Origin of the sequence: Streptomyces sp. NRRL WC-3742 (assembly GCF_000720635.1) — a bacterium.
In the GTDB taxonomy this organism is placed as follows: domain Bacteria; phylum Actinomycetota; class Actinomycetes; order Streptomycetales; family Streptomycetaceae; genus Kitasatospora.
Genome location: NZ_JOCF01000011.1, coordinates 56,009 through 113,679, shown reverse-complemented (window position 1 = coordinate 113,679; position 57,671 = coordinate 56,009). Strand labels below are relative to the sequence as shown.

Below are 57,671 nucleotides of genomic sequence, written 5' to 3'. Positions count from 1 at the left end.
TCGGGGTGGCGCTGTTCATCGGCGTGATGGTCCTGCTCAAGGACCACCGGGTCCTCCAGCGCTACACCTACATCTCGATGGTGGTGGCCATCGTCCTGCTCGCCGCGCCGGCGTTCTTCCCGGCCCGGGCGGAGGACTTCGGCGCCAAGATCTGGATCCGCCTGGGCGGCTTCTCCATCCAGCCCGGCGAGTTCGCCAAGATCATCCTGACCGTGTTCTTCGCCGGCTACCTGATGGTCAAGCGCGACGCCCTCGCCCTGGCCAGCCGCCGCTTCATGGGCCTGTACCTGCCGCGCGGGCGCGACCTCGGCCCGATCGTCGTGGTCTGGCTGCTCAGCCTGCTGATCCTGGTCTTCGAGAACGACCTGGGCACCTCCTTCCTGTTCTTCGGCCTGTTCGTGGTGATGCTCTACGTCGCCACCGAGCGGACCAGCTGGATCCTCTTCGGCCTGCTGATGTCGGTCGGCGGCGCGGTCGCGGTGGCGATGACCACCAGCCACGTCAAGGTCCGCATCGACGCCTGGCTGGACCCGATGGCCGCCTTCGGCCCGAACCGGCCGGCGGGCGCGACCGAGCAGATCGGCCAGTCGCTGATGGCCCTCGGCTCCGGCGGCGTCACCGGCTCCGGCCTCGGCCAGGGCCGCTCCTGGCTGATCCAGTTCGCCGCGAAGAGCGACTTCATCCTCGGCTCCTTCGGCGAGGAGCTGGGGCTCACCGGCCTGATGGCGATCTTCCTGCTGTACGGCCTGCTGGTGCAGCGCGGCCTGCGCACCGCGCTCGCCGCCCGCGACCCGTTCGGCAAGCTGTTCGCGGTGGGCCTGGCCTCGGCGATGGCCCTGCAGGTCTTCGTCGTCGCCGGCGGCGTCACCGGGCTGATCCCGCTGACCGGTATGACCATGCCGTTCCTGGCCCAGGGCGGTTCGTCCGTGGTGGCCAACTGGGCGCTCATCGCGATCCTGCTCAAGATCAGCGACAGCGCCCGCCGCCCGGGGGCCGAACCCGCCCCCACCGCCACCGAGAACCGGGGAGGACCCGCCCGATGAACAAACCGATCCGCCGGGTCTCGATCTTCTGCCTCGTGCTGATCCTGGCCCTGATGGTGCGCACCAACTGGGTCCAGGGCGTCCAGGCCGACGCCTGGGCGAGCGACAAGAACAACAAGCGCCAGCTGTACGACCGCTACGCCCACCCGCGCGGCAACATCATCGTCAGCGGCCAGCCCGTGACGAAGTCCGACTTCGTCAACGGCCTGCGCTACAAGTACAAGCGGTCCTGGAACGAGGGCCCGATGTACGCCCCGGTGACGGGCTACTCCTCCCAGGCTTACGGTTCCAGCCAGTTGGAGAACCTCGAGGACGGCATCCTCTCCGGCTCCGACGACCGGCTGTTCTTCCGCAACACCCTGGACATGCTGACCGGCGGCGAGAAGCGCGGCGGCGACGTCGTCACGACCATCAACGCCAAGGTCCAGAAGGCCGCCTTCGACGGCCTCGGCGACAAGAAGGGCGCGGTGGTCGCGCTCGACCCGAAGACCGGCGCGATCCTGGCCCTGGTCTCCACCCCCTCGTTCGACCCGGGAACCTTCGCGGGCGGCGAGGACGGCGACAAGAAGGCGTGGAACGACCTCAACGCGGACGCGAACAAGCCGCTGCTCAACCGGGCGCTGCGCGAGACCTATCCGCCCGGCTCGACCTTCAAGCTGGTCACCGCGACCGCCGCGTTCGAGAACGGCCTGTACCAGAACACCGGTGACGCCACCACGACGCCGGACCCGTACAAGCTGCCCGGCACCAACACCGAGCTCAAGAACGAGAGCCCGGACGAGCGCTGCGAGAACGCCACCGTCAAGTCCGGCATGGACCAGTCCTGCAACACGGTCTTCGCCAAGATGGGCGCGGACCTGGGCAAGGAGAAGATGCGGGCGCAGGCCGAGAAGTTCGGCTTCAACAGCACCGTGGACACCCCGGTCCGCTCCGAGAAGAGCATCTTCCCGGACAGCCCCAGCCTGGACCAGACCGCCCAGGACTCGATCGGCCAGCACGACACCCGCGCCACCCCGCTGCAGATGGCCATGGTCTCCGCCGCCATCGCCAACAACGGCAGCCTGATGCAGCCCTACCTGGTCGACCAGGAGCGCTCGGCCTCGCTGACCACCATCTCCAAGCACACCGAGAAGCAGTTCTCCCAGGCGATGAGCCCGGCCACCGCGCAGAAGCTGCAGGACCTGATGATCTCGGTGGTCGAGAACGGCACCGGCAAGAACGCCCGGATCCCCGGCCTGCAGGTCGGCGGCAAGACCGGCACCGCCCAGCACGGCGAGGACAACGCCGGGCTGCCCTTCGCCTGGTTCACCTCCTGGGCCAAGACGGCGGACGGCCAGTCGGTCGCGGTCGCCGTGGTGGTCGAGGACGGCTCCCAGAACCGCGACGGCATCAGCGGCGGCCGCCTCGCCGCCCCGATCGCCAAGGCGGTCATGCAGACGGCGCTCGGCAAGTAACGCACGCCGTGTCGGGAGTGAGGGGAATGTCACGATCGGCACCCCCGTCCGGATACCGGTCTGATATCGGCCTACGGTGGACTCCGGTCCGGCGCGCGGCGACCGGTAGCGTATCCGCCAGCAGCGGGTGTGCCCGTTGCCGCCCGCGAGGCGGTGCACGGCCCGGCCGGAGAACCGGCGCAGGGCCGCGCGGCGTCACCCAGAGCGTGCGGGGACACCTACGTCACAACCTCACCGGCGGGTGAGGGAGAGGGTCGGAACTATGGAAGAGCCTCGTCGCCTCGGCGGCAGGTACGAGCTCGGCGGCGTCCTCGGACGCGGCGGCATGGCCGAGGTGTACCTCGCCCATGACACCCGGCTCGGCCGTTCCGTCGCCGTGAAGACGCTCCGGGCCGACATGGCCCGTGACCCGTCGTTCCAGGCCCGCTTCCGCCGCGAGGCACAGTCGGCGGCCTCGCTGAACCATCCCGCGATCGTCGCCGTGTACGACACGGGCGAGGACTACATCGACGGCATCTCCATCCCGTACATCGTGATGGAGTACGTCGAGGGTTCGACGCTGCGCGAACTGCTGCACTCCGGCCGCCGGCTGCTGCCCGAGCGGGCGCTGGAGATGACCATCGGCATCCTCCAGGCCCTGGAGTACTCGCACCGGGCCGGCATCGTCCACCGCGACATCAAGCCGGCCAACGTGATGCTGACCCGGCAGGGCAACGTCAAGGTCATGGACTTCGGCATCGCCCGCGCGATGGGCGACGCCGGGATGACCATGACGCAGACCTCGGCCGTCATCGGCACCGCCCAGTACCTCTCCCCCGAGCAGGCCAAGGGCGAGCAGGTCGACGCCCGCTCCGACCTGTACTCCACCGGCTGCCTGCTCTACGAGCTGCTGACCGTCCGCCCGCCGTTCGTCGGCGACTCCCCGGTCGCGGTGGCCTACCAGCACGTCCGGGAGGAGCCGCAGCCGCCGTCCGTCTTCGACCCCGAGGTGCGCCCCGAGGTCGACGCGATCGTGCTCAAGGCGCTCGCCAAGGAGCGGGACTACCGCTACCAGAGCGCCGACGAGATGCGCGACGACATCGAGCGCTTCCTCGACGGCCTGCCGGTGGCCGCGGCCCAGCAGGCCGCGTACGGCATGGGCGGCTACGGGTACGACCAGAACGGCTACCCGCAGCAGCACGACCCGTACGGCCAGACCAACGTCCTGCCCCAGCAGGCCGGCGGCGCCCAGACCACGGTGCTGCCGCAGGCCGGCGGCCAGGGCGGCTACGGCCAGCAGGGCGGCTACCAGGACGACTACGGCCAGACCTACGCCGGCGGCCAGGGCGGCGGGCAGGACGACGGCCCCGGCGGCCGCCGCGGCGCGCAGCCGAAGAAGAGCAACACCTCCTGGATCCTGCTGGCGATCGCCGCCGTGCTGGTCCTGGTGGGCACCTTCTTCGTCGCCCAGGCGATGTTCGCCGACAAGAAGGACACCGCGAAGGTCACCGCCCCGACCCTGGTCGGCAAGACCCTCCCGGATGCCAGGACGACCGCCACCGCGGCCGGGTCCAAGCTGGTCGTGACGGAGGGCGAGAAGATCGCCTGCCCGGACGCCAACGTCAAGAAGGACCAGGTCTGCACCCAGAACCCGGCGGCCGGCAGCCAGGTCGCGGAGAACGCCACCATCACGGTGCAGCTCTCCTCCGGCCCCGCCAAGGCCCCGGTTCCGACGGTGACCGGCAAGCCCAAGGACCAGGCCACCAAGGCCATGAACGACGCGGGCTTCGCCAACGTCACCACCGAGTACAAGGACGACGACACCGCCGCGCAGGACACCGTCACCGCCCAGGACCCGGCGGCGGGCTCCAACGCCGACCCGAGCACCCCGGTCAAGCTGACGGTCTCGCAGGGCAAGTCGAAGGTGTCCGTGCCGAACGTGGTCGGCCAGCAGAAGGACGACGCGGTCAACCAGCTGCAGAGCGCGGGCTTCCAGGTCGACGCGTCCAAGACCACGCCGACCAACGACCCGACCAAGGCCAACACCGTCGCCCAGCAGTCGGTCGCGCCGAACACCAAGGCGCCGGCCAACACGAAGATCTCGCTGACGATCTTCAAGGCCCAGGACAAGCCCCAGATCCCGCCGCTGCAGAACGTGAAGCTGTCGGAGGCCGGCGACAAGCTGTCCAAGCTCGGCCTCACCTACACCGTGGTCGCCGGCCCGCAGGACCCGAACGCGATCGTCGTGCAGAGCAACCCGGGCGCCGGCAGCCAGGTCGAGCCGAACTCCCAGGTCCAGCTCATCACCAGGCCGGCCGATCCGCCCAAAGGGGGGGACCCCACCAAAGGGAACCCCTAAGCCGCCCGTCTTCCCCTGGTTCTGAGAACTCCTGGACCGGGGGAACGCCCGAGGGCCCGCCGCGATCGCTCGCGGCGGGCCCTCGGGCGTTCCCCACGCGTTCACGCGCTCAGGAGTGCCGCAGCTCCGGCGGCGGGGTGCGCCTGGCGTCCACCTCGTCGACGCGCACCAGGCTGCCCCAGACGGCCATCCGGTAGCGCGAGGTGTAGACCGGGGTGCAGGTCGTCAGGGTGATGTACCGGCCGGGGGCGGTGTAGCCGGAGCGGGCCGGGACGGGGGCGACGATGCCCGTGTCGTACTTGGACGTCTCCGCCAGGGTGTTGTCGACCTTGTAGACGTACCACTTGTCCCTGGTCTCGACGACGATCGCGTCGCCCTTGTTCACCGCGTCCAGGTCGTGGAACTTGGCGCCGTGGCCGTCCCGGTGGGCGGCGAGCGCGAAGTTGCCGTCCCGGTCCCAGGGCATGGCGGCCTTGTACGGCTGCTCGTAGACCCCCGCGACGCCCTCGTCCAGGACGGCGGTGGAGGTGCCCATCCGGATCAGCACCTGGAAGTCCGAGCCCATCGACGGGACGTGCAGGAAGCCGACGTCCTCCCCTGCCGCGAACTGCCGTGCGCCGACCGGGGCTCCGGGGGTCCCGGGGGTCGCGCCGGCGCTCGGGGCGGGGGAGCCACCGGGGGCCGCCCAGGAACCGCGCAGCTTGTCCCCGGCGGCCGAGGACGCCCGGTCGGCCTGGACGTTGGTCCACCACAGCGAGTACGTGACGAACAGGCCGAGGACGAGCCCCAGGGTGATCAGCAGCTCACCGAGGACGCCCAGCGCGGCCAGTGCGGCGCTGCGCCGCCGGCGCGCGGGCGGCGGGGCCTCCTCGGGCGGCGGGAAGGCTTCCCGACCGGCTTCGGCCGATCGTCCGGCGCCGTCGTCCTGCATCTGTGGTGCTCCCCCTCCGTGCCGGGCGGCTACCCGCCCGCGATCGCAGCCGGCTTGCCCTGGCTGCGCGGCCGTTCCTCCGTCATCTTGCCAAAGACGATGAGGCGGAACTTGGAGGTGAACTCCGGGGTGCACGTGGTCAACGTGATGTAGCGGCCCGGGCCGGGGTATCCGGCGCCGTTGGGCACCGGCTTGATCACGCTCACGTTGCTCGGGGAGGTCTCCGGGATCCCGCTGGTGACCTCGTACGTGTAGTACGCGGTGGCCGTCTCGACGATGATCTTGTCGCCCTTGTCGAGCTTGTTGATGTACCGGAACGGCTCGCCGTGGGTGTTGCGGTGCGCGGCCAGCGCGAAGTTGCCCGCCTTGTCGGCCGGCATGCCGGTGCCCGTGTAGTGGCCGACCAGGCCGTTGTCGAGCACCGCCGACTTCGAAGTCCCCTCGGCGATCGGGAACTTGAGGCCCAGCTTGGGCAGGTAGACGATCGCGAAGCCCTTTCCCGGGGCGAACACCTCGGGCTTGTTCGGGTCCGGCGCGGGCTGCCCCGGCTTGGGGGTCTGGTCGAACTGCTGCTCCAGCTGGTCGCGGGCGTCGCTCGCGGCCTGGTCCGCCTGCACGTTGGTCCACCAGAGCTGGTACGCGACGAACAGCAGCATCACCACGCCGAGGGTGATGCACGACTCGCCGACGAACCGCGCCATCAGCACCAGGGGCGACTCCTTGGGCCTCGGCCCGGCCGCCGCCCTGCCGCGTGCCCGGCGCCGTCCATGGCCCGAGCGGACGGCCGTACGGCCCTTCGCGGCGCGCCGGCGCTCGGCCCGGCCGCCGGTGGGCGGGGCGGGCTCGGCCGAGGCGCCCGCGAGGTCGGCGGGCAGCCGCAGTTGCAGCGTCTGGTCCGGCAGCCAGGGGTACTCGGGGCCGTCGGCGGCGGGCTGCTCGGCCTGCTCGTACACGCCCCAGGCGTCCTCGGGTGCTCCGGCCGCCTGCTGGGCGCCGTACGGGTCCGGGCCATGGCCCTGGGGCTCCCCATGAGGCCACTCCTGCGCCTGCGGCTGGTAGCGCCCCTCCGGTCGCAGCGTGGTCACGCCGTTCAGCCTCGGCCGATCACCGGGGCGAGCCCGGTCGACCGGTCCACGGCCCGCGGGTCCCCGCAGTCCGCCAGCCAGTTGGCGAGCATCCGGTGGCCGCCCTCGGTGAGCACCGACTCGGGGTGGAACTGCACGCCCTCGACGGGGAGTTCGCGGTGCCGCAGGCCCATGATGACGCCGCTCTCCACCGTCCGGGCGGTGACCTCGAGCTCCGCGGGGACGGTGGCCGGGTCGACGGCCAGCGAGTGGTAGCGGGTCGCGGTCAGCGGCGAGGGCAGGCCCGCGAACACCCCGGTGTCCCCGTGCTCGACCGCGGAGGTCTTGCCGTGCAGCAGCTCCGGCGCCCGGCCGACCACGGCGCCGTACGCGACGGCGATCGACTGCAGGCCCAGGCAGACGCCGAACACCGGCAGCCCGATCCCCGCGCAGTGGTGCACCATCTCGATGCAGACCCCGGCCTCCTCGGGCGACCCGGGCCCGGGGGAGAGCAGCACTCCGTCGAAGCCCGCGTCGCCGTCGCGGCGCACGGCGTGTTCGACGGTCACCTCGTCGTTGCGCACGACCTCGCAGGTGGCGCCCAACTGGTACAGGTACTGCACCAGGTTGAAGACGAAGCTGTCGTAGTTGTCCACCACCAGGATGCGGGGCGGATTCGGCTGGCTGCTCATGCGCGCGTGGTCTCCGTGGGGGTGCGGTACTGGATGGAAGTGCCGGGGCCGCCGGTTCAGCCGACCGCGGCGCCGTCGCCGCCGTCCACTGTGACGTCACCGAAGGGGAGCAGCGGTTCCGCCCACGGGAAGACGTAGGTGAAGAGGAGGTAGACGATCCCCACGACGAGGAGCAGCGAGATGACGGCCCGGACCAGGGTGTTCCCCGGTAGGTGACGCCAGATCCAGCCGTACATGGTGCTCCCTCGCGTAGCGGACTGGGATCAAGAGTAGACCCGAGCCCGAAGGCGGTCGGGACGGTCCCGCTACTGCTGACCGCCCGCCGAGTGCAGCTCGGTGGTGCCCGAGTAGCCGGGGAGGGTCAGGTCCCCGCTCTCCTGGACCTTCCAGCCGAGGCCGTACGCCTGGACGTACTTGAGGTAGGTGTGGATCGTCGGGTCCGCCTCGACGGCCCCGCGCAGGGCGTCCGTCTTCCCCACCGCCTTGATGACGTACGGCGGGGAGTAGACCCGGCCCTGGAGGAGCAGGGTGTTGCCGACGCAGCGCACGGCGCTGGTGGAGATCAGCCGCTGGTCCATCACCTGGACCCCTTCGGCTCCTCCGCGCCACATCGCGTTGACGACGGCCTGGATGTCCTGCTGGTGGATGACCAGGTCGTTGACGCCGGGCTCGGGGACGCCGGGCACCCGGGCGGTGGCGTTGGGCGGGGCGTCGTTGAGGGTGACGGTCAGGCCGCCGCCCTGGAGCGGCTCCAGGGCGGCGCCGAGCCGCAGGCCGTCCAGCCTGGCCGCCTCGGCGGGGCTGTGGGCCTGCTGCTCGGTGAGGTGCTGCTCCTGGGCCTGGAGGTCGGCCAGCTGGGCCTGGGCCTGCTGGTTCTGGTTGCTGCGCTGGCGGATGACGTCGCCGAGGCTGAGGAGGGAGTTGTCGGTGCGCAGGTCGGTACCGCGGGCGGTCTGCGCGCTGACGTAGAAGAGCAGTCCGGCGAGCGCGAAGACGGCGCAGGTCAGGGCACGTCCGACAATTCGGGCGCCGGAGCGGCGGGTACCGGCCGACTCAGGGGGAATCGACAAATTAGTCACCGTACCCTTATCTCTTGAGACCCGCCGAGCCACTACGCTAACGGACGCCGGTTGCACGTGCGGGAGGCCCCAGACCCTCTCGACCACCGACCCGCCGGACCGACTCGCCCGCTGCCTCTGCGCGGTCTCACAGCGCATCGACAGGAGATCCCCTCGTGCCGAAGTCTCGACTCCGCAAGAAGTCCGACTACACACCGCCGACCACCACCGCGGTGAAGATCAGCTCGGGCCGTAGTTGGGTCGCGCCGCTGATGCTGGCACTGTTCCTGATCGGGCTGGTGTGGATCGTCACCTACTACGTGACCAGCGGCTCCTACCCGGTCGAGAGCTGGCGGAACTGGAACATCCTGGTCGGCTTCGGCTTCATCGCCGCCGGCTTCGGCGTCTCCACCCAGTGGAAGTGACGCTCCGCCCCTCCTGAGGCCCGCCCTCGGACCCCCACCGCCGCTCCGGACCGTGCTCGACCCGGGGCGGCGGTCGGTCGTGTCCGAACGCGGCCGCTCGATCGCCTCCACAGTCGGATCATCGTGTTTATCCACATGGTTATCCACACTGGGGAAAAGTCTCCCCAGCCTGTGGATAACTTCCCGCGCCCCGTCCGTCCACAGCTGTGGACGACACCCGGAGAGCGCCGGAATCGCACAGCGGAACACGCGTAGAACACCCGTCCGCACCCGGGTCGGCGCACAGCCCGCGCACAGCCCCGCACCCGCTGTGGACAACCGCCCGGGCGTCACCCGCCGTACAGGGCCGTCCCGATCGCCAGCATCCCGGCCTCCACCGCCACCGCGGCCGCCACCGTCAGCCCCTGCACCAGGGCCCGGCGCTCGCGCGGGGCGTACATGAGGCCGACCGCCACCAGGGCGCCCAGCAGCAGACCGCCCAGGTGGGCCCGCCAGTCGATGACGTCCCGGCGGGTGTAGGTGACGATCGCGTTGAAGACCAGCAGCGCCAGCACCGGGCCGAGCGGGCCCTTCGTCCGCAGCTGCAGCACCACCGTGGCGCCGATCAGGCCGAAGATCGCACCGGAGGCCCCCAGCGAGTTCATCCAGTCGCCGTCGATCAGGAAGGCCAGGGTGCTGCCGCCCAGGCCCGCCAGCAGGTAGAGCGCGAGGAAACGCAGCCGGCCGAGCGCCTCCTCCAGCGCGGGGCCGAGGATGAGCAGGGCCAGCATGTTGGCGCCGATGTGCCACCACTCCACGTGCAGGAAGGTGGCGGTCAGCAGCCGGTACCACTGGTCCGGCCCGTCCGCGACGCCCTCCGGGCCGCCCCGGTGCAGCCCGACGCTGTACAGCGACCAGACCCGCTCCAGCTGCGGCGTGAACACGTAGGCGGCCAGCACCCAGACCAGCAGGTTGGCCAGGATCAGCCCCCGGGTGACGAGGGCGCCGTCCGCGACCGGCACGCCGCCGAACCGGGTGGTCGCCCGCCTCGCCCCGGCTCGGCCCCGCCCGACGCACTCGGGGCACTGGAAGCCCACCGAGGCGGACACCATGCACTGCGGGCAGATCGGGCGCTCGCAGCGGGTGCAGGACACCCCGGTCGCCGTCCCCGGGTGCCGGTAGCAGCCGGGCGGCGCGGCCTGCGGCCCGCTCGCCGCCGGTCGGTCCTCCGGGCCCATCAGCCGTTCCCCTTCCGTGCGGAGGCAGCCAGCGTACTGCGGCGCCCGCGGCACCCCCGGACGTCTCCGTGCCTCGCGTACGGACCACTCCGGCATGCCGCCGGACGAATACGGATGCATGATCAGCATTCAGGTGGATAAGTGCATTGAGGATGCCACCGAGGAGGAGAGAACTCGTGACCCTGACGGACACGGCCCGCGAGACCGCCACCAGGACCATGGACACCGCCGCCCATTTCGCGGACGGCGCCCGGCAGCGCCTCGGCCCCGCCCTGGACGCCCTCGGCCCCAAGGCCGGCCACGCCGCCCACGCCCTCCGCGCCCAGTACGGCAAACACCTCGCCCCACAGGTCGGCCAGGCGTTCGCCTCACTGCCGCCAGAGGCCCAGCAGAACGCCCTCAAGGCCCTCCACCGGGCCCAGGAGGCCGCCCTGGCGGCCCGGGTGTCCGCGGGCCGCGCCGCCGACCAGGCGCGCTCCACCGTGGCCCCCAGGGTCATCCAGGCGGTCGAGGAGGCCCGCGCCGCGGTCACTCCCGTCGCCCAGGAGGCCCAGAGCCGGGGCGCCGCCGCGCTGACCGCCCTCCAGGGCCACGTCAGCTCCGCCGAGATCAGCGATCTCGCCGCCCGCAACGCCCGCCGGGAGCGCCGCTGCCGCAGCTGGACCACGGGCCTCGCCGTGGCGGGCGTGCTGGCCGTCGGCGGTGGCCTGGTGGCCTGGCAGTGGTGGCGGCGGCACAGCAACCCGGAGTGGCTGGTCGAGCCGCCGCAGGAGCAGTCGCCCCGCCCGGCCGGCGCCCACGCCGCCTCCGCCCCGCTGAACGGCTCCCCCACCGCCGGCGACGCCCCCGGGACCGCCGCAGAGCCCGACACCGAGCCGGGGACGGACGACGGGAACGGGCCGCAGCCCCAGTGACCGGCCCGTGAATGCGATGAGCGGCTGACCCGAACCTCGGATCAGCCGCTCATCGCGTGCTGTGGAGCATAGGAGACTCGAACTCCTGACATCTGCCTTGCAAAGGCAGCGCTCTACCAACTGAGCTAATGCCCCTCGACGGCACCGCGCGTGCCGACGGGCACTAGCGTACCGGGTTCCGACGCCGTCCTCGGCGCCGTTCCCAGGAGAGGAACCAGCCGGTCAGGTCGTATGACCGGACCGGCCGGTCCGGGAGGCGCGGGCGGCGCCTCCGAAGATCGTCGATCGTCAGATCGCCCGGGGGCTCAGCGGCCGGCCGGAATCGGGTCGGTGGCCTCGGTCCACAGGTCCTGCTCGGCGCGGTCCGCCTGGACCTGACGGTAGACAAAGAAGCCGCCGAGGGCGACCAGGGCGACCAGGAGGAGCTTCTTCACCGCGGGACCTCGTCCTTCTTGCGTTGGCGGACTCAAGAGCCGGTGCTCCGGCCGGAATGACCGGGCCGACGAGTCCTGATGTGTTTCGAGAGCGAACGGGGCTGTCGGGTGCCAGACCGCCCTGCGGCCGATGATACACACCGGTGTCCCAATCGTGACCAGCCACCGTACGGCCAACCCTCGGGCCCGGCCGGAGGATTGACGGCCCACATCCTCCGGGGCCTCCCCGAACGTCCGGGCGAACGGCCGGAAACGGCCCGACGGAACGCCGAGGGGCCCGGAGCGGATCGCTGTGGATCTCTCCGGGCCCCTCGGATGCGGTGGGCCTAACAGGACTTGAACCTGTGGCCTCTTCCTTATCAGGGAAGCGCTCTAACCGTCTGAGCTATAGGCCCTCGTCGCGAGGCAAGAGATTACCGGAACATCCGCCCTGCGTTCACCTCCGCCCGGTGGCGCGGCGGAGGTGCGGCAACGTCGAAGGAACGCCGAAGGGCCCGGAGCGATGCTCCGGGCCCTTCGCGGTGGTGGGCCTAACAGGACTTGAACCTGTGGCCTCTTCCTTATCAGGGAAGCGCTCTAACCGTCTGAGCTATAGGCCCTTGCCGCACTGAAAGATTAGCGGACCGACGGCCGATCCCCCAAATCCGTATCGGCGGGCACTCCCCCCGGCCTGCGGCTCGGCCGCCGCAGCCACTCCTCGCGGGTCTGCGGCAGGCCCGCCGCGCCCTCCTCGGTGCTCCGGACGGCGAGGACCTGGTTGACCCCGATCCGGTTCTGCTCGAAGGCGAGCGCGGAGGCCGCCATGTACAGCCGCCAGACCCGGGCCCGGCCCCGGCCGACCAGGCCGACGGCCTCCGTCCAGTGCGCCTCCAGGTTGGCCACCCACTCGCGCAGGGTCAGCCCGTAGTGCTCGCGCAGCGCCTCGACGTCGCGCACCTCGAAGCCGGCCTCCTCCAGCGCGGCCACCGTGGAGCCGACCGGGGAGAGCTCCCCGTCGGGGAAGACGAAGCGGTCGATGAAGGGGCTGGTGCGGTGGGGCTCGCCGGGGTGGTCGGGGCGGCGGGCGATCTGGTGGTTGAGCAGCCTGCCGCCGGGCGCCAGCAGCGCGTGGAGGCCCTCGGCGTAGACCCGGTACTGCTCGGAGCCGACGTGCTCGGCCATGCCCACGCTGGAGATCGCGTCGAACGGGCCGTCGGCGATCTCCCGGTAGTCCTGCAGCCGGACCTCGACCCGGTCGGACAGGCCCGCCTCCTCGATCCGGCGGCGGGCCAGCGCCACCTGCTCGGTGGAGATGGAGACGCCCACCGCGGTGACGCCGTAGTGCCGCGCCGCGTGCAGGAGCAGCGAACCCCAGCCGCAGCCCACGTCCAGCAGGCGCATCCCGGGCCGCAGGCCGAGCTTGCGGCAGATGAGGTCGAGCTTGGCCTCCTGGGCGTCCTCCAGGCTCTTGGCCTCCGGCGTCCAGTACGCGCACGAGTAGACCATCGAGGAGCCCAGCACGAGGCCGTAGAAGTCGTTGCCGACGTCGTAGTGGTGGCTGATGGCCGCGCGGTCGCGGCTGCGGCTGTGCAGCCGGCCGCGGACGCGGCCGACCTCCTCCGGCGGCGGGACGGGCTCGGGGCCCAGCGCCCCGACCCGCAGGGCGACGGCGAGGGCCCGGCGGCCGTCGGGGCCGAGCAGTCGGCGCGGGCCGAGGTCCAGGGCGCGGATGTCGGGCCGCTCGGAGAAGCGGCCGACGACGGAGAGCACCTCGTACAGGTCGCTGCCGGGGGCGACGTCGAGGTCCCCCGCGACGTAGGCCCGGGCCAGGCCCAACTCCCCCGGCTGCCACAGCAGGCGGCGCAGCGCCTTCCGGTTGCGCAGGGCCAGGGTGGGGGCCCCGGGCGGCCCGGCCACGCTGCCGTCCCACGCCTGCAGCCGGAGCGGTACGGGGACTCCCAGCAGCCCCTCCAGCGCTTCCACCAGTTGACCTGCGAGCTTCGCCACCTCGCGCCTCCGTCCAGCCGTCCCTGCGGAACCTCACCTGACCCCGGTCGGGCGGACCGGGGGCGGCCTGCGGCAGTCCCTGGAGGCGGCGTCCAGCTAAGCCCACCGCGGCCGACCCGCTTCCGGGCGGCACGCCGCGGGCGGCCGGCTGTCACCCGAAATGCCGACGGGCCCCACAGGCTGCAACAGCCTGTGGGGCCCGTACATTCCGTTCGAGGACGGCCGGTTGACCCGTGGTCAGTTTCCGGCCGGGGTCACTCCTCCTCGGCGAGGGTCAGCTCGACACCACCGGTGAAGCCGGCCGCGGCGTTGTAGATGAACGCCGAGAGGGTGGACAGCGCGGTCAGCAGCACGACGTCGACCACGGCGATCAGGGTGGTGAACATCATGACCTTGCCGAAGCCGATGTAGTCCATCAGGTTCAGCTGGTTGCCGGCGTTCTCCGCGCCGCCGCCGGTGACGTCCTTCATGGTCTTGGTCAGCGAGTCGAAGACGCCGAGCGAGTCCAGGGTCATCCACAGCACGGCCGAGGCCACGATGATGATGATCCCGACCGCCACGGCGAGCAGGAAGCTGACCTTCATGACCGACCACGGGTCGATCTTGGTCACCCGCAGCCGGGCCTTGCGCGTGCGGCCGAGCCCGGCCGCGGCTGCGGCCGGGGCGGCGGAGGGCCGGCGCGCGGCCCCGGGGACGGGCGTGCCGCCGGCCGGGGTGTTGCCCGAGGTCCGGGTGCCCCGGGGCGGGGTCGGCTGGCCCTTGGTGTAGGTCGTCGGCTGCGAGAAGCCGCCCCCGCCGGGGGCCGGACTGCTCGGCGGCGGCGGCGGGGGCGTCTGCCCGCCGTACGTCTGGCCCGCCCCGCCGACCGGTGGCATCAGCGAGGTGGACCCGGCCGAGTGCTCGGCCGGCGGCTGCGGTGCGCCGTAACCCCCGCCCTGCGCGCCCGGACGGCCGCCGGAGGGTCCTCCCGCAGCACCCGTGGCTCCACTCACCTGGTCCTCCCGCACTTCCCACCAGGGCGGTGCCCTGATCCGTCACTCGTCATCCAGCACCCGGCGGAATTGCCCGGAACTGGTCGGCGAACCGGCGCCGCCGCGTCGGGTGTTCCCGACGCGGCGCCACCGGTTCGTGGTCCGGCTCAGACCTCGGCGTCGCCGCCGACCGTCGTCCCCGTACCCTCGGCCGTCTCGGCGGACTCGGTGGATTCGATGTCCGAATCCTCGTCCTCCGCCGTCTCCTCGTCCTCGGCCTCGGCGTTGCGGGCCATGCCGACCACCGCATCGCGCTTTCCGAGGTTGATCAGTTGGACGCCCATGGTGTCACGTCCGGTTTCACGAACCTCGGAAACCCTCGTGCGGATCACCCCGCCCGAGAGGGTGATCGCCATGATCTCGTCGCTGTCGTCGACCACGAGCGCGCCGACCAGCGAGCCCCGGCCCTCGACGATCTTCGCCGCCTTGGTGCCGTAGCCGCCGCGCCCCTGGACACGGTACTCGTCCACCGAGGTCCGCTTGGCGTACCCGCCGTCCGTGGCGGTGAACACGTACGTACCCTCACGGACGACGTTCATGGAGAGGAGCTCGTCGTCCTCCCGGAACGCCATGCCCTTGACGCCGGAGGTGGCGCGGCCCGTGGGGCGCAGGGCGTCGTCCGTGGCGGTGAAGCGGATCGACTGGGCCTTCCTGGAGACCAGCAGCAGGTCGTCCTCGGAGGAGACCAGCTCGGCGCCGATCAGCTCGTCGTCCTTCCCGTGCTCGTCCTGGCGCAGGTTGATCGCGATCAGGCCGCCGGAGCGCGGGGAGTCGTAGTCCTTGAGGGCGGACTTCTTCACCAGGCCGGCCCGGGTGGCGAGGACCAGGTACGGCTTGTCCTCGTAGGTGCGCACGGCCATCACCTGGGTGATGTGCTCCTCCGGCTGGAAGGCCAGGAGGTTGGCCACGTGCTGGCCGCGGGCGTCGCGGCCGGCGTCCGGCAACTCGTAGCCCTTGGCGCGGTAGACCCGGCCCTTGTTGGTGAAGAACAGGATCCAGTTGTGGGTCGTCGTCACGAAGAAGTGGTCGACGAGGTCGTCCTGCTTGAGCTGGGCACCGCGCACGCCCTTGCCGCCGCGCTTCTGCGAGCGGTACAGGTCGGAGCGGGTCCGCTTGACGTAGCCGCCACGGGTGATCGTGACGACGATGTCCTCCTCGGCGATGAGGTCCTCGATGGAGAGGTCGCCGTCGGACGGGATGAGGGTGGAGCGCCGCTCGTCGCCGTACTTCTCGACGAGCGCGGCGAGCTCCTCGGAGATGATCTCCCGCTGACGGGTCGGCGAGGCGAGGATCGCGTTGTACTCGTCGATCTTCCGCTGCAGCTCGTCGTGCTCGTCCATGATCCGCTGGCGCTCCAGGGCGGCCAGACGGCGCAGCTGCATCTCGAGGATGGCGTTGGCCTGGAGCTCGTCGATGTCGAGCAGGCCCATCAGGCCGGTGCGGGCGGCGTCGGCGCTGGCCGAGGCCCGGATCAGCGCGATGACCTCGTCGATCAGGTCCAGGGCCTTGAGCAGGGCGCGCAGGATGTGGGCGCGCTCCTCGGCCTTGCGCAGCCGGAAGGTGGTGCGCCGGACGATGACCTCGACCTGGTGGTTGACCCAGTGCCGGATGAAGGCGTCGAGCGACAGCGTGCGCGGCACGCCGTCGACCAGGGCCAGCATGTTGGCGCCGAAGTTGGTCTGCAGCTCGGTGTGCTTGTACAGGTTGTTGAGCACGACCTTGGCGACCGCGTCGCGCTTGAGCACGACGACCAGGCGGGTGCCGGTGCGGGAGGAGGACTCGTCGCGGACGTCGGCGATGCCGGCGATCTTGCCGTCCTTGACCAGGTCGGCGATCTTCAGCGCGAGGTTGTCCGGGTTGACCTGGAAGGGCAGCTCGGTGATGACCAGGCACTGGCGGCCCTGGATCTCCTCGACCTCGACGACGGCGCGCATGGTGACCGAGCCGCGACCGGTGCGGTAGTAGTCGTCGATGCCGCGGCGGCCGACGATCAGCGCGCCGGTGGGGAAGTCGGGGCCCTTGATCCGCTCGATCAGGGCTTCCAGCAGCTCCTCCGCGGAGGCTTCCGGGTTCTCCAGGTACCAGAGCGCGCCGGAGGCGACCTCGCGCAGGTTGTGCGGCGGGATGTTGGTGGCCATGCCGACCGCGATGCCGGAGACACCGTTGACCAGCAGGTTGGGGAAGCGGGCCGGGAGGACGGTCGGCTCCTGCGAGCGGCCGTCGTAGTTGGGCGCGAAGTCGACGGTCTCCTCGTCGATGTCGCGCATCATCTCCATGGCCAGCGGCATCAGCTTGCACTCGGTGTAGCGCATGGCCGCCGCCGGGTCGTTGCCCGGGGAGCCGAAGTTGCCGTTGCCGTCCACCAGCGGCATCCGCATCGACCACGGCTGGGCCAGGCGGACCACGGTGTCGTAGATCGAGGTGTCACCGTGCGGGTGGTAGTTGCCCATCACGTCGCCGACGACGCGGGCGCACTTGTAGTAGCCCTTCTCGGGCCGGTACCCGCCGTCGTACATCGCGTAGAGCACGCGGCGGTGCACCGGCTTGAGGCCGTCACGGACCTCGGGGAGCGCCCGGCTGACGATCACGCTCATCGCGTAGTCGAGGTAGGAGCGCTGCATCTCGGTCTCGAGCTCGACCGGCTCGATCCGCATGGTCGTCAGGGCGGTGCCCTCGGCGGCGGGAGTCTCGGGCTGGTCGCCTTCGGGACGGTTGTCGTCGACCACTGGTGGTCAGTTTCCTTTCACGCGGACTGGTACGTGCGGGGCCCGGGTCGCGGGCGCGTCACACGTCCAGGAAGCGGACGTCCTTGGCGTTGCGCTGGATGAAGGAGCGCCGGGCCTCGACGTCCTCGCCCATCAGCACGGAGAACAGCTCGTCGGCGCGGGCGGCGTCCTCCAGGGTGACCTGGAGCAGCAGCCGCAGCTCGGCGTCCATGGTGGTGACGCGCAGCTCCTCGGCGTTCATCTCGCCGAGACCCTTGAAGCGCTGGATCGCGTCGTCCTTGGGCAGCCGGCGGCCGGCCTCGACGCCGGCGGCGATCAGGGCGTCGCGCTCGCGGTCGGAGTAGGCGTACTCGAAGTCGTCCTTGCCCCACTTGATCTTGTACAGCGGGGGCATGGCCAGGTAGACGTACCCGGACTCGACCAGCGGCCGCATGAAGCGGAACAGCAGGGTGAGCAGCAGGGTGCGGATGTGCTGTCCGTCGACGTCGGCGTCGGCCATCAGGACGATCTTGTGGTACCGCAGCTTGGACTCGTCGTAGTCCTCCTGGATGCCGCAGCCGAAGGCCGAGATCAGCGCCTGGACCTCGGTGTTCTGCAGCACCTTGTCGATGCGGGCCTTCTCGACGTTCAGGATCTTGCCGCGGATCGGCAGGATGGCCTGGGTGCGCGGGTCGCGGCCCTGCTTGGCCGAGCCGCCCGCGGAGTCACCCTCGACGATGAAGATCTCGCACTCGGAGGGGTCCTTGGACTGGCAGTCGGAGAGCTTGCCCGGCAGCGAGGCGGACTCCAGCAGGCCCTTGCGGCGCGTCAGGTCGCGGGCCTTGCGGGCGGCGACGCGCGCGGTGGCGGCCTGGATGGACTTGCGGATGATGTCCGCGGCCTCGTTGGGGTTGCGGTCCAGCCAGTCGTTGAGCTGCTCGTGGACGACCTTCTGGACGAAGGTCTTGGCCTCGGTGTTGCCCAGCTTGTCCTTGGTCTGGCCCTCGAACTGCGGCTCGCCGAGCTTGACCGAGATGATCGCGGTCAGGCCCTCGCGGATGTCCTCGCCGGAGAGGTTGTCGTCCTTCTCGCGGAGCAGCTTCTTGTCGCGCGCGTAGCGGTTGACCAGGCCGGTCAGGGCCGCGCGGAAGCCCTCCTCGTGGGTACCGCCGCCGTGGGTGTGGATGGTGTTGGCGAAGCTGTAGACCCCCTCGGTGTAGGAGGAGTTCCACTGCATCGCGATCTCCACCGAGATCGCCTTGTCCTTGTCCTCCGCCTCGAAGTCGATGACCGAGGGGTGGATGACCTCGCCCTTGCGGGAGTTGAGGTGGGCGACGAAGTCGGCGATGCCGCCGTCGTACTTGTACGTGACGGTGAGCGGCTTGCCCTCCTCGTCCACGTGCTCGGGGCGCTCGTCGGTCAGCGAGATCGACAGGCCCTTGTTGAGGAAGGCCATCTCCTGGAAGCGCCGGGAGAGCGTCTCGAAGGAGTAGACGGTGGTCTCGAAGATGTCGCCGTCGGCCCAGAAGGTCACCGTGGTGCCGGTGCGGTCGGTCTCGGCGCCCTTGACCAGGGCGGCGGTCGGCGCGCCCATTTTGTAGTCCTGGGTCCAGATGTGGCCCTCGGTGTGGATCTCCACCGAGAGCCGGGTGGAGAGCGCGTTCACGACCGAGACGCCGACGCCGTGCAGACCGCCGGAGACCGCGTACCCGCCGCCGCCGAACTTGCCGCCCGCGTGCAGCACGGTGAGCACGACCTCGACGGCCGGCTTCTCCTGCCCGGGGACGATGCCGACCGGGATGCCGCGGCCGTTGTCGGTCACCCGCACGGCGCCGTCGGGCAGGATCGTGACGTCGATGGTGTCCGCGTGCCCGGCCATGGCCTCGTCGACGGAGTTGTCCACGACCTCCTGCACCAGGTGGTGCAGGCCACGCTCACCGGTCGAGCCGATGTACATGCCGGGACGCTTGCGGACGGCGTCGAGGCCCTCCAGCACCTGGATGTTGCTGGCGTTGTAGGACTTCTCGCCCTGGTCGGTCTGGTCTGGGGTCTGGCTGGGGTTGCCGGAATCGGCCACGAAGCGCCCTCTCTGGCACAGCACGGGCCGCATGCCCACCCCTGCGGGCGAGCGTGCGACCACGGCGTTTCGACTCGGTTGCCACTGGCAACAGTGTTTGCTCTTCAGTCTACCGGTAGGACTGACAGAGATGGGCGTTTGGCAGCCCTTGAAGGCAGATACGCCGCCCTGAATCCCCTCTGGACGTGTCCCGATACTCGACCGGGGGGCCCAGAGCGCTTGAAAGGGCTGTCAGGGGTTCCGGAAGATCGCCATCCGACCGGGGTCGCCGCCGGGCCGGGGGCCGGCACCGGTCAGCCCCAGGTGTCTCCGGGCCCCTTGCTCCCCGGAGCGCGCAGCCGGCCGTAGCCGCGTACCGGCGCGGCCGGACCGAGCACCTTGATGGTCCTGACGGTGCCATGGCCCAGCTCGTGGTTCAGACGGGCCACCAACTGACGCGCCAGCCAGCGAAGTTGAGTGGCCCACGCGGTGGAGTCGCACTGCACGGTGAGGACGGCCTCGGCGTCGTCGTAGGAGGAGGGGTGGCAGTGCGCGGCGATGTCGGGGCCGACGATCTGCGGCCAGCGGCCCATCACCCCGCCGACCGCGGCCGAGGACTCCCAGCCGCGCTCGGTCAGCAGCCGGTTCAGCGCCGCACCCAGCGGAACGGGGTCACGGCCGTCCGAGCGGGCGCCGCTGCGCAGACCGTGGCGCTTCGCCTCGCGCTTCTGCTGGACCTGCTCGCCGCGCTGCTTGGCCTGGGCCCGGGCCGCCCGCAGTGCGGAGCGGGCGAGGTCGGCTCCGGTCAGCCCGGCCCCTGGGGAAGTCTCCGCCGGCTCGCTCACGGCGATCTCCTTTCCCCAGCCTGTGGACAACGCTGAGCGATCCAGCGTACGGGAGGGCGCACGCTCCCGTACGGGCGGTGGGCCCGGGCGGTGCGAAGGGCGTGCGGAGGGTGTGCGTCGGACGCTCAGGCGTCGACCCGGCGGACCTCGCCGTCCGCGACGGCGAAGCGGGCACCGGCCAGCGCCTTCGGCACGTCCTCGGCGACGGCGGCGGTGACCAGCACCTGCTCGCCGTCCACGACCAGCTCGGCCAGCCGGTCCCGGCGGGCGGCGTCCAGCTCGGCGAACACGTCGTCCAGGATCAGCACCGGCTCGCCGCCGTCCGCGCGCAGCAGCTCGTACGAGGCCAGCCGCAGCGCCAGCGCGTACGACCAGGACTCGCCGTGGCTGGCGTACCCCTTGGCCGGCAGGGGGCCGAGCTTGAGCCCCAGCTCGTCGCGGTGCGGGCCGACCAGGGTGATCCCCCGCTCGACCTCCTGCTTGCGCACGCTCTGCAGGGCCTGGAGCAACTGCTCCTCGGCCTCCTCGCGACTGGTGGGCAGTTCGCCCTCGAAGGAGCTGCGGTACTCCAGCAGCGTCTCCCCGCCGCCGGGGGCGACCCGGGCGTACGCGGCCGTCACCAGCGGCTGCAGGGCGGCCACCAGCTGGATCCGGAAGGCCGTCAACTCGGCTCCGGCGCGGGCCAGATGACCGTCCCAGACCTCCAGGGTGGACAGGTCCGCACCCTTGCCGCCGCCGGCCCGGCGGGCCATCGCGGCGGTCTTGAGCAGGGCGTTGCGCTGCTTGAGCACCCGTTCGTAGTCCTGGCGCACGCCCGCCAGCCGGGGGGCGCGGGCGGTCAGCAGCTCGTCCAGGAAGCGCCGGCGCTCCCCCGGGTCGCCCTTGACCAGGCTGAGGTCCTCGGGGGCGAACAGGACGGTGCGCAGCAGGCCCAGCACGTCGCGCGGACGGACGTTGTCGGAGCGGTTGATCCGGGCCCGGTTGGCCTTGCCCGGGGTCAGCTCCAGCTCGATCAGGGTGGAGCGGCCGCGGTCCACCACCGAGGTACGGATCACCGCCCGCTCGGCGCCCAGCCGGATCAGCGGGGCGTCGGTGGCCACCCGGTGGCTGCCGAGGGTGGCGACGTAGCCGATGGCCTCGACCAGGTTGGTCTTGCCCTGGCCGTTGGGCCCGACGAAGGCCGTCACGCCCGGGTCGAGGGGAACCTCGGCCCGGGCGTACGACCGGAAGTCGGCGAGCGACAGATGCGCGACGTGCATGGCTGTGGACTGCGCTCGCCTTCTATCAACAGGGCTGTGGACGAAGCCCGGTGGGGACGGATCCCGGAGGAACCCAGGGGGCCCGGGGGATCCGGGGGGACTACTTCGACTCGACCGCGTGGCCGCCGAACTGGTTGCGCAGCGCGGCGATCATCTTCATCTGCGGGGAGTCGTCCTGGCGGGAGGCGAAGCGGGCGAACAGCGAGGCGGTGATCGCCGGCAGCGGCACGGCGTGGTCGATCGCGGCCTCGACGGTCCAGCGGCCCTCGCCGGAGTCGGCGGCCCAGCCGCGCAGCTTGGCCAGGTGCTCGTCCTCGTCCAGGGCGCGGACGGCGAGGTCCAGCAGCCAGGAGCGGATGACGGTGCCCTCCTGCCAGCTGCGGAAGACCTCGCGCACGTCGGTGACCTCGGGGGCGGCCTCCAGCAGCTCCCAGCCCTCGGCGAACGCCTGCATCATGGCGTACTCGATGCCGTTGTGGACCATCTTGGCGAAGTGGCCGGCGCCGACGCTGCCGGCGTGCACGTCGCCGAACTCGCCCTCGGGCTTGAGCGCGTCGAAGACCGGCTTGACCCGGGCGACGTGCTCGGCGTCGCCGCCGTACATCAGGGCGTAGCCGTTCTCCAGGCCCCAGACGCCGCCGGAGACGCCGCAGTCGACGAAGCCGATGCCCTTGGCCGCCAGCGCCTCGGCGTGCTTGATGTCGTCCGTCCAGCGGGAGTTGCCGCCGTCGACGACCACGTCGCCGGGGGAGAGCAGCTCGGCGAGCTCGTCCACCGTCGCCTGGGTGGCGGCGCCGGCCGGGACCATCACCCAGACCACGCGCGGGCCCTGGAGCTTGGTGACGAGTTCCTGCAGGCTCTCGACGTCGGAGACGTCCGGGTTGCGGTCGTAGCCGATGACGGTGTGGCCGGCGCGGCGAATCCGCTCGCGCATGTTGCCGCCCATCTTGCCGAGACCGATGAGGCCGAGCTCCATGACCAAGTCCTTACCTGTGGTGACGTGCCTGCCGGCGGCGCCGTTGCCGCACGCCCCGAGCCTACGCTTCCGGCCGGGACGGGCTCGTCGCAGCCGGGCCGAGCGGGGGAGGCCGTAGCGGGACCGGGGCGAGACCGGGGCGAGACCGGGGGAGACGTCCACAGGCTGTGCACAGCGGGTGTGCACAGCCTGTGGGTGACGCCGCGGACCGGGGTCAGCCGGAGAGGCGGACCGGCATGATCAGGTACTGGTACGCCTTGTCCTCCTCGGAGTCCACCGCCACCTTGCCGCTGAGCAGCGCGGGCTTGGTCGGGGTGGTGAAGCTCAGCTGGGCGAAGGGGGAGTCGATGGCCTTGAGGCCCTCCTCCAGGTAGCCCGGGTTGAAGGCGATCGAGATGTCGTCGCCCTCGAGGTCGGCGTCGATCCGCTCGGTGGCCTGGGCGTCGTCGCCCGAGCCTGCCTCCAGCGTCAGCACGCCCTGCTCGAAGCTGAGGCGGACCGGGGTGTTGCGCTCGGCGACCAGCGAGACGCGCTTGAGCGCCTCCAGGAAGGGCTGGGTCTGGATCGCGGCGACGGCGCTGAACTCCGTCGGGAAGAGGCTGCGGAACTTGGGGAACTCGCCCTCCAGCAGCCGGGTGGTGGTGCGGCGGCCGGCGCCCTCGAAGCCGATCAGGCCCTCGCCCGCGCCGCCCGAGGAGAGGGCGATCGAGACGTTGTCGCCGCTGCCCAGGGACTTGGCGATGTCCTGCAGCGTCTTGGCGGGCACCAGGGCGACGGCGGAGATGTCCGACTGCTCGGGCTTCCACAGCAGCTCGCGGACGGCGAAGCGGTAGCGGTCGGTGGCGGCGAGGGTGATCTTCTCGCCCTCGATCTCCACGCGCACACCGGTGAGCACCGGCAGGGTGTCGTCACGGCCGGCGGCCACGGCGGCCTGGCTGACGGCGGAGGCGAAGACGTCGCCGGAGACCACGCCGGTGGCGGTCGGCATCTGGGGCAGGGCCGGGTACTCGTCCACAGGAAGGGTGGGGAGTGTGAACCGGGAGCTGCCGCAGACCACGCTGACGCGCTGGCCGTCGGTGGAGATCTCCACCGGGCGGTTGGGGAGGTTGCGGGAGATGTCGTTCAGCAGGCGGCCGGAGACCAGGACGGTGCCGGCCTCCTCGACGTCCGCCTCCAGCTCGACCCGGGCCGAGACCTCGTAGTCGAAGCCGGACAGGGCCAGGCTGCCGTCCTGGGCCGTCAGCAGCAGGCCGGCCAGCACCGGCACCGGCGGCCGTGCCGGGAGGCTGCGGGCAGCCCAGGCCACCGCCTCCGCGAGGACGTCACGCTCCACCCGGAACTTCACCGGTAACCGCCTCCTGGATCGAGCGCTCCCGCTCGCAGTCTGGTTCGTCTGATCTTGATCGTCGGCTGGGCTGTCCACCGAGCGATGCCACTCCGCTTCCAGTCCGCAGAGGACAGTCTGACGTACTCCGCCGACAGACGGGGCAGACGGGCGGAAGCGAGCCGAACAGATGTCGGGGAGCGGTTGTCCACAGATTTCGGGCCCACCCACCTTCAAAGCAAGTCCGAGCTCTATCTGTGTAGCGGTAGTAGTAGGGCCTGTGGAAACCGTGGATAACCCCGTTTCCGCAGGTCAGGGCCCGAATTTTGTCCACAGCGCATGTGGACGGCGCCTGTGGACGGACAGGGCCCGCTGTGGACGACCGAGCGTTACCCACAGGGCACGCCGGGTATCCACAGGTTATCCCCAGCGCTGTCCCCAGATCCGGACCCGGTTATCCACGGGGGCCGGTCAACTTTGCGTGACGCCTTTCACACCAGGGTATGAACGCCGCCCCAAAGTTGTCGAACTGTGGACGCCGCTGTGGACAAGCTGGGGATAACCGCCCTCACCCTGGGGACAACCGGTGGATAACCCGGATGGCCGATTGGCGACCCGTCAATTGTCCACACCCTGTGGATAACCGTTGTGCACAAGTCCACAGGCACCTGACCTGCGCGGAAGAGCGTAGCCGCGCCGCGCCTGTGGACGAATTCTGGATAACTTCCGGGCCTGTGGCCTGTGGGTCGTGGAGAAGGCCCCGATCCTGTGGACAACCGCCGTGCGCGCCCCGGGTTTTCGAATCACCGGTCAGTTGTTCGGCGCGGGCTGTGGATCGGCCCCGGCTTTGGATCGACGCAGCGTCCGTCGGGGACATCCCTGCCCCGCCGGCCCGCCGTGCACACCTGTGGACGCCCTCCGGATACGGGAAAAGGGCGCCAGGAGTGCTCCTGACGCCCTTTTCGGCCACGCGGTGGCCGAAGGCTAACTCTTGATGCGGTTGGTGAGTTCGGTGACCTGGTTGTAGATCGAGCGCCGCTCGGCCATCAACGAGCGGATCTTGCGGTCCGCGTGCATCACCGTGGTGTGGTCGCGGCCGCCGAACTGCGCGCCGATCTTCGGCAGCGACAGGTCCGTGAGCTCCCGGCAGAGGTACATGGCGATCTGACGCGCCGTCACCAGCACGCGGCTGCGCGAGGATCCGCACAGGTCGTCCACGCCCAGCCCGAAGTAGGCGGCGGTCTGCTGCATGATGACCTGCGCGGTGATCTCCGGACCGGCGTCCTCGTCCCCGCCGGGGATCAGGTCCTTGAGGACGATCCCCGCCAACTCCAGGTCCACGGGGGCCCTGTTGAGGTTGGCGAAGGCGGTGACACGGATCAGCGCGCCCTCCAACTCCCGGATGTTGCGGGTGATCCGGGAGGCGATGAACTCCAACACGTCGGCGGGGGCGTTGAGTTGCTCCTGGATCGCCTTCTTGCGGAGGATCGCGATCCGGGTCTCCAGCTCCGGCGGGGTGACGTCGGTGATCAGGCCCCACTCGAAGCGGTTGCGCAGCCGGTCCTCCAGGGTGGTCAGCAGCTTGGGCGGCCGGTCCGAGGAGAGCACGATCTGCTTGTTCGCGTTGTGGAGGGTGTTGAAGGTGTGGAAGAACTCCTCCTGCGTGGACTCCTTGCTCGCGAGGAACTGGACGTCGTCCACGAGCAGGATGTCCATGTCCCGGTAGCGGCGGCGGAAGGTGTCCGCCTTGCCGTCCCGGATGGAGTTGATGAACTCGTTGGTGAACTCCTCCGAGGACACGTACCGCACCCGGGTGCCCGGGAAGAGGCTGCGCGAGTAGTGCCCGATGGCGTGCAGCAGGTGGGTCTTGCCCAGCCCGGACTCGCCGTAGATGAAGAGCGGGTTGTACGCCTTGGCCGGGGCCTCGGCGACGGCCACCGCCGCCGCGTGCGCGAAGCGGTTGCTGGCGCCGATGACGAAGGTGTCGAAGAGGTACTTGGGGTTCAGCCGCGCGGCCGGCTCGTCCTTGCGCGAGCCGCCGGCCGGGGGAGCGCCGGGCGGGGCCGGCACCCCGGGCACGCCGGGGCGCTCCGGGGCGCGCTCGGCGGGCGACTTCTCGACCGGGCGCGCGCCGGTGGGGCGGGAGCCGGGGGAGCGCCGGCCGGCGCCGGTGCGGGGGTGCTCGTTCGGGCCGGGGCCGTACGCGCCGCCGAACAGGTCGCCCTGGGTGGTCGAGGGCGGGTTCGGGACGGGCCGCTGCGCCGGGCGGGAGGGCTCCTCGGGCTCGGGGTACTGCGCCTGCGGCTCCTGGTACGGGGAGGGCTGCTCCTGGTAGCCGGGCCAGGGCTGGGCGGGCCGGCCGCCGCCGTACGGACCGGGGCGCTGCTCGTAGCCGCCGGTGTCGTAGCGGGGGCGCTCGTAGTCCTGCTCGTACTGCTGCTGGTAGCCGCCCGGGCCGCCGTAGCCCCCGTGGCCGTGGTCGCCGTGGCCCCCGTGGCCCTCATCGGCCACCGGGCCGGGGTAGGGCTCGGCGGGCGCCTGCGGGGCGGGCGCGGGGGTGGTGGGCTGGGCGTCGGCGTCGACCATGACGGCGATGCGCACCGGGCGGCTCAGTTCGTCGCTGAGCGCCTCCGTCAGCTGCGGCAGGAGCCGACCCTCCAGCACCTGCTTGGCCCGCTCGTTCGGGGTCGCCAGCAGGGCGGTGTCGTGCATCATCCACATCGGCTGGGTGCGCTGCACCCACTGCTTGTCCATCTCCCCGATATCCGGGTCGTTGACCAGCCGCTCGACGACTCTCGCCCAGACCGGGACGAGGTCGCTGTTGATCTCAGCCACTGGTGCACGCTTTCCGATGAACAAACCAGACAAGTCCTGCAACGGTAGTCAGCGAACAGAGACGGATCAAGTCGTTGTCCACAGGCTGTGGGTAAGCGGGGCGAGTCGGGCTGGTTTGACCCTCGGCCGCTGTCCCGCGTACCGTAACCAGGTCGAGTTGTCGATGGCCGCTGCCGCATGTCCGCGGGTCCACCCGCTCCATGGGGCGCGCAGCACGGGCGCCGTGGATTGCCTCAGAACCCCAGCCGAACTGGGGCGATGGGCCGATTTCCGAACTCCAGGGGAGATCACGCGGACGCACGGTGACGGCCAAGCGACCCCCCGTCATCCTACGATTCACCTCAGGAGCCCCCGAGTGAGCAAGCGCACCTTCCAGCCGAACAACCGTCGTCGCGCGAAGACCCACGGCTTCCGGCTGCGTATGCGTACCCGTGCCGGCCGCGCCATCCTGGCCGCCCGTCGTGGCAAGGGCCGCGCCGCCCTGTCCGCCTGATCCACAAGCCAAGGGTCTGTTGTGCTGCCCTCCGAGAATCGGCTGCGGCGGCGCCAGGACTTCGCGACCGCGGTCAAACGTGGTCGCCGGGCCGGTCGGCCCCTGCTGGTCGTCCATCTCAGTAGAGACGGCGATCCCCGGCAGGGGCAGGCCGACCGGACCAGCGACATCCGCCCGCACGTCGCCGAGGGGACTCCTTCGGCGCGTGCGGGTTTCGTCGTGAGCAAGGCCGTCGGCCCGGCGGTCATCCGCAACCTGGTCAAGCGCCGGTTGCGCCATCTCGTCCGTGATCGCCTGTCCCGGCTGCCCGCCGGTAGCCTGATAGTGGTGCGTGCGCTGCCCCCGGCCGCGTCCGCCTCGTACCAGGACCTCGAGCGGGACCTGGACGCGGCGCTCAAGCGGTTGCTGAGGGCGGAGCCCACCGCCGCGGCGCCGATGGGAGCAGGGCGATGAAGTACCTGCTGATGGGTTTGATCAGGGTCTACCAGTGGACGATCAGCCCACTGCTCGGTCCGGTCTGCCGCTACTACCCGTCCTGTTCGCACTACGGCTACGAGGCCGTGAGGGTGCACGGGGCGATCAAGGGCGGCGGGCTGACCGCGTGGCGCATCCTGCGCTGCAATCCGTGGACGCCCGGCGGGGTGGACCATGTACCGCCGCGCAAGCACCCGGTGTGGCACCGCCGGCTGCGCGATCTGCTGAGCCCCAAGAGCGGGACCGCCGAGCCGGAGCCGGTGGCGAAGCCCGATGCCCAAGGAGTCTGACCGGTGACCTTCGGTTTTCTGAGTCCCCTCTACACGGCGGTGTCCTGGATCATCGTCCAGTTCCACTCGCTGTACAGCCACGTCTTCGATCCGAACGGTGGCTGGGCCTGGGGTCTGTCCATCGCCTCGATGGTGGTCGTCATCCGGATCTGCCTGATCCCGCTCTTCGTGAAGCAGATCAAGGCGACCCGGGCCATGCAGGCGATCCAGCCGAAGATGAAGGCCATCCAGGAGCGCTACAAGAGTGACCGGCAGCGCCAGTCCGAAGAGATGATGAAGCTGTACAAGGAGGCGGGGACCAACCCGTTCTCCAGCTGCCTTCCCATCCTCGTGCAGGCGCCGTTCTTCACCGCCCTCTACGGCGTGCTGGCCTCGGTCGCCAATGACAAGAAGATCGGCGTCATCGACCAGGGCCTGCTGGAGAGCGCCAAGCAGGCGCACATCTTCGGTGCGCCGCTGTCGGCCAAGTTCGTCGGCTCCGACAACCTGAACGTCCAGATCGTCACCGCGGTGATGATCATCCTGATGTCGCTGTCGCAGTTCATCACCCAGCGCCAGCTGATGACCAAGAACGTCGACCTCACGGTGAAGACGCCGTTCATGCAGCAGCAGAAGATGCTGATGTACGTCTTCCCGATCATGTTCGCCGTCATGGGCATCAACTTCCCGGTCGGTGTCCTGGTCTACTGGCTGACCACCAACGTCTGGACCATGGGCCAGCAGCTGATCGTCATCCACAACAACCCGACCCCGGGCAGCCACGCCTTCCAGGAGCGTCAGGAGCGGCTGAAGAAGGCCGGCCGCCTGCGCGCGGACGGTACGGAGATCAAGGGCGCGCTCTGGGGCATGCTGCCCCCGAGCAAGTCGACCCTCGCCGAGGCGGCCTCCGCGGCCGCCGTGGTCGAGGAGTCGGTCCGGGCGAACCGCCAGCAGCCGCGTCGGCAGAGCAAGGCCCAGCGCCAGCAGGGCGGCACGCAGACGGCCGAGGCCGGCGAGGCCACCGCGGCCGAACAGGCCGAGCAGGCCGGGCAGTCCGTGGAGGACGCCGTCCCGGCGGACTCGGGCAGCAAGCCGGCGGCCAAGCAGACCGCGGCCAAGCCCGGCGGCACCAGGCAGGGCACCCGTCAGCAGCCCAAGCGCGGCGGCGGCCAGCGGCCGAAGAGGAAGTAGTCCTCCCCACCGGCCCCCGGCTCGTTTCGGCAGCCCCGAAGAGCTTCGTTCCCGGCCCGTCCGACGGGCCCTACTCCGAAGGAGTCCATCAGTGACGGAAGGCACCACCTCCGCCGTCGAGGCCGAGGCCGCCGCCAGCGCCGACCAGAGCATCGTCGCCCGCCTGGAGCAGGAGGGCGACATCGCGGCGGACTACCTGGAGGGTCTGCTCGACATCGCGGACCTCGACGGCGACATCGACATGGACGTCGAGGGCGACCGCGCCCTGGTGTCCATCGTCGGCGAAGGCAACGACCGTACGCTGCAGCGTCTCGTCGGCCAGGACGGCGAGGTGCTGGAGGCCCTCCAGGAGCTGACCCGCTTGGCCGTCCACCGGGAGACCGGTGAGCGCAGCCGCCTCATGCTGGACATCGCGGGCTTCCGGGCGCGCAAGCGTTCCGAGCTGGCCGTGCTCGGGGCCAAGGCCGCGGAGCAGGCGAGGACGACGGGCGAGCAGGTCAAGCTGCAGCCGATGACGCCGTTCGAGCGCAAGGTCGTGCACGACGCGGTCGCGGCGGCCGGTCTGCGCAGCGAGTCCGAGGGCGAAGAGCCCCAGCGGTTCGTGGTGGTGCTGCCGGCCTGACGGTCGGCAGGCCGACGGTCGGTCGCCGCGGGGCGACCGGACGGGCTTCACCGGACGCGACCCCGTCCGCCTCGTGCGGGCGGGGTCGTCGTCCCTTCCGCAGGGCGTGGCGTCCGGCGGCGATGTTTCACGTGAAACAGTGCGATGAACGGGTCGAACGCGATCCGGGGAGCGGAGAGGTCGAGATGGACACGGACAACGCGGCTGCCGGCCGTCCGGGGGCGGCCGACGTGAATCCGGCCGCCGAGGTGCCGGGCGCCCAGGCACCGGAGGTGGACGTCCTGGCCGTCGCACCGGCCGCCGCCCGGGAGGTGTTCGGCGACCGTTTCGACGCCGCCGTGCGCTACACCGAGCTGCTGGCCACCGCCGGGGTGTCGCGCGGGCTGATCGGGCCGCGCGAGGTGCCCCGGCTCTGGGACCGGCACGTGCTCAACTGCGCCGTGCTGGCGGAGCTGCTGCCCGAGGGCTCGACCCTGTGCGACGTCGGTTCCGGCGCCGGACTGCCGGGCATCCCGGTGGCGCTGGCCCGTCCGGACGTCTCGGTGACGCTGCTGGAGCCGCTGCTGCGCCGGACCACCTTCCTGGAGGAGGTCGTCCGGGAGTTGGGGCTGGAGAACGTCACCGTGCTGCGCGGCCGGGCCGAGGAGATGGTCGGCAAGCTCGCGGTGGACGTGGTGACGGCCCGCGCGGTCGCTCCGCTGGACCGGCTGGCGGGCTGGGGCATGCCGCTGCTGCGCCCGTACGGGCAGATGCTCGCGCTCAAGGGGGACAGTGCGGAGCAGGAGCTGGCCGACTCCCGGGCCGGGCTGGCCAAGCTGGGCGCCGTCGAGTCGACGGTGATCTCGGTCGGCGAGGGCACCCTGGAGACCTCGACCCGGGTGATCCAGGTCAAGGCGGGGGAGAGCCCCGGCGGGGTCAGGGCGGCAACCAAGCGGGCCAAGGCCGCCCGGGCCGGGCGCACCTCCGGAGCCCGGGCCGCGAGTGACCGCGGCCGGGGCGGGCGGCGCCACGGCCGCTGACCGACACGTACGGCCGACGGGCGGACGGACCTCCTGAGGGGAGGGACGTCCGCCCATCGTCGTTCGGGCGAAGGGAGGGCCGCCGTCGGACCACCGGAGTGTCGCAACGTCAGATTTCCGGCAAAGCGGGCATGGTGTTCCACGTGAAACGTCGCTCCTTGCTCTCCGGAATCCTCAGCCGCAGCCGGGCTGCGACTGTTGCCGCTCCCGTTCCACGTGAAACACTGACCACCATGCAGGACTCGGAGATTGTCGACCAGATCGACGACACGCCCATCGCACGGGCTGCCCAGGCCGCGGTCCAGGCGATCGGCCGAGCAGGGGAGGGTCTCCCCAGGCCGGCCACCACCCGGGTGATGGTGGTCGCCAACCAGAAGGGCGGGGTGGGCAAGACCACCACCACCGTCAACATGGCGGCCTCGCTCGCGATGCACGGACTGCGCGTCCTGGTCGTCGACCTCGACCCGCAGGGGAACGCCTCCACCGCCCTCGGCATCGACCACCACGCCGAGGTGCCCTCCATCTACGACGTCCTGGTCGAGGGCAAGCCCCTGGCCGACGTGGTCCAGCCGGTGCGGGACGTCGAGGGGCTGTTCTGCGTGCCCGCCACCATCGACCTGGCCGGTGCCGAGATCGAGCTGGTCTCCATGGTCGCCCGGGAGAGCCGGCTGCAGCGCGCCATCGCCGCCTACGAGCAGCCGCTCGACTACATCCTGATCGACTGTCCGCCCTCGCTGGGCCTGCTGACGGTCAACGCCCTGGTCGCCGGCGAGGAAGTGCTGATCCCGATCCAGTGCGAGTACTACGCGCTGGAGGGCCTCGGCCAGCTGCTGCGCAACGTCGATCTGGTGCGCGCGCACCTCAACTCCGCGCTGCACGTCTCGACCATCCTGCTCACCATGTACGACGCCCGGACCAGGCTGGCCGCCCAGGTCGCCGACGAGGTTCGGACCCACTTCCAGGCCGAGGTGCTGAGCACGGCGATCCCGCGCTCCGTCCGCATCTCGGAGGCGCCCAGCTACGGGCAGACGGTACTCACCTACGACCCGGGCTCGACCGGGGCGCTCTCCTACCTGGAGGCCGCCCGCGAGCTGGCGCTGCGCGCGGTGGGCCCGAACGGTTCGCTGGTGGGTCAGCAGCGGGACGGCAGCAGCACGACAGCGGTACGGGGCACGGAGCCCCAGTGGCACGGCACGACGGAGGGTCAGCAGTGAGTGGTGGTCGCAGCAGGGGTCTGGGACGAGGGCTCGGGGCGTTGATCGGCCCGGCCGCGCCGGCCGACGGCGGGGCGGCGCGGCCTGCCGCGGTCCCGGTCGCGCCGACCCCGGTGGTGGCGACCGGGGCGACCGGGGCGACCTCGCCGGCCTCGGTGCCGGTGCTGCCGGGTGGCCGCAGCACGGTGGCGGCCAGGGCGGCCGTGGGGAAGCGGACCATCGAGAAGCCGGAGCCCGCTCCGGTGCCCGGCGCCTTCTTCGCCGAGCTGCCGCTGGACTCGATCACGCCCAACCCGCGCCAGCCGCGTGAGGTCTTCGACCAGGAGAAGCTGGACCAGCTGGTCACCTCCATCAAGGAGGTCGGTCTGCTCCAGCCGGTCGTGGTGCGCCAGACCGGGCCGGAGCAGTTCGAGCTGATCATGGGCGAGCGCCGCTGGCGCGCCTCCCGGGAAGCCGGTCTGACGCTGATCCCGGCGATCGTCCGGGCCACCGAGGACGACAAGCTGCTCCTGGACGCCCTGCTGGAGAACCTCCACCGGGCGGAGCTCAACGTCCTGGAGGAGGCGGCCGCCTACGAGCAGCTGCTGCAGGACTTCTCCTGCACCCAGAACGACCTGGCGGACCGGATCGGCCGCTCGCGGTCGCACGTGACCAACACCCTGCGGGTGCTCAAGCTCCCCCCGAGGGTCCAGAACCGGATCGCCGCCGGGGTGCTCTCCGCCGGTCACGCCAAGGCGCTCGGCGGGCTGCTCTACCCCGAGGACCAGGAGATGCTGGCGGCCCGGGTCATCGCCGAGGGCATCTCGGTGCGGACCACCGAGGAGATCGTCCAGACGATGAAGGGGGAGGCCGCCCCGAAGAAGCCCCGGACGCCGAAGGCCGGGGCCCGGATCAGCCCGGCCTTCAACGAGCTGGCGACCAGGCTCTCGGACCGCTTCGACACCCGGGTCAAGGTCCAGGTGTCGCAGAGCGGCGGCAAGCTGGGCAAGGGCAAGGTGGTACTGGAGTTCGGGTCGGTGGAGGACCTGAACCGCATTCTGGACAGCATGGCCCCCGGGGAGGACGGCCTGCGGCTGTCGCAGGGCTGAGCCGGGGACCGGTCGCCGTTCGGGCACAGCGGATGGGTGCATGTTCCACGTGGAACCTCGTTCACGCGGAAGGTGCACCCATCGCTGTTGACGGGCCCGTGCTCGTCGTGGGGGGGCTCGACTGTGAAGTGGAGGAGGTGTAGGGGGCATGGGACGCCGGATCGCGCCGCTGACGCTGGACAACCTCGCCGATCTGCCGACGACCTGCCGCTCCTGCGTGTTCTGGGAGCTGGACCCGGTCAGCGGGAGGGCGGCCGTGGAGTCGGGGAAGCCGGAGGCGGAGAAGGAGGGGTGGATCTCCGCCGTCCTGCTGGAGTGGGGCTCCTGCGGCCGGATCGTCTACGTGGACGACCAGCCCGCCGGCTTCGTGCTGTACGCGCCGCCCGCGTACGTGCCCCGCTCGCAGTCCTTTCCGACGAGCCCGGTCTCGCCGGACGCCGTTCAGCTGATGATCAGCCGGGTGCTGCCGGGCTATCAGGGGCAGGGGCTCGGCCGGGTGCTGGTGCAGACCGTGGCCAAGGACCTCGTCGGACGAGGGGTCCGGGCGATCGAGGCGTTCGGCGCCGCCGGGCGGGTGCCGATCAGCTGCGTGCTGCCGGCGGACCACCTGCTGGCGGTCGGCTTCAAGACCGTCCGGCCGCATCCGCGCTACCCGCGGCTGCGGCTCGAGGCGCGCTCCACGCTCTCCTGGCGCGGTGACGTGGAGGGGGCGCTGGAGCGGCTGCTCGGTGGTGGCCGCAAGGAGCCGGCGCTGCGGCCGTTCTGAGCGGGCGCCGGAGGAAGAGTGCCGGAACGACCGAGGCGGTGTTCCCCGGCAAGGGGAACACCGCCTCGGTGGTGCTCGACGAGCGCTGGGCCTAGTACAGGCCGTCCAGCTCGCGCAGGAGCGCGGCCTTCGGCCGGGCGCCGGTGATCTGCTTCACGGGCTGGCCGCCCTTGTACAGGATCAGGGTCGGGATCGAGATGACGTTGTACTCGGCGGCGGTCAGCTGGTTGGCGTCCACGTCGAGCTTGGCGATGGTCAGGTTCTCGCCGTACTCCTTGGCGATCTCCTCCAGGGCCGGGGCGACCTGGCGGCACGGGCCGCACCAGGTGGCCCAGAAGTCGACCAGGACGGGCTTGTCGCTCTCCAGGACCTCGGCTGCGAACGTCGCGTCGGTGACGGTGATGGTGGCGCCGGCCACGGGAACTCCTCGGGTAGAGGGCGGAGGGGGTGCTGCCAGGAGAACAACGCGGGGGGTCGTTGTGTTTCCGCCTGGCGGGGGCGGGGGTGTTCCACGTGGAACACCCCCGTGGGGGAGGAGGGAGGGTCAGACCGTCACGGCGGCGGCCTTGGCCTCCAGGTCGTCCAGCGAGGCGAGGTAGCGCTCGGCGTCCAGCGCGGAGGAGCAGCCGGTGCCGGCGGCGGTGATCGCCTGGCGGTAGGTGTGGTCGACGACGTCGCCCGCGGCGAAGACGCCGGGGATGTTGGTGCGGGTCGAGGGGGACTCGACCTTGAGGTAGCCCTCGTCGTCGAGGTCCAGCTGGCCCTTGAAGAGCTCGGTGCGCGGGTCGTGGCCGATCGCGATGAACAGGCCCGTGACGTCCAGCTCGCGGGTCTCGCCGGAAGTGGTGTCGCGCAGGGTGACGCCGCTCAGCTTCGGGTCGCCGTGGATGGCCTCGACGGCGCTGTTCCACTCGAAGCGGATCTTCGGGTCGGCGAAGGCGCGCTCCTGCATCGCCTTGGAGGCGCGCAGGGAGTCCCGGCGGTGGATGATCGTGACGCTGCGGGCGAAGCGCGAGAGGAAGGTCGCCTCCTCCAGGGCCGTGTCGCCGCCGCCGACCACCGCGATGTCCTGGTCGCGGAAGAAGAAGCCGTCGCAGGTCGCGCACCAGGAGACGCCGCGGCCGGAGAGCTTGTCCTCGTTCGGCAGGCCGAGCTTGCGGTGCTGCGAGCCGGTGGTGACGATCACCGCGCGGGCCTTGTGGACGTTGCCTTCGGAGTCGGTGACGGTCTTCACGTCGCCGGTGAGGTCGACGGAGACGATGTCGTCCGGGACGAGCTCGGCGCCGAACTTCTCGGCCTGTGCCCGCATGTTGTCCATCAGCTCGGGGCCCATGATGCCGTCCCGGAAGCCCGGGAAGTTCTCGACCTCGGTGGTGTTCATCAGCGCGCCACCGGCGGTGACGGCCCCCTCGAACACCAGGGGCTTGAGGGAGGCACGGGCCGTGTAGAGCGCAGCCGTGTACCCGGCCGGGCCGGAACCGATGATGATCACGTTACGGACGTCGCTCACTGCTTCTCCTGGTTCGCATCGCGACCCGCGTTAGCTGCGGGGAGGGCGGTCCTGCTCCGCCGCCCGGGACAACGACTGACCAGTCTCCCGCATTCCCAGACGGATCAGTACCAGGTGCCCGAACTTCGGGAGCGTCGCGCCGTTCCCGTCGTCGATCGCACGGGAACGGTCCGGCTCCGCCCCCTCAGTGGACGGCGACCGTCCGGTGCAGCAGGACGGGGCCGCAACCGGGGGAGCGCAGGTAGACCTCGGCCTTCGACCGGTCCCCGGGGAAGGGGTAGACCAGCACCTCGACCGGGGAGCCCGCGTACGTGCCCCGGTCGGTGGCCAGCGGCACCCCGGTGGCGCCGGCCACCGGGCAGGCGGTGGGGTCGGTGGAGGGCGAGGCCAGGGAGGGCTGCTCGGGGCGGCCGTCGCCGGGCTGCGCGGCGGAGGAGCGCAGGCCCGGTTCGGCGGGCGGCTGCGTGGAGGTCGCGCCGGAGCGGGCCAGCAGCTGCCCGACCTGGAGGGTGAGCTGGTCCTCGCGGTAGACGGTGGTGCCGGGAGCCTGGTCGGCCCTGGCCGCCGCACCGGAGGGGGCCGCGGCCGCCTTGACCGGTCCGTCGGCCGTGCTGCTGCCCGTGCGGTCCTCGCCGCGCAGGGTCAGGGAGCCGATCAGGCCGACGGCGGCCACCGCGGCGGCCGCACCGGCCAGCAGGCCGAGGCGCCTCCGCCAGGGCTTCCGGGAGCGGCCGGGGCCGGTGGTGGACGCGGCGGGGCGCCCCGGCGGCGCGGTGGGCGGACGCGGAGCGGCGGGCTCGGTGACGGCGGCTGCGGTCGTGGCCGTGGCCGTGGCAGCGGCGGTCGTGGCCGCCGCTTCGGCGAGCGCGGCGTCCAGGCGGGCGGCGACGTCGGCGGGCATCGGCGGGGTCTCGACGGCGCCGAGCAGGTCCCGCACCTCGGCGAGCGCCTCGACGGTCTCGCGGCACTCGTCGCAGTCGTCCACGTGCCGCCACAGCGCCTCGGCGGCGTCGGCGGGCTCGACCAGTCCTTCGGCGAGGTCGGCCAGCTCGTCGACGGCGGGGTGGGCCCCGGCGGAACCGGAGGAGGAGAGGGGGGCGCTCATCGCGGGCTCACGTCTCCTTCCAGAATCGTCCGGCCGGTGTTCTGGCCTGTCCCTGTGACGGTGCGGGGGCCGGTCGGGTTCCCCCGGGCGGCCGGTCGCGGCGGCGTTCCACGCGGTGTTCCACGTGAAACATCCGGGCCGCCCGGGCCTGCGGACCCGTCCGAGGGCTCCCGCAGGTGCCGCACCAGGGGCAGCAGCCGGGCCCGCCCGCGGGCGCAGCGGCTCTTCACCGTGCCGACCGGGACGCCCAGCAGCTCGGCGGCCTCGGCGACGGGGTACCCCTGCATGTCGACCAGGACCAGCGCCGCCCGCTGTTCGGCGGGGAGCGAGGCGAGCGCGGCCGTCAGCTCGCGCCGGACCTCCGCCCGCTCCACCGGGGAGTCGGCGGGCTCGGAGGTACCCACGAGGGTGTCCAGCTGGTCCTCGTCCAGCGGGGTGGTGCGGCGGGTGGCGCTGCGCCGGGCGCGGTCCAGACAGGCGTTGACGACGATCCGGTGCAGCCAGGTCGTGACGGCCGAGCGGCCCTGGAAGCCGGATGCCGCCCGGAAGGCGGAGACCAGGGCGTCCTGGAGGGCGTCGGCGGCCTCCTCGCGGTCGCCCAGGGTGCGCAGGGCGACCGCCCAGAGTCGGTCGCGGTGGCGGTTAACCAGCTGCCCGAAGGCGTCCGGGTCGCCGGCGACGTGTCGGGCGAGAAGCGTCGCGTCGTCGTCCGCCACTCTGCGACCCCCTGATTCCTCGTACCGGCCGTGCGGAACGTCCGTCAGCCGAAGACCTTGACCTCGGCGACGTGGCCGCGGAACTTCTGGTCGCTATCCTTCGGCAGAGCGGTCAGCCAGATCAAGACGTAACGCGTGGTGGTCGGGCCGTCGAGGGTGAAATTGGCGTTGTCGCCGCTCTTCCTGCCGCCCGCGACCACCGTGTAGGAGGTCAGCGGGGCCTTCTCCGGGTCCGTGGCGGCCTGGCTGTTCGGAATCCGCAGTTCGGCCGTGGTGGCGCCGACGAACTGGACGCTCACCGAGCTGACGGCCTGCGGTGTGCCGAGGTCGATCAGCAGCCCGGTGCCGTCCTTGAAGCCGCCCGGGGCGAACTGGTCGTCGTAGCCGAAGGTGGGCCAGTCGGTGTTGGGGTCGCCGTCGATCGCCCGGGGGAGGGCCCACACGGAGGCCGGGTCGGCCTTCGGGTTGTACGAGATGGCCGCCTTCGGCTGGATCGGCACCGGGGCGTGGGGCGTGGTGTTCTGGGGCGTCGGCGCGGTGCTGGTGATCGTGTGGTGGGGGGCGGCGGCGGGCTGCCCGTTGTTGCGCAGGTGGCCGACGAACTGCCAGGAGGCGACGCCGATCGCGCCCAGCGCGACCGTCCAGGCCGTTGCCTTGACGGCCCGCCGCAGCCGCCGCCGGGTGCGCCGGGCGGAGGTGGGGCGGGAGGTGGCGGGCAGCGGGGCGACGGCGTGGTCGGCGACCCGGGCAGGGGTGGGCGCGGTGGGCAGCGCGTGGGTGTTGTGCCGGGGCGGGGGCGTGAAGGCCGGCAGCTCGGGCTCGGGCTGGCGGATGCGGGGCATCCGGGCGATCACCCGGGCCAGCTCCTCCGGGGTGGTGATCGGCTCGGCGTGGTGCGGCGGGTGGTCGAACAGGGCGCGCGCGGCGAGCTCGGACAGGCCCTTGTGGACCCCGGCGCGGATCTGGTCCGGCGCGGCGTTCTGGAGGTCCTTGGGCAGGCCCTTGAGGTCGTAGCGGTCCTCGGGGTACGGCCAGCGGTGGGTGAGCGCGGCGTAGAGCAGGGTGCCGATCGCGCGGGTGTCGGCGCGGGCGGCGTCCTCCTCGGTGTCCTCGGCGGGCAGCCCGCGCAGCGCGGCGTCCACGGCGATGCCGTTGATCCGGTACTGGCCGCTGTCGGTGCGCAGGACGCAGCGCGGGGTGAGCCGCAGGTGGGCCTGGCCGCGCCGGTGGGCGGCGGCGACGGCGTCGGTGACCTGGCGGACCATCTGGTACGCCTCGTGCGGCTCCATCGGGCCGTTGGCGAGCAGCCGGGCCAGGTCGGAGGCGTGCGGCAGCCACTCCCGGACGACGTAGACCAGCTCGCCCTCCTGGACCGCGTCCAGCACCTGGACGAAGCGCGGGTCGCCGAGCAGGGCGGCGGACTTGGCGGCGGCGAGCACCTTGCGGGCCCGCTGGTGGCCGGAGGCCATCAGGTGGACGCCCACGGCCCGCCGGAGCTTCTCGTCGACGGCGCGCCAGCTGCTGAAGGTCTCGGTCTGGGAGATGCACTCCTCCAGCCGGTACCGGTTGCCGATCTTGTCCCCGCTGTGCCGTATCGGGGCCGGGAGGGTGCGCGGCAGGGTGGCGGTGTCGCGCGGGTCGAGGGTGGGCTGAGGGTCGGTGGGGACGCGTTCGGCGCGCCCGGCGGCCGGGGTGGCGGCGGGCTTCTTCCGGGGGGTGCCGGCGGCCAGTTCGGCGGCGATCTCGCGGACGGAGAGCGGCGCGGTGATCTCGGAGGTCTCCTCGCCGGAGACGGCGCCCCCGCCGTCCCCGTCGTCCTCGGAAACGTCCGCCGCCGCGTCAGCTGCTGACGTGTCGACGACCGCCTTGGTGCCATCAGCCACCGTGGTCCTGCCTCCCCTTGTGTCGCCCCGGCCTGAGAGAGTCGCTGGAGCACTGGGGGTTGGCCGCCCGGTGCTCCAAGACAATTGTGCCCACTCTTCTCCACCGGGTACGACCGCTGAGGCGTCCACTCGGTTGCGCGGGGGTGGAGAGATGTGGTGCAGATTCGACACCGGGCCGACATCGGCGCCGTTCCCGGGGTACGGGGGCGGGGCCGGCACGGTGCGCGGCCGGACGGGCGGAGGAGCCGCTGGCTCCCGTTGACGCCCGGTCAGGGCGCCCGCTCGTCCGGCCGGTCGGTACGAGGGTCAGCGGCCGAGTCGGCCGCGAACCATGCCCAGCATGGCGTTCAGCTCCTCGATCCGCAGCCGCTTCGCGATGAACGCGAAGACCAGCAGCTGCAGACCGCCGCCGAGGACCACCGAGGCCACGCTGCCCCACCAGCCGCCCAGCACCTGCTGGGCGCCCAGGCTGACGGCGAGACCGACCACCGCGGCCGGCACGCAGGCGGCGGCCAGTCGGCTGTAGGTCTTGCCGATGCGCTTGGTGTCCAGCCCGCCGATGCGCCGCTTCAGCTTCGGCACGGCGACCGTCACCCCGACGGCGTAGGCCAGGCCGTAGCCGAAGGCCATGCCGGTCACCGTCCACTGGGCCGGCAGGACGAACCAGCAGAGCACCGAGAAGGCGGCCTGACAGACCGCCACCCAGACGGTGTTGGTGAACGGCGTCCGGGTGTCCTCGTAGGCGTAGAAGCCGCGCAGCATCACGTACTGCGCCGAGTAGGGGATCAGCCCGAGCGCGAACGCGGAGAGCATCAGGCCGACGTTGGTCGCGTTGGCCAGGGTGGTCTCGCCGCCGCCGACGCCGTAGATCGACCGGCCGATGGCCGGGCCCAGTGCCAGGAACAGGAAGGCGCCCGGGACGATCGCCACCGCGCTGGTGCGCAGCCCGTACGAGATGTCGTCGCGCACCGCCCCGGCGTCCTCGTCGGCCGCCGCCCGGGAGAGCCGGGGGAGCACCGCGCTCATGATCGAGACGGTGATGACGGCCTGCGGGAGCTGCCAGATCAGCAGGGCGTTGGAGAAGGCCGCGAGGCCGACGCCGCCGTGCCCGCCGTCCTCGGCGGCGCTGCCGGCCGCGGTGGCGAGCTGGGTGATGACCAGGAAGCCGGCCTGGTTGGCGAGGACGAACAGGAAGGTCCACTTGGCCAGCCGGGCGGCCTTGCCCAGGCCGTGGCCGCGCCAGTCGAAGCGCGGCCGATAGTGGAAGCCGGCGGCCCGCAGGTACGGGATCATCGCCAGCGCCTGGACGACGAGGCCGATCAGGGTGCCGAGGCCGAGCAGCCGTACGCCCTCGGGGGAGATGCCCTCGGGGGTGACCTTGGTGCCGTTGAAGCCGCCGTAGACCCAGATGTACGCGGCGAAGGTGAAGATCACCACGACGTTGTTGAGGACCGGGGTCCACATCATCGCGCCGAAGCGGCCACGGGCGTTGAGGACCTGGCCCATCACCACGTGGATGCCCATGAAGAAGATGGTCGGCAGGCAGTACCGGGCCAGCGCCACGGTGGTGTCGGCCCGGGCCGGGTTCTCCATCATCGGGTGGGCGATCATCTGCACCAGCAGCGGAGCCCCGAGCACGGCCAGGAACACCACGCCGCCGAGCCCGACCATCACCAGGGTGAGCAGCCGGCTGGCGTAGGCGGTGCCGCCGTCCTCGTCGTTCTTCATGCTGCGCACCAGCTGCGGCACGAAGACGGCATTGAGCGCGCCGCCGCCGATGAGGATGTACAGCAGGGTGGGCAGGGTGTTCGCGGAGTTGTAGGAGTCACCCATGGTCCCGATGCCGATGGCGCCGGCGATGACCATCGTGCGGACGAAGCCGGTGCCGCGCGAGACCAGGGTGCCGGCCGCCATGATCGCGCTGGAGTTCAGCAGCGAGGCGACCTTGCCGCCACCGCCGCTCGACGCCGGGGCGGCCGGGGCGGGGGTCTCGGAGGCGTGCTCCTCGGCGAGGTCGGTGGGTGGTTCGACGGCCGGGGGCACCGCGACGGCGGCCACCTGCATGGTGGCCTCCTCCTCGGACAGCGGCGGGTCGAACTCGATCGGCGGCACGAAGGGGCGCTGGCCGCCCTGGCCCCCATGGCCGTGCTGCCCACCGTGACCGTCCGGGCCGCCGTGCTGCGGCTGCCCCGGGTAGCCGCCCATCGGCGGGTACGGGGTGGCCGGTGCGACGGGCGGGGCCACGGGTGCCGGGGCGGGCTGGGGCACCGGCGGCGGGGAGGCGACGGCCTCCGCCGGCGGGGCGGCGCCGAACAGCGCGTCCACCCCGACGTACTCGGTGGTCTCGGTGTCCCAGGCCGAGTGTGCCGGGCCAGGCTCCCACTGCTGCGGGGGCTGCTGGGCCCCGGCCCACTGACCGCCGGCCGCCGGAGCCTGCTGCTCCTGCTGCCAGGCGGGCTGCGCCTGCTGCACGGGCTGCACGGGCTGGACAGGCTGGACGGGCTGCGCCGGAGTGTCCCAGCCGGGCTGCACCGGCGGCACGGGCGGCGAGTACGGCGCCGGGGCCGGGAACGGCGTGGCCGCCGGGACCGGCGTCGGGTAGCCGCCCGCCTGCGGCGGCAGCTGGGGTGGCACGTCGTACGCGGCGGGCGGCTGCTGCGGCGCGGCCGGGTGCCCGGCCCGCAGGCCGTACGGGTCCTGGCCCTCCTGCGGGCCCTGGTACGCGTCGGCCGCGTACGGGTCCTGCGCGTAGGTGTCCGCCACGTACCAGTCGCCGGACGGCGACTCGGCGCCCGGCCGGCTCTCGGCGCGGCCCGGCGGCCGCTCCTCGCTGCGCCCGGTCATGTCACCTCTTCGCTGTCGTGGGGGAGGCCGGCCCGGCATCGCGGGTGGTCGGCGGTATCAAGGACCAACCTTCTCATCACCGGAGGTCCGATCCCGGCCATCGGCGCCGTCCTCGTCCGGTGTCCGATCGGGAGAGCCGTCGGTGCCGTCCTCCTCCGGGGCGTCGTCGTCCTCCGGGGAGGGCTCCTCGGCCCCGGCCGCCGCCGGGGCGTCGTCGACCGGCTGGTCGCCGTCCTCGTGCGGCCGCCCGGCGCGGCGCTTGCGCTGGCGGACGAAGCGCAGCGCGGCCAGCAGCAGCAGGACGCCGGCGCCCGCGAAGACGTACAGCACGCCGTTGGTCACCGAGGTGACCTCGACCGTGAACCGCTGGGCGTCGCCGTACGGCTGGGGGTTCGGGCCGGTGGTCCACAGCTGGGCCCACACGTAGACCGGGCCGTTGTTCTGCGCCTCGGCCTGGTACCGCAGGGTGACGCTCTGAGCGGCGGGGAGGACCAGTTCCTCCGGCTGGCCCACCTTCAGCCGGTTGGGCTGGGTGGAGGTGAGCACCAGCTTGAGGTTGGTGACGGTCTGGGTGAGGTCGTTGCGGACGCTGACCTGGAGCTGGCCGGTGTTCCCGGCCAGGGTGACCGAGGTCTTCTGGGGCACCCTGACGGCGTTGCGAAGGTCCTTGAGGTAGCCGGTGACACCCGTGCGGTAGGCGACGCCGGTCGGGGCCTCGCCGCGCCACTGGGTGGACAGCGAGCGGACCATCGCCGCGCTGAACGGGCCGCGCACCCGCTGCGGCAGGGTGAGCACCCGCATCAGCACGTCCAGGTCGCGCTGGATGCCGTCGGTGGCGCTGAGGTCGGCGGCGGACAGCTCGGAGGCCCTGGCCTGGGTGGGGTAGTCGGTCGGGGCCGGGACACCGGTGCCGGCCTTCGGGTCCGGTGCGGACTGGGTCAGCACGTCCAGCTTGACCGGGGTGATCCACTTGTCGGTGGCCGTCTGCAGGACGTTCGCCAGGAGCTTGGCCGTGGTGACCGACAGCTCGCGCGGCGGCATGATCAGCAGGCCCCGCTGGTTCTGCGGCTGCTCGTGGGTGATCGCGTACGTCTCGGCGAGGAGGCGCTGGGTCGTCAGGGTCTGTGCCTGCGGGTTGCTGAGGTCGCCCTGGATCAGGCCGGAGACGGTCTCGTCGGCGACCACCGCGCTCTGCCCGGTGCCGATCGGCCGGACGGCCGTCGGGGTGTAGGTGAGGGCGTCCGGCTCCGGCACGCTGGCGCCGTTGACCAGGAGGAGGCCGTTGCCCGCCTGCTGGGAGATGCCGGCGATCTGCTGGTCGAGGTAGCCCTGGTAGGGCCAGGCCACGTCGGAGCGGGTGTCCACGGAGAGCCGGCCCTCGACGGTCAGCCGGCCGGCCGTGGCGGCCTTGTTCAGCGCGGTGCCCATCCCGGGCAGGTCGGCCCCGTTGTGCGCGATGGAGGCGAGGTCCGGGTCGGCGTACGGCAGCGACAGCACCTGGCTGCCGGACTTGGCGACGGCGGCGCGCAGTTTCTCCAGCCAGGCCGTGGCGGCGGCCGTCCCGGTGCCGGCGACGGTGTTGTCCTCCCGGGCGGGCTTGCCGGCCGGGGAGCCGGGCTTCTGCACCCGGTACTGCTTGTTGGTCATCGCGAAGGCGGTGTCCAGCAGGTCGGGGTCGACGACCCAGGTCAGCCCCGGCAGCTTGGAGCCGGTGTCGACCAGCTCGTACAGCCGCCCGCCCGGCGCGAACTCGGCGGCCAGGTCGTCGTTGCGCAGCACCGGGACGGCCTGGTCGTTGTCGGAGAACGTCTGCGCGACCAGCACCGGCGCGTGCACCAGCGGCCACAGGGTGGTGACCTTGGTCGGCTGGGCGTCGCCGCCCGGGTTGAACGGCAGGAAGGTGCGGGCGATGCCCAGCGGCCGCTCGCGCGAGCTGTCGGCGGTGGAGCCCGTGACGCTCACCGCGAGCTCGTAGACGCCGCTCTCGGAGAGCCCGAGGTCGTTCACGGCGACGCTCAGCGTGTACGCCTGGCTCTGGCCCGGGGCCAGCTCCGGCAGGGCGTACTGGGGGCTGTCCAGCTCGATGCCGTCCGTGTTGAGGAGGGGGCCGCGGCCGGCCACGTTGCCCAGCTCGCTGCGCCGCTGCAGCGGCTTGCCGGAGTTGGGCTTGCGGACGGCCGCGTGGGCCGCCTTGAGCGCCGACTTCCCGGTGTTGGTGACGTGCCCGCTGATCGCCACGTTGCCGCCCGGGGAGGCCACCAGCGGCGCCACGGCCTCGATGGTCGTCACGACCGGGTACTCGGCGGTGGTCGTGCCGGCCTCCGTGGGCCGGGTGCCGCCTCCGGTGGTGAGGGCCACCGCGGGGGCGCTCGGCAGGAGGGTCAGCGCCGCCGCGAGGGCGACGGCCAGGCGCCTGGCCGCGCGTCGCCCCCGGCTCGGCCGCGGAGCCGGGTGTCCGGCCCGTCCGGGCCGTCGTCGTGCCCCCTGGTCCGAGTGCCGTGCAGGCTCACTCACTCGTTCCGCCCTCGCCGTTCTCGATCGCTCGCTGCTGATGGGTGACCGCCCGGCGTGGCCCGCCCGACGTGATGCACTCGACGCTGTCCGCCGCACTGCCGCCGGGAGGTTCCGCCGGCCGCCGCGACGCGTGACACCGCATCCCCTGTCCGGTGCCCGAGACTCGTCCACCGGCATGGTAACGATGCAGCCCGGCGTGCAGTGTTGCGGGCTCTGGGGTGAGACGCTCGAAACGCGCGGGCGGTTGACCTGCCGGGGCACGTACCCTTGTGAGCCGTGTCCACTGCCAATGAGTCCACCGCGCACACCGACCCTTCCAGCACCGCCGCCCAGGTCGCCCCAGGGCTGAGCGCGGCCCAGACGATGGGTCTGCAAGAGCTGCTGCGGGTGTCGCCGGTGGCCGACGAGGTCGCCCGCCGGTTCCAGACGGCCGGTCACCGGCTGGCACTGGTCGGCGGCTCGGTGCGCGACGCTCTGCTCGGCCGGCTCGGCAACGACCTGGACTTCACCACCGACGCCCGCCCGCAGCAGGTCCTCAAGCTGGTCAAGGGCTGGGCGGACGCGGTCTGGGACGTCGGCATCGCCTTCGGCACGGTCGGCGCCCGCAAGGACACCGCCGAGGGGTCCTTCCTGATCGAGATCACCACCTACCGTTCCGAGGCGTACGACCGCACCTCCCGCAAGCCCGAGGTCAGCTACGGCGACTCCATCGAGGAGGACCTCGTCCGCCGGGACTTCACGGTCAACGCGATGGCCGTCGACCTGCCCGGGCGCGGCTTCGTCGACCCGCACGGCGGCCTGGAGGACCTGGAGGCCCGGGTGCTGCGCACCCCCGCCACCCCGGAGGAGTCCTTCTCGGACGACCCGCTGCGGATGATGCGCGCCGCCCGCTTCGCCGCCCAGCTGGACTTCGACCCGGCGCCCGAGGTGGTCGCCGCGATGACGGCGATGGCCGAGCGGATCACCATCGTCTCGGCCGAGCGCGTCCAGGCCGAGCTGAACAAGCTGCTGCTCGCCGATCACCCGGTGAAGGGCCTGCGGCTGCTGGTCGACACGGGCCTGGCGGGGTTCGTGCTGCCCGAACTGCCCGCGCTGCGGCTGGAGGCCGACGAGCACCACCGGCACAAGGACGTCTACGAGCACTCGCTGACCGTCCTGGAGCAGGCCATCGCCCTGGAGCAGGACGGCCCGGACCTCGCCCTGCGCCTGGCCGCGCTGCTGCACGACATCGGCAAGCCGCGTACCCGCCGCTTCGAGTCGGACGGCCGGGTCTCCTTCCACCACCACGAGGTGGTCGGCGCCAAGATGACCCGCAAGCGGATGCGGGAGCTCAAGTACTCCAAGGAGCTCACCGAGGACGTCTCGCGCCTGGTCGAGCTCCACCTGCGCTTCCACGGCTACGGCGGCGGCGAGTGGACGGACTCCGCGGTGCGCCGCTACGTCACCGACGCGGGCCCGCTGCTGGAGCGGCTGCACAAGCTGACCCGCTCGGACTGCACCACCCGCAACCGGAAGAAGGCGGCCGCGCTCTCGCGCACCTACGACGGCCTGGAGCAGCGCATCTCCGAGCTCAAGGCGCAGGAGGAGCTGGACGCCGTCCGCCCGGCGCTGGACGGCAACCAGATCATGGAGCTGCTCGGCATCAAGCCCGGGCCGATGGTCGGCAAGGCGTACAAGCACATGCTCGAACTGCGCCTGGAGCACGGCCCGATGGAGCCGGACGAGGCGGTCGCCGCGCTGCGCGCCTGGTGGGCGGAGCAGCCGCAGGGCTGAGCCCCGCGCACGTGAACGGGGGGTGGACCGGAACCGGTCCACCCCCCGTTCCCCGTACGGCGCCTCAGCTGTTGACCGCCCGCAGGCACAGGACGTAGTCCAGCGCCGGGAGGGCGGGGTGCTTGCTGGTGTACCAGCCGTTGGCCTTCGGCTGCTTGTCGCAGACCGTGTGGTCGGACGTGGCCGTGTACTTGTAGATCACCTTGTACTGGGCCTTGGCGTCCGTGCAGGGCAGGATCGCGACCTTCGGGTTGGAGTCCTCGGTGGCCCCGGTGTCGCCGTTCTCGTTGCGCAGGCAGTCACCGACCTTGGCGTCGTCCGCCGGGTTGAGCGGCTTCGGCGTGTACGGCGTGATGGTGGGGCTGGGCAGCGGCCTCGGGGTGTAGGGCGGGATGGTGTAGGTCGGGCTGGGCAGCGGCGGGATGGTGTACCGGCTCGGGCTCGACACCGGGTCGACGACGACGTGGGTGTCGTCGCCCTTGTGGTCGAACACCCCTCCGGCCACCAGCAGCAGGGCGATCACCAGCGAGCCCGGCAGCAGCAGCATCGCCATGTGCGGCCGACGGCCCAGCGGGACGCCCGGGTCCAGCTGCGGGCCGTGGGTGCCGGGGACCGGCGGCGGCAGCTTCTTGATCTTGCTGTTGGCGAAGGCGTTCATCAACAGGGTGATGGGCGTCAGGACCATGGAGATCCAGCCCCACCAGCCCTGGACGAGCGTGCGGGCCGACATGTCGCGCACCGTCGCCGTGCCGCAGGTGCGGCAGAACGGGCCGGGCATCCGCAGCATCCGGTACCAGAGCACCATGCCCTGGTGGCCGCGCACGTTGGTCTCCACGGCCGGCATGCCGCCGCAGAACCGGCAGGCGGGCCCGTCCATCGGCGGCGGGTAGCCGTAGCCGTCGCCACCCCCGAAACCGCCTCCGTAGCCCCCGCCGTAGCCGCCGCCGTAGTCGTAACCGGCCGGCGGGGGCGGGGCGCCGTACGGCTGCTGGGGCGGCGGCGGGGCGCTCGGGTAGCCGTACCCGGGCGGGTTGGGCGGGCCCTGCGGGGGCGGGGCCGGCGGGCCGTAGGGGTTGCCGGAGGAGTACGGGTTGCCGTCACCGGGCGGCGGAGCGCCGTACGGCATCGGCGGCGGCGGAACGGACAAGGGATCCCCCAGGAACGTCGTTTCGGAAAACTCAGGTCTTCTTGACCGGCGGCGTGCCGACGGCGGGTGTGAGCGGGCCGAGGCAGAGCACGTACCGCTTCTTGTTCCAGCGGCGGCCACTCTTGCCGGAGTAGGCGTCGGTGGACCGTGGATCGGGTCGGCACTTGCCGACGTCTCCGGTGTTCTCGAACTTCGACAGTACGCGCCGATTCGCCTTCGAATCACTGCACTTGACGATCTCGATCGATCGGGAGCCGCTGATCCGGACGCAGTCGCCGGGCTTGGCGCTGCTCACGCTCGGGCCGGCCACGAAGTAGCCGACCGCGAGGGCGCCGCAGGCGCCGATCGCGCCGAGGATCCGCAGCTTGCCGCGGCCACGCCTGGCGGGCCGGGCCGGCGGTGCGCCCACCGGCGCGTAGCCGTACGGCTGCTGCTGCCCGTACGGCGGCTGGGGCGGCGGGGGCTGCTGCCCGTACGGAGGCTGCTGCCCGTACGGGGGGTGGCCGTACGCGGGCTGCGGCGGTGGTCCGTACCCGGGCGCGGGTTGGCCGTAGGCGGGCGGCGGGGGCCCGAAACCCGGCGGGCCGGGCTGGGGCCCGGGCGGCGGCGGGGCGTACCCGGCGGGCGGAGGCCCGTACGGGCCGGGCGGTGTGCTCATCAGTTCGTCCCCCGAAACCGAGTACTGGCGCTGCGACAGGTCTGACGTACCTTAGCGAGTCGTTCCGACGCAATCCGTCGAGAGGCCCCGGGGGAGGCGGGCGGGGCAGGTCAGTGGGGGAGCGGGGCGCTCCGGCGCGCGGCGAGCAGGTAGAGCGCGGCGGTGAGCGCGTACACCCCCGCCACCGCGACGACCACCGCCGCCGAGCGGCCGGACAGCGGCAGCACCAGCGCGGTGACCAGGGCGGCGGCCACGAAGGCCACGTTGAACAGCACGTCGTAGATGGCGAACACGCGGCCGCGGTACTCGTCCTCGACCGACTCCTGAACCAGGGTGTCGGCGCAGATCTTGGTGCCCTGGGTGACCACCCCGAGCAGCAGTGCGGCGATCAGGCAGGGCACCAGGCTGAAGCTCAGGCCGAGCGCGGGGACGAAGACCACCGGGGCGACCAGGCAGGTCGTCATCCACCCGGCCAGGCCCATCCTCCGGGTGCACCAGGGGCTGACCAGGGCGGCGACGAAGAAGCCGGCGGCGGAGAAGGCGACCGCCTGGCCGAGGGTGACCAGGCCGTCCGCGGGCTTGGCCGGGTCGTTGAAGGTGTAGCGGGCGAGCGTCACCACGACCACGATCAGCACGCCGTAGCAGAACCGGGCCGCGGTGACGGCGGCCAGCGCGTGCACGGCGGGCCGGCAGTCCCGGACGAGGTGGCGCAGGGCCGCGCGGAGTTCCACGGCGGCGCGCACCAGCGCCTGACCGAGCTTCGGGTGGTCGTCGCGGGGCTCGGGCCCGAGGAGGTCGCGGTCCATCCGGCGGGCGGTCAGCGCGGCCGACAGGTAGAGCAGCGAGGCGACCGTGACCAGGGCGGCGTCCGCCTTCGGGCCGGGGTTCATCACCTGGTGCAGCAGGAAGCCGACGGCTCCGCCCGTGGCGGCGGCGACCGAACCGAGGGTGGGGGAGAGCGCGTTGGCGGTGACCAGGTGGTCCTGCACCACCACCCGGGGCAGGGCGGCGGAGAGGCCGGCCAGGATGAACCGGTTGAGCGCGGTGACCAGCAGGGCGGAGGCGATGAACATCCAGTGCGGCGCCTCGGCCAGGAGCAGCGCGCCGGTGGCCAGGCCCAGCCCGAAGCGGGCCAGGTTGCCGAAGTACAGGACCTGGCGGCGGCGCCAGCGGTCGAGCAGCACCCCGGCGAACGGGCCGATCACCGAGAACGGCAGCAGCATCCCGGCGAGCACGGTGGCGATGTCGGTGGGGGAGGACTGCTTCTCGGGGGAGAAGACCACGTAGGCGGCGAGCGAGACCTGGAAGACGCCGTCCGAGAGCTGGGAGAGCACCCGGGCGGTCAGCAGCATCCGGAAGTCACGGCCCCGGAGCAGGTCCAGGAGGGTGGCGCGGTGCGCGGACTGGTGGGTGCTGCCGTTCTCGGTGATCGCCACCCGCCCAGGGTGCCATGGAACCCGCCGGTGTTTCACGTGAAACATCGGCCGGGAAAAGGTGAAGGGCCCACGAACCGGTGGTCGTGGGCCCTTCGGTGGAGCCAGGAGCGGTCAGCCCGCTTCAGTTCAGCGCTCGACCTCGCCGCGGATGAACTTCTCGACGTTCTCCTTGGCCTCGTCGTCGAAGTACTGGACCGGCGGGGACTTCATGAAGTACGAGGAGGCCGACAGGATCGGGCCGCCGATGCCGCGGTCCATGGCGATCTTCGCGGCGCGCACGGCGTCGATGATGACACCGGCGGAGTTCGGGGAGTCCCAGACCTCGAGCTTGTACTCCAGGTTCAGCGGGACGTTGCCGAACGCGCGGCCCTCGAGGCGGACGTAGGCCCACTTGCGGTCGTCCAGCCAGGCCACGTAGTCCGAGGGACCGATGTGGACGTTCTTCTCGCCCAGCTCGCGGTCGCGGATCTGCGAGGTGACGGCCTGCGTCTTGGAGATCTTCTTGGACTCCAGGCGCTCGCGCTCGAGCATGTTCTTGAAGTCCATGTTGCCGCCGACGTTCAGCTGCATGGTGCGCTCGAGGATGACACCGCGGTCCTCGAACAGCTTGGCCATCACGCGGTGCGTGATGGTGGCGCCGACCTGGGACTTGATGTCGTCACCGACGATCGGCACGCCGGCCTCGGTGAACTTGTCCGCCCACTCCTTGGTGCCCGCGATGAACACCGGCAGGGCGTTCACGAAGGCGACCTTGGCGTCGATGGCGCACTGGGCGTAGAACTTGGCCGCGTCCTCGGAGCCGACGGGCAGGTAGCAGACGAGGACGTCGACCTGCTTGTCCTTGAGGATCCGGACGACGTCGACCGGGGTCTCGTCCGACTCCTCGATGGTCTGGCGGTAGTACTTGCCCAGACCGTCGAGGGTGTGGCCACGCTGCACGGTGACGCCGGTCGGCGGCACGTCGCAGATCTTGATGGTGTTGTTCTCGCTGTTGCCGATGGCGTCCGCCAGGTCGAAGCCGACCTTCTTGGCGTCCACGTCGAAGGCGGCGACGAACTCCACGTCACCGACGTGGTAGTCACCGAACTGGACGTGCATCAGGCCGGGGACCTTGCCGGCCGGGTCGGCGTCCTTGTAGAACTCGACACCCTGCACCAGCGACGCGGCGCAGTTGCCGACGCCCACGATGGCTACGCGAACCGAACCCATTCCGGTTGCTCCCTCTGATCTCATGAGGACCGCCGGGTGGGCGGAACTCGTCCTGCTTCTTCGATGACTGCTTTGTACGGGCGCGAGGCGCCCACTCCTGCCGCGCGGCACGGGGCTGGCGCGGTGTCAGCGCTCCTGGTCGGAGCGCCCCGGGCGGTCGTACGGTGGCCCGGGCGGGTCCTGGGACCCGCCCTCCTGGCCACGGCCGTCCGAAGTCCTGGGGTGTACGGCGGTGGTGCCGTTGGCGGGATCGGGCCGGCCGGTGCGGTTGGCCCGCTCGGTCTCGATCAGTTCGTTGAGCCAGCGGACCTCGCGCTCCACCGACTCGAGTCCGTGCCGCTGCAGCTCGACGGTGTAGTCGTCGAACCGCTCGCGGGCGCGGGCCAGCGAGTTGCGCATCCGCTCCAGGCGCTCCTCCAGCCGACTGCGGCGGCCTTCCAGGACGCGCATGCGCACGGCCCGGTCGGTCTGCCCGAAGAAGGCGAAGTGGACGCCGAAGTGCTCGTCCTCCCAGGCGTCGGGGCCTGAGTCGGCGAGCAGCTCCTCGAAGCGCTGCTTGCCCTCGGCGGAGAGCCGGTAGACGATCTTCGACCGCTTGCCGTTGAGCGCGGTGGCCGGGACGTACTCGACGTCCGGGTTGTCCTCGACGAGGAAACCCTGGGCGACCAGGCTCTTCAGGCAGGGGTAGAGCGTTCCGTAGGAGAGTGCGCGGAACGTACCGAGCAGGATGTTGAGCCGCTTGCGCAGCTCGTACCCGTGCATCGGTGCGTCGTGGAGCAGGCCGAGGACGGCGAACTCCAGCACTCCTGAGCGTCGGCCCACGGGTGTCGTCCTCCTCCCTCTCGACCCTGGTTCGGCCGAGCACCGGAACAGTATGCCGTTTCGATGTATCGGCTCGATATATCGAGAACAGTAAGCCTGCCCTCCGAAACCGGCAAGGGGGGCACGCGTGAATGTGATCACAAGCCGACGCGCGGGTGGGGTTGGCAACGGGCGTGTAATGATCTGAAGCCTCTTTGCGGCTAATAGTGGTTGATGCCCGATTAGTTGTATTTCCAGGCTGCGTACGCTGTCGCGTGTGCACGAGGACCACCTCCGGGGTTAGGGCGGTTTGCGGGCATTCGGACGTGAACCCTGCCTTCAGGCTTGAACCGCCTGGCGAGGAGTGGCTGCAACATGAGCGAACGGCGCCGAAAGACGCCCAATCCGGGCGGTGACGGGCCGAAGCCCCCGGGGAACGGCGCAGGTCGTCGGGGTGGACCGGGACAGGACGAGCTGCGTTCGGAGGGCCTCGGCCGCTCACGCGCACAGGGCGTCCGGGAGACCGCTCAGCAGCCGCGGATGACACGGGCCGAGATGCGCAAGGCCGCCGCCAAGGGCGGCCGGGGCAAGAAGGGCGCCGCCGCCGCGACCGCCGCCGCTGCCGCCGGGCCGGGCAAGAAGCGCTTCATCGACTACCCGCGGTTCGGCAAGACCGGCGTGCGGCGCTGGCTGCCCTCCTGGAAGCAGTGGCTCAGCGGCTTCCTGCTGGTCTTCGGCTGCTTCGTCGGCCTGGTGTTCTACCTGTACCAGACCACCCAGATCCCCGACATGAACGCCCTGGTCAACCGCCAGAACACCATCTACTACTGGGCCGACAACACCGAGATGACCCGCAAGGGCGAGGCGAACCGTCAGATCGTCGAGCTCAAGGACATCAGCCCCAACCTGCAGAACGCCGTCATCGCCGCGGAGAACCAGGACTTCCGCAGCGACAGCGGCATCGACCCCAAGGGCATGCTCCGCGCCGTCTACAACATGGCGAAGGGCGGCGAGACCCAGGGCGCCTCGACGATCACCCAGCAGTACGTGAAGAACGCCTACCTGAGCCAGGAGCAGACCCTGGACCGCAAGGTCAGGGAGTTCTTCATCACCCTGAAGATCAACCAGAAGCTCGAGAAGAACGAGATCCTCAAGGGCTACCTGAACACCAGCTGGTTCGGCCGCGGCGCCAACGGCGCCCAGGCGGCGGCCCAGGCGTACTACGGCATCGACGCCAAGGACCTCAACGTCTGCCAGAGCGCGATGCTGGCCAGCCTGCTCAAGGGCGCGACGTACTACGACCCCACCAACCCGAACAACAAGGAGCGGGCCGAGGGGCGGTGGGGCTGGATCCTCGAGCAGATGGTGAAGATCAAGGCCATCAGTCCGGAGGAGCGGGCCAAGTGCACCGCCTACCCGATGCCGATACCGCAGAAGGCCAGCTCCAAGATGAACGGCCAGATCAGCTATCTGGTCGACACCGCCAACCGCTATGTGACGGCCACCGACAAGACCATCACCCAGCAGGTGATCGACAAGGGCGGCCTGAAGATCTACACGACCTTCGAGAAGGACAAGGTCGAGGCCCTCAAGAAGTCCGTCGACGACGTCAAGGCCGCGAACCTCGACCCGGTCAAGCGCCCCGACAACGACACCTTCGTCCAGTTCGCCGCGGCGAGCGTGAAGCCCAACGACGGGGCGCTGGTCGCGATCTACGGCGGCGACGGCGTGGAGAACGGGCACTTCGACAACAACGCCGAGGTCACCGGGGTGCAGGTCGGCTCGACCTTCAAGCCCTTCGTGCTGGCCACCGCGATGCAGATGGGCGTGCTCACCTCGAAGGACGACAGCGGCAAGCCCAAGCGGATCAACGCCGACAGCCGCTACCTCTCCGACGACATGTCCGTGATCCGCAAGGTGGACGGCTCACCGGTGATCGGCGACGACGGTAAGCCCTACAAGCAGAAGAACGAGGACACCGGCAAGCGCGGCTACGTCTCGCTGCGCCAGGCCATGCAGTACTCGTACAACGTGCCCTTCGTCCAGCTCGGGCAGGACGTCGGCAACGACAACGTGGCCGACATCGCGATGCAGATGGGCCTCAAGAAGGAGGGGCTCGCGGGCACCAACACCGCGACCTTCCCGATCGGCACCTCCACCGTCAGCCCGATCCGGATGGCCAACGCCTACGCCACCTTCGCGGCCAGCGGCAAGGTGGCCGAGCCCTACTCCGTCACCAAGGTCGAGGTGGACGGCAAGGAGCGCACGGGCTTCGGCAAGAAGGACACCAAGGTCGCCCTGGAGCCGGCCGTCGCCGACAACGTCACCGACGTGCTGGTGAACGTGGCGAAGAACGGTACCGGTAAGGCCACCAACGCCCTGGGCCGCCCGGTGGCCGGCAAGACCGGTACCACCGACAAGAACCGCTCCGCCTGGTGGGTGGGCTACACCCCGCAGCTGGCGACCAGCGTCGCGATGTGGCGCGAGGACCCGAGCAAGCACCAGCGGGAATCGCTCAACGGCACCGCCGGCCAGGAGTCCATCCACGGTGGTGCCCTCCCGACCGACATCTTCACCCGGTACATGAAGGCCGCGCTCGCCAACGAGAAGGCCGTCGACTTCCCGACGCCGACCCCGGTCGGCACCGAGGTCGACTCCTCGGGCGCGCCGTCCACCAACATGCCGACCACCCCGGGCACCGAGGCGCCGACCGCCCCGCCGCAGCAGCCGAACCAGCCGCAGCCGAACCAGCCGCAGCCGGGCCAGACCACCCCGGGCGCCTGCGTGCCCGGCGTGGACTGCCCGGGGCAGCCGTCGCCGTCGTCCAACACCCACCACCCGGGCCCGAGCCCGACCACCCCCTGCCTTCCCCTGTTCTGCCCGACGCAGCCCACCTCGGGGCCGCCGAACGGCGGCGCGGGCAACGGCGGCGGTACCGGCGGAGGCAAGCCCACCGGCGGCACGACGCCCACTCCCGGCGGCGGGGGCCAGGCCGCCCCGCAGTAGCGAACCGGAAACCACGACGGCGGTGGCGGTCCTCCTCGGAGGGCCGCCACCGCCGTTCTCGTCCCGTTCTCGTCCCGCTCCGGTTCCGCTCCCGGTCCGCTCCTGTTCCGCTCCTGTTCCGGTGCGACCGCCGGACCGGTTTGCGGGGGCATCCTCGTCCAGGACGGGCAGGTGCGGCAGGATGTGCGGCATGACGTCGAGCGATCGTGACGAAACCGCCGCCCCGCCCGGGCCCGGCACCGCCGCCCCGGCCGCTCCGGCAGCCGTCGCCACGGCCGCGCCGCCGGCGAACACCGTGGTCGTCCCGGCAGACGAGGACCCGGTGGCGGCGGCCGGCAGCGAGGTCTTCGGCGGCCCGCCCGGCCGCCGCGCGCTGCTCGGCGTCTCCTGGTGGGTGCCGGCCCGTTTCCTGGCGCTCGTGGTCATCGTGATCTCGGCACTCGGCATGGCCCAGAAGCTGCCCTGCTACGAGCAGGCGTGGTTCCAGCCGGGCTCGCCGCAGTACATCCACGCCTGCTACAGCGACATCCCGCACCTGTACTCCGGGCGCGGCTTCGCGGCCGGGCTGCACCCGTACCTGGACCGCATCCCCGGCAGCTCGGGGGACCTCCAGTACCTCGAATACCCGGTGCTGACGGGCCTGTTCATGCAGGTCGCGGCCTGGCTGACCCCCGGCGGGGACCAGCAGAGCCAGGAGCAGTGGTTCTGGGCGATCAACGCCGGGATGCTGATGGCCTGCGCGGTGATCGCCGTGGTGGCGCTCTCGCGCACCCACCGCCGGCGCCCCTGGGACGCGATGATGTTCGCGCTCGCTCCCGTCCTGCTGCTCAACGGCACCGTCAACTGGGACCTCCTCGCCGTCGCCCTGGCCGCGGTGGGCATGGCCTGGTGGGCCGGCTCCCGGCCCGGCTGGGCGGGCGTCTTCATCGGCCTGGCCACCGCCGCCAAGCTCTACCCGCTGCTCCTGATCGGCCCGCTGCTGGTGCTGTGCTGGCGGGCCGGGAAGTGGCGCGAGTTCCGGGCGATGCTGGGCGGAGCGGTGGGCGCCTGGCTGCTGGTCGACATCCCCGTCATGATCGCCAACTGGCAGGGCTGGTCCACCTTCTACGTGTTCAGCAAGCACCGCGGCGAGGACTACGGCTCGATCTGGCTGCTGCTGATGCGCTGGCGCGGCGAAGCCCTGGCCGACCTCGACGTCTACATCGCGGTGCTGATGGTGCTGGGCTGCGCGGCCATAGCGTGGCTGGGCCTCTCGGCGCCCCGGCGGCCGCGCTTCGCGCAACTGGCCTTCCTGGTGGTCGCGTTGTTCGTGCTGACCAACAAGGTCTACTCGCCGCAGTACTCGCTCTGGCTGCTGCCGCTCGCGGTGCTGGCCCGGCCGCGCTGGCGGGACATCCTGATCTGGCAGGCGTGCGAGGTGCTCTACACCCTGGGCATCTGGTCCCACCTGGGCTTCGTCACCGGGCCCAAGCAGCACGGCATCGGCGAGCCCTGGTACAACTTCGCGCTCGTGCTGCACGTGCTGGGCACGCTCTACCTGGTCGTCGTGGTGGTGCGCGACGCCCTCTACCCGGACCGCGACCCCGTCCGCTGGGACGGCAGTGACGACCCCTCCGGCGGAGTGCTCGACCGCGCCCCGGACGCCTTCGTCATCGGCACCGCCCGGTACCTGCGCGAGCAGGAGAGCTACGCCGCGTACGCGCCGGCCGGCCCCGAAGGGTGGCTGTACGAGCAGCCACAGCCACCGGAGCCGGCCGGGAAGAGCTAGCGCGAGCGAGCCGAAGGGCCGCGCCGACCGTCGGCACCGGGTCGGAGCGGCCCGGAGGCGAGCCGAGCGCCCTCAGGGCTGATCAGCGGTCCACCACGCGGTCGAAGTGCGTGGTGGTGTGCCGCACCTGGAGGCCGAGCTCCTCGCCGATCCCGGGGGGCTCGGTCTCGCCGTCCAGGAACAGCAGCGAGACCTGCATGTGCGGCGGCTCGGCGAACCACAGCTGCTTGCCGGCCCAGTGGAACGGCGACTTGGTCTTGTTGACGGTCGCCAGGCCCGCCCGGGCGATGCCCTTGGCCCGAGCGCCCATGCTCTGCACGTACTTGGGCGCCTCCAGGCCGATGCCGTGCGCGGTGCCGCCGGCGACCACCAGGATGTGGCCGTCGGAGGGCGCCGGGTGCTGGCGGTAGCCGTAGCGGTCGCCCTTCTTCACCCGGGTGACGTCCAGCACCGTCGCCCGGACCTCCAGCGCGCCGTGGTCGCCCAGCCAGAGCCGGGTGCCGATCCGGGCGCGGAAGACGGTGCCCGGGTAGCGCTGGGCCAGCTGCTCCATGCCGGCCGCGCCGAGGTGGCTGACGAAGACGGTGTGCACCGGGATGCCGGCCGCCCCGGCGGTGTCCACCCAGTACGCGACCTCCTCGACGGGGCTGGAGCCGTCCGGCCGGTCCATCGGCAGGTGCAGCGCCAGGCCCTCGAAGGAGACGCCCTCCAACTCGGCGGCGACGGTGCGCAGGTCGTCCGCGCTCACACCGTGCCGGCGCATGGTGGTCATGCACTCCATCACCACCCGGGCACCGTGCAGCGCGCGCAGCGCGTCCACGCTCGCGACCGTCCGGATCACCCGGGCGTGCGGCAGCGGCAGCACCTCCTCGCCGACCCGGTACGGGGTGAGCACCAGCAGCTCGCCGCCGTACCACTCGGCCGCGTCGGCGGCCTCGTACGCGGTGCCGACGGCCAGCACCCCGGTGCCGAGCAGCGTCGCCTCCTCGGCCAGCCGGTGGTTGCCCAGGCCGTAGCCGTTCCCCTTGGCGACGGGCACCAGGCCGGGGAACTCGGCGAGGACGGAGCGCTGGTGGGCGCGCCAGCGGTCGGTCTCGAGGTAGAGCGACAGCGTCATCGGATAAGCCTCCTCAGCGGCGGACGGTGGATCAGCGGCGGGACATGTAGAGGTCGAGCGCCTTGTGCAGCAGCTTGTTCAGCGGGAAGTCCCACTCGCCGAGGTACTCGGCCGCCTGGCCGCCGGTGCCGACCTTGAACTGGATCAGGCCGAACAGGTGGTCGTTCTCGTCCAGGGTGTCACTGATGCCGCGCAGGTCGTACACGCCGCCGCCCAGGGCGTACGCGTCGCGCATCATCCGCCACTGGATCGCGTTGGACGGCTTGACCTCGCGCTTGTGGTTGGCGGAGGCGCCGTAGGAGTACCAGACGTGCTCGCCGACGACCAGCATCGTGGTCGAGGCCAGCGGCTCGCCCTCGTGGTAGGCGATGTAGAGCCGCATGCGGTTCGGGTCCTCGGAGTTGAGGGCCTTCCACATCCGCTGGAAGTAGGCCAGCGGGCGCGGGGTGAACTTGTCGCGC

Annotated in this window: 47 protein-coding genes and 3 tRNA genes (2 of these 50 running past the window's edge); 17 read left to right on the top strand and 33 right to left on the bottom strand. The window is 71.5% G+C overall.

Going from position 1 to position 57,671, the window contains the following annotated elements:
- From IH61_RS0109610 to pknB, 3 genes are all read left to right on the top strand, one after another.
- A protein-coding gene (locus IH61_RS0109610; protein ID WP_031067822.1) for an FtsW/RodA/SpoVE family cell cycle protein crosses the window boundary here: on the top strand, window positions 1-1,043 show its 3' portion. The gene continues 337 nt to the left of window position 1, outside the view; 1,043 of the gene's 1,380 nt are visible here — the last part of the coding sequence; its start codon lies beyond the left edge, outside the window; it ends in the stop codon at window positions 1,041-1,043.
- Complete coding sequence (locus tag IH61_RS0109605) at window positions 1,040-2,497, top strand: peptidoglycan D,D-transpeptidase FtsI family protein (RefSeq protein ID WP_031067820.1); 1,458 nt, start codon at window positions 1,040-1,042, stop codon at window positions 2,495-2,497. The genes IH61_RS0109610 and IH61_RS0109605 overlap by 4 nt, the downstream gene beginning before the upstream one ends.
- Window positions 2,498-2,759: 262 nt before the next feature.
- A complete protein-coding gene (gene pknB, locus IH61_RS0109600) occupies window positions 2,760-4,835 on the top strand; it encodes a Stk1 family PASTA domain-containing Ser/Thr kinase (protein ID WP_031067818.1) in 2,076 nt (691 codons plus the stop codon).
- A 109-nt stretch (window positions 4,836-4,944) separates the two neighbouring features.
- On the opposite strand, the gene IH61_RS0109595 is transcribed toward pknB, so the two are convergent.
- The 5 genes from IH61_RS0109595 to IH61_RS0109575 form a co-directional block, all read right to left on the bottom strand.
- On the bottom strand, window positions 4,945-5,766 hold the full coding sequence (locus IH61_RS0109595; protein ID WP_078910966.1) for a class E sortase: 822 nt from the start codon (window positions 5,764-5,766) through the stop codon (window positions 4,945-4,947).
- A gap of 29 nt (window positions 5,767-5,795) precedes the next feature.
- A complete protein-coding gene (locus IH61_RS47695) occupies window positions 5,796-6,851 on the bottom strand; it encodes a class E sortase (RefSeq protein ID WP_234327101.1) in 1,056 nt (351 codons plus the stop codon).
- A gap of 5 nt (window positions 6,852-6,856) precedes the next feature.
- Entirely contained in the window at window positions 6,857-7,522 is a 666-nt protein-coding gene (locus IH61_RS0109585; protein WP_031067811.1) for an aminodeoxychorismate/anthranilate synthase component II, read from the bottom strand.
- A 56-nt stretch (window positions 7,523-7,578) separates the two neighbouring features.
- Window positions 7,579-7,758: a hypothetical protein gene (locus IH61_RS0109580; protein WP_031067809.1), complete on the bottom strand. Its 180-nt coding sequence runs from the start codon at window positions 7,756-7,758 to the stop codon at window positions 7,579-7,581.
- 69 nt (window positions 7,759-7,827) lie between these two features.
- Window positions 7,828-8,601 carry a DUF881 domain-containing protein gene (locus tag IH61_RS0109575; protein WP_420713874.1) on the bottom strand — a complete coding sequence of 258 codons (774 nt, stop codon included), beginning with the start codon at window positions 8,599-8,601 and terminating at the stop codon, window positions 7,828-7,830.
- Between the two features lie 155 nt (window positions 8,602-8,756).
- Between IH61_RS0109575 and crgA the strand changes: the two genes are divergently transcribed.
- Complete coding sequence (crgA, locus tag IH61_RS0109570) at window positions 8,757-9,005, top strand: cell division protein CrgA (RefSeq protein ID WP_031067805.1); 249 nt, start codon at window positions 8,757-8,759, stop codon at window positions 9,003-9,005.
- Between the two features lie 329 nt (window positions 9,006-9,334).
- On the opposite strand, the gene IH61_RS0109565 is transcribed toward crgA, so the two are convergent.
- Window positions 9,335-10,222, bottom strand: a complete 888-nt coding sequence (locus IH61_RS0109565) for a rhomboid family intramembrane serine protease (RefSeq protein ID WP_031067803.1) — start codon at window positions 10,220-10,222, stop codon at window positions 9,335-9,337.
- 176 nt (window positions 10,223-10,398) lie between these two features.
- Here IH61_RS0109565 and IH61_RS0109560 point away from each other — a divergent pair, with 176 nt between their 5' ends.
- A complete protein-coding gene (locus IH61_RS0109560; RefSeq protein ID WP_051836659.1) occupies window positions 10,399-11,136 on the top strand; it encodes a DUF5324 family protein in 738 nt (245 codons plus the stop codon).
- 62 nt (window positions 11,137-11,198) lie between these two features.
- On the opposite strand, the gene IH61_RS0109555 is transcribed toward IH61_RS0109560, so the two are convergent.
- The 13 genes from IH61_RS0109555 to dnaA form a co-directional block, all read right to left on the bottom strand.
- Window positions 11,199-11,271, bottom strand: a tRNA-Ala gene (locus IH61_RS0109555).
- A gap of 170 nt (window positions 11,272-11,441) precedes the next feature.
- The gene (locus IH61_RS48360; protein ID WP_211786189.1) at window positions 11,442-11,570 is read right to left on the bottom strand and encodes a DLW-39 family protein; all 129 of its coding nucleotides are present in this window, start codon (window positions 11,568-11,570) and stop codon (window positions 11,442-11,444) included.
- Window positions 11,571-11,891: 321 nt separating this feature from the next.
- Window positions 11,892-11,965 (bottom strand) — tRNA-Ile (locus tag IH61_RS0109545).
- Between the two features lie 127 nt (window positions 11,966-12,092).
- Window positions 12,093-12,169: transfer RNA gene (locus IH61_RS0109540), tRNA-Ile, on the bottom strand.
- Window positions 12,170-12,185: 16 nt separating this feature from the next.
- Complete coding sequence (locus tag IH61_RS0109535; RefSeq protein ID WP_031067801.1) at window positions 12,186-13,556, bottom strand: SAM-dependent methyltransferase; 1,371 nt, start codon at window positions 13,554-13,556, stop codon at window positions 12,186-12,188.
- A 254-nt stretch (window positions 13,557-13,810) separates the two neighbouring features.
- Complete coding sequence (locus tag IH61_RS0109530) at window positions 13,811-14,548, bottom strand: DUF3566 domain-containing protein (protein WP_031067799.1); 738 nt, start codon at window positions 14,546-14,548, stop codon at window positions 13,811-13,813.
- A 146-nt stretch (window positions 14,549-14,694) separates the two neighbouring features.
- Window positions 14,695-17,241 (bottom strand): DNA gyrase subunit A, encoded by a 2,547-nt coding sequence (gene gyrA / locus IH61_RS0109525; protein WP_051836679.1) that lies wholly within the window; start codon window positions 17,239-17,241, stop codon window positions 14,695-14,697.
- 130 nt (window positions 17,242-17,371) lie between these two features.
- Window positions 17,372-19,393: a DNA topoisomerase (ATP-hydrolyzing) subunit B gene (gyrB, locus tag IH61_RS0109520; protein ID WP_031067794.1), complete on the bottom strand. Its 2,022-nt coding sequence runs from the start codon at window positions 19,391-19,393 to the stop codon at window positions 17,372-17,374.
- A 269-nt stretch (window positions 19,394-19,662) separates the two neighbouring features.
- Window positions 19,663-20,193, bottom strand: coding sequence for a DUF721 domain-containing protein (locus IH61_RS0109515; RefSeq protein WP_031067792.1), 531 nt, complete (start codon window positions 20,191-20,193; stop codon window positions 19,663-19,665).
- A 125-nt stretch (window positions 20,194-20,318) separates the two neighbouring features.
- Window positions 20,319-21,452, bottom strand: coding sequence for a DNA replication/repair protein RecF (recF, locus tag IH61_RS0109510; protein ID WP_031067790.1), 1,134 nt, complete (start codon window positions 21,450-21,452; stop codon window positions 20,319-20,321).
- A 100-nt stretch (window positions 21,453-21,552) separates the two neighbouring features.
- Window positions 21,553-22,428 carry a phosphogluconate dehydrogenase (NAD(+)-dependent, decarboxylating) gene (gene gnd / locus IH61_RS0109505; protein WP_031067788.1) on the bottom strand — a complete coding sequence of 292 codons (876 nt, stop codon included), beginning with the start codon at window positions 22,426-22,428 and terminating at the stop codon, window positions 21,553-21,555.
- A 214-nt stretch (window positions 22,429-22,642) separates the two neighbouring features.
- Window positions 22,643-23,773 (bottom strand): DNA polymerase III subunit beta, encoded by a 1,131-nt coding sequence (gene dnaN, locus IH61_RS0109500; RefSeq protein WP_031067786.1) that lies wholly within the window; start codon window positions 23,771-23,773, stop codon window positions 22,643-22,645.
- A 963-nt stretch (window positions 23,774-24,736) separates the two neighbouring features.
- Entirely contained in the window at window positions 24,737-26,587 is a 1,851-nt protein-coding gene (gene dnaA / locus IH61_RS0109495) for a chromosomal replication initiator protein DnaA (RefSeq protein ID WP_031067785.1), read from the bottom strand.
- Between the two features lie 355 nt (window positions 26,588-26,942).
- Between dnaA and rpmH the strand changes: the two genes are divergently transcribed.
- The 9 genes from rpmH (at window position 26,943) to IH61_RS0109450 (ending at window position 33,723) form a co-directional block, all read left to right on the top strand.
- Entirely contained in the window at window positions 26,943-27,080 is a 138-nt protein-coding gene (gene rpmH / locus IH61_RS0109490; protein WP_031067783.1) for a 50S ribosomal protein L34, read from the top strand.
- A 21-nt stretch (window positions 27,081-27,101) separates the two neighbouring features.
- A complete protein-coding gene (rnpA, locus tag IH61_RS0109485) occupies window positions 27,102-27,533 on the top strand; it encodes a ribonuclease P protein component (protein WP_031067781.1) in 432 nt (143 codons plus the stop codon).
- Window positions 27,530-27,844 (top strand): membrane protein insertion efficiency factor YidD, encoded by a 315-nt coding sequence (gene yidD / locus IH61_RS0109480; RefSeq protein ID WP_031067778.1) that lies wholly within the window; start codon window positions 27,530-27,532, stop codon window positions 27,842-27,844. The genes rnpA and yidD overlap by 4 nt, the downstream gene beginning before the upstream one ends.
- Window positions 27,845-27,847: 3 nt before the next feature.
- The gene (gene yidC, locus IH61_RS0109475; protein ID WP_031067775.1) at window positions 27,848-29,014 is read left to right on the top strand and encodes a membrane protein insertase YidC; all 1,167 of its coding nucleotides are present in this window, start codon (window positions 27,848-27,850) and stop codon (window positions 29,012-29,014) included.
- A 91-nt stretch (window positions 29,015-29,105) separates the two neighbouring features.
- Window positions 29,106-29,636, top strand: a complete 531-nt coding sequence (locus IH61_RS0109470; RefSeq protein WP_031067773.1) for a protein jag — start codon at window positions 29,106-29,108, stop codon at window positions 29,634-29,636.
- 185 nt (window positions 29,637-29,821) lie between these two features.
- On the top strand, window positions 29,822-30,655 hold the full coding sequence (gene rsmG, locus IH61_RS0109465; RefSeq protein WP_078910964.1) for a 16S rRNA (guanine(527)-N(7))-methyltransferase RsmG: 834 nt from the start codon (window positions 29,822-29,824) through the stop codon (window positions 30,653-30,655).
- Window positions 30,656-30,915: 260 nt separating this feature from the next.
- On the top strand, window positions 30,916-31,869 hold the full coding sequence (locus IH61_RS0109460) for a ParA family protein (protein ID WP_031067770.1): 954 nt from the start codon (window positions 30,916-30,918) through the stop codon (window positions 31,867-31,869).
- Window positions 31,866-32,957 carry a ParB/RepB/Spo0J family partition protein gene (locus IH61_RS0109455; protein WP_031067769.1) on the top strand — a complete coding sequence of 364 codons (1,092 nt, stop codon included), beginning with the start codon at window positions 31,866-31,868 and terminating at the stop codon, window positions 32,955-32,957. Before IH61_RS0109460 ends, IH61_RS0109455 begins: the two co-directional genes overlap by 4 nt.
- A 148-nt stretch (window positions 32,958-33,105) precedes the next feature.
- A complete protein-coding gene (locus IH61_RS0109450) occupies window positions 33,106-33,723 on the top strand; it encodes a GNAT family N-acetyltransferase (protein ID WP_031067767.1) in 618 nt (205 codons plus the stop codon).
- A 91-nt stretch (window positions 33,724-33,814) separates the two neighbouring features.
- On the opposite strand, the gene trxA is transcribed toward IH61_RS0109450, so the two are convergent.
- The 7 genes from trxA to IH61_RS0109415 form a co-directional block, all read right to left on the bottom strand.
- Window positions 33,815-34,141: a thioredoxin gene (gene trxA, locus IH61_RS0109445; protein ID WP_031067764.1), complete on the bottom strand. Its 327-nt coding sequence runs from the start codon at window positions 34,139-34,141 to the stop codon at window positions 33,815-33,817.
- Between the two features lie 126 nt (window positions 34,142-34,267).
- Window positions 34,268-35,233 carry a thioredoxin-disulfide reductase gene (gene trxB / locus IH61_RS0109440; protein WP_031067762.1) on the bottom strand — a complete coding sequence of 322 codons (966 nt, stop codon included), beginning with the start codon at window positions 35,231-35,233 and terminating at the stop codon, window positions 34,268-34,270.
- Between the two features lie 184 nt (window positions 35,234-35,417).
- Entirely contained in the window at window positions 35,418-36,338 is a 921-nt protein-coding gene (locus IH61_RS0109435) for a hypothetical protein (RefSeq protein WP_031067759.1), read from the bottom strand.
- Entirely contained in the window at window positions 36,335-37,054 is a 720-nt protein-coding gene (sigM, locus tag IH61_RS0109430) for an RNA polymerase sigma factor SigM (RefSeq protein ID WP_031067757.1), read from the bottom strand. Before sigM ends, IH61_RS0109435 begins: the two co-directional genes overlap by 4 nt.
- A 44-nt stretch (window positions 37,055-37,098) precedes the next feature.
- A complete protein-coding gene (locus tag IH61_RS0109425; RefSeq protein WP_051836655.1) occupies window positions 37,099-38,937 on the bottom strand; it encodes a protein kinase family protein in 1,839 nt (612 codons plus the stop codon).
- A 306-nt stretch (window positions 38,938-39,243) separates the two neighbouring features.
- Window positions 39,244-41,781 carry a murein biosynthesis integral membrane protein MurJ gene (gene murJ / locus IH61_RS40635; RefSeq protein ID WP_051836653.1) on the bottom strand — a complete coding sequence of 846 codons (2,538 nt, stop codon included), beginning with the start codon at window positions 41,779-41,781 and terminating at the stop codon, window positions 39,244-39,246.
- Between the two features lie 57 nt (window positions 41,782-41,838).
- Complete coding sequence (locus IH61_RS0109415; RefSeq protein ID WP_158844844.1) at window positions 41,839-44,295, bottom strand: DUF6049 family protein; 2,457 nt, start codon at window positions 44,293-44,295, stop codon at window positions 41,839-41,841.
- A 363-nt stretch (window positions 44,296-44,658) separates the two neighbouring features.
- On the opposite strand from IH61_RS0109415, the gene IH61_RS0109410 reads away from it, so the two are divergent.
- On the top strand, window positions 44,659-46,068 hold the full coding sequence (locus IH61_RS0109410; RefSeq protein ID WP_031067749.1) for a CCA tRNA nucleotidyltransferase: 1,410 nt from the start codon (window positions 44,659-44,661) through the stop codon (window positions 46,066-46,068).
- Window positions 46,069-46,132: 64 nt separating this feature from the next.
- Here IH61_RS0109410 and IH61_RS42735 read toward each other — a convergent pair whose 3' ends face one another.
- The 5 genes from IH61_RS42735 to IH61_RS0109385 form a co-directional block, all read right to left on the bottom strand.
- A complete protein-coding gene (locus tag IH61_RS42735; RefSeq protein ID WP_158844841.1) occupies window positions 46,133-47,215 on the bottom strand; it encodes an LppU/SCO3897 family protein in 1,083 nt (360 codons plus the stop codon).
- A gap of 31 nt (window positions 47,216-47,246) precedes the next feature.
- Window positions 47,247-47,873, bottom strand: a complete 627-nt coding sequence (locus tag IH61_RS46865; protein WP_051836647.1) for an LppU/SCO3897 family protein — start codon at window positions 47,871-47,873, stop codon at window positions 47,247-47,249.
- A 110-nt stretch (window positions 47,874-47,983) separates the two neighbouring features.
- Window positions 47,984-49,309, bottom strand: coding sequence for an MFS transporter (locus tag IH61_RS0109395; protein ID WP_234327099.1), 1,326 nt, complete (start codon window positions 49,307-49,309; stop codon window positions 47,984-47,986).
- Between the two features lie 126 nt (window positions 49,310-49,435).
- Entirely contained in the window at window positions 49,436-50,518 is a 1,083-nt protein-coding gene (locus tag IH61_RS0109390; protein WP_031067740.1) for an inositol-3-phosphate synthase, read from the bottom strand.
- A 126-nt stretch (window positions 50,519-50,644) separates the two neighbouring features.
- A complete protein-coding gene (locus IH61_RS0109385) occupies window positions 50,645-51,340 on the bottom strand; it encodes a PadR family transcriptional regulator (protein WP_031067739.1) in 696 nt (231 codons plus the stop codon).
- Between the two features lie 519 nt (window positions 51,341-51,859).
- On the opposite strand from IH61_RS0109385, the gene IH61_RS0109380 reads away from it, so the two are divergent.
- On the top strand, window positions 51,860-54,325 hold the full coding sequence (locus IH61_RS0109380) for a transglycosylase domain-containing protein (RefSeq protein WP_051836644.1): 2,466 nt from the start codon (window positions 51,860-51,862) through the stop codon (window positions 54,323-54,325).
- A gap of 190 nt (window positions 54,326-54,515) precedes the next feature.
- On the top strand, window positions 54,516-56,093 hold the full coding sequence (locus tag IH61_RS0109375; RefSeq protein ID WP_031067734.1) for a glycosyltransferase family 87 protein: 1,578 nt from the start codon (window positions 54,516-54,518) through the stop codon (window positions 56,091-56,093).
- Window positions 56,094-56,175: 82 nt separating this feature from the next.
- Here the strand turns inward: IH61_RS0109375 and IH61_RS0109370 are convergent, their stop codons facing one another.
- Entirely contained in the window at window positions 56,176-57,210 is a 1,035-nt protein-coding gene (locus IH61_RS0109370; RefSeq protein ID WP_031067733.1) for an alanine racemase, read from the bottom strand.
- A 31-nt stretch (window positions 57,211-57,241) separates the two neighbouring features.
- Window positions 57,242-57,671: the 3' end of a lipid II:glycine glycyltransferase FemX gene (locus IH61_RS0109365; RefSeq protein WP_031067730.1), read on the bottom strand. It continues 689 nt past the right edge of the window; the window shows 430 of its 1,119 coding nt (coding positions 690-1,119); its start codon lies off the right edge, out of view; the stop codon is at window positions 57,242-57,244.

What these genes read in the sequence shown, in the direction of transcription:
- IH61_RS0109605 (WP_031067820.1), top strand. Translation starts at nt 1,040, where the DNA reads ATGAACAAACCGATCCGCCGGGTCTCGATCTTCTGCCTCGTGCTGATC.
- IH61_RS0109565 (WP_031067803.1), bottom strand. Translation starts at nt 10,222, where the DNA reads ATGGGCCCGGAGGACCGACCGGCGGCGAGCGGGCCGCAGGCCGCGCCG.
- IH61_RS0109580 (WP_031067809.1), bottom strand. Translation starts at nt 7,758, where the DNA reads ATGTACGGCTGGATCTGGCGTCACCTACCGGGGAACACCCTGGTCCGG.
- IH61_RS46865 (WP_051836647.1), bottom strand. Translation starts at nt 47,873, where the DNA reads ATGAGCACACCGCCCGGCCCGTACGGGCCTCCGCCCGCCGGGTACGCC.
- gyrA (WP_051836679.1), bottom strand. Translation starts at nt 17,241, where the DNA reads ATGCGGATCGAGCCGGTCGAGCTCGAGACCGAGATGCAGCGCTCCTAC.
- pknB (WP_031067818.1), top strand. Translation starts at nt 2,760, where the DNA reads ATGGAAGAGCCTCGTCGCCTCGGCGGCAGGTACGAGCTCGGCGGCGTC.
- murJ (WP_051836653.1), bottom strand. Translation starts at nt 41,781, where the DNA reads ATGACCGGGCGCAGCGAGGAGCGGCCGCCGGGCCGCGCCGAGAGCCGG.
- IH61_RS0109375 (WP_031067734.1), top strand. Translation starts at nt 54,516, where the DNA reads ATGACGTCGAGCGATCGTGACGAAACCGCCGCCCCGCCCGGGCCCGGC.
- IH61_RS0109450 (WP_031067767.1), top strand. Translation starts at nt 33,106, where the DNA reads ATGGGACGCCGGATCGCGCCGCTGACGCTGGACAACCTCGCCGATCTG.
- IH61_RS0109380 (WP_051836644.1), top strand. Translation starts at nt 51,860, where the DNA reads ATGACACGGGCCGAGATGCGCAAGGCCGCCGCCAAGGGCGGCCGGGGC.
- IH61_RS0109390 (WP_031067740.1), bottom strand. Translation starts at nt 50,518, where the DNA reads ATGGGTTCGGTTCGCGTAGCCATCGTGGGCGTCGGCAACTGCGCCGCG.
- yidD (WP_031067778.1), top strand. Translation starts at nt 27,530, where the DNA reads ATGAAGTACCTGCTGATGGGTTTGATCAGGGTCTACCAGTGGACGATC.
- IH61_RS0109435 (WP_031067759.1), bottom strand. Translation starts at nt 36,338, where the DNA reads ATGAGCGCCCCCCTCTCCTCCTCCGGTTCCGCCGGGGCCCACCCCGCC.
- IH61_RS0109370 (WP_031067733.1), bottom strand. Translation starts at nt 57,210, where the DNA reads ATGACGCTGTCGCTCTACCTCGAGACCGACCGCTGGCGCGCCCACCAG.
- IH61_RS0109410 (WP_031067749.1), top strand. Translation starts at nt 44,659, where the DNA reads ATGGGTCTGCAAGAGCTGCTGCGGGTGTCGCCGGTGGCCGACGAGGTC.
- gnd (WP_031067788.1), bottom strand. Translation starts at nt 22,428, where the DNA reads ATGGAGCTCGGCCTCATCGGTCTCGGCAAGATGGGCGGCAACATGCGC.
- IH61_RS0109595 (WP_078910966.1), bottom strand. Translation starts at nt 5,766, where the DNA reads ATGCAGGACGACGGCGCCGGACGATCGGCCGAAGCCGGTCGGGAAGCC.
- rsmG (WP_078910964.1), top strand. Translation starts at nt 29,822, where the DNA reads ATGGACACGGACAACGCGGCTGCCGGCCGTCCGGGGGCGGCCGACGTG.
- recF (WP_031067790.1), bottom strand. Translation starts at nt 21,452, where the DNA reads ATGCACGTCGCGCATCTGTCGCTCGCCGACTTCCGGTCGTACGCCCGG.
- IH61_RS0109585 (WP_031067811.1), bottom strand. Translation starts at nt 7,522, where the DNA reads ATGAGCAGCCAGCCGAATCCGCCCCGCATCCTGGTGGTGGACAACTAC.